The 57,671-nt window shown below is 48.3% G+C and carries 56 protein-coding genes (1 of these 56 running past the window's edge); 28 read left to right on the top strand and 28 right to left on the bottom strand.

Annotation, left to right across the window (positions count from 1 at the left end):
* From Q0218_RS05905 to Q0218_RS05885, 5 genes are all read right to left on the bottom strand, one after another.
* Positions 1–700, bottom strand: partial view of a hypothetical protein gene (locus Q0218_RS05905; protein WP_297967426.1) — the 5' portion only. It extends 296 nt beyond the left edge of the window; only the first 700 of its 996 coding nucleotides appear in the window; it begins with the start codon at positions 698–700; its stop codon lies off the left edge, out of view.
* 55 nt (positions 701–755) lie between these two features.
* Positions 756–1,208, bottom strand: a complete 453-nt coding sequence (locus tag Q0218_RS05900) for a hypothetical protein (protein ID WP_297967425.1) — start codon at positions 1,206–1,208, stop codon at positions 756–758.
* Entirely contained in the window at positions 1,205–1,720 is a 516-nt protein-coding gene (locus Q0218_RS05895) for a lysophospholipid acyltransferase family protein (RefSeq protein WP_297967422.1), read from the bottom strand. Before Q0218_RS05895 ends, Q0218_RS05900 begins: the two co-directional genes overlap by 4 nt.
* 100 nt (positions 1,721–1,820) lie before the next feature.
* Positions 1,821–3,134: a tRNA (N6-isopentenyl adenosine(37)-C2)-methylthiotransferase MiaB gene (gene miaB, locus Q0218_RS05890; protein ID WP_297967446.1), complete on the bottom strand. Its 1,314-nt coding sequence runs from the start codon at positions 3,132–3,134 to the stop codon at positions 1,821–1,823.
* The gene (locus tag Q0218_RS05885; protein ID WP_122873392.1) at positions 3,131–3,373 is read right to left on the bottom strand and encodes an HP0268 family nuclease; all 243 of its coding nucleotides are present in this window, start codon (positions 3,371–3,373) and stop codon (positions 3,131–3,133) included. The genes miaB and Q0218_RS05885 overlap by 4 nt, the downstream gene beginning before the upstream one ends.
* Positions 3,374–3,521: 148 nt before the next feature.
* Between Q0218_RS05885 and nusA the strand changes: the two genes are divergently transcribed.
* The 3 genes from nusA to Q0218_RS05870 all read left to right on the top strand — a co-directional run bounded on the left by nusA (position 3,522) and on the right by Q0218_RS05870 (position 8,853).
* Positions 3,522–4,622, top strand: coding sequence for a transcription termination factor NusA (gene nusA / locus Q0218_RS05880; protein ID WP_297967421.1), 1,101 nt, complete (start codon positions 3,522–3,524; stop codon positions 4,620–4,622).
* A gap of 627 nt (positions 4,623–5,249) precedes the next feature.
* Positions 5,250–7,814 carry a DNA polymerase III subunit gamma/tau gene (locus Q0218_RS05875; RefSeq protein WP_297967442.1) on the top strand — a complete coding sequence of 855 codons (2,565 nt, stop codon included), beginning with the start codon at positions 5,250–5,252 and terminating at the stop codon, positions 7,812–7,814.
* Positions 7,786–8,853 (top strand): hypothetical protein, encoded by a 1,068-nt coding sequence (locus Q0218_RS05870; protein WP_297967419.1) that lies wholly within the window; start codon positions 7,786–7,788, stop codon positions 8,851–8,853. The genes Q0218_RS05875 and Q0218_RS05870 overlap by 29 nt, the downstream gene beginning before the upstream one ends.
* Before the next feature lie 334 nt (positions 8,854–9,187).
* Here Q0218_RS05870 and rho read toward each other — a convergent pair whose 3' ends face one another.
* The gene (gene rho, locus Q0218_RS05865; protein WP_297967417.1) at positions 9,188–10,537 is read right to left on the bottom strand and encodes a transcription termination factor Rho; all 1,350 of its coding nucleotides are present in this window, start codon (positions 10,535–10,537) and stop codon (positions 9,188–9,190) included.
* Between the two features lie 141 nt (positions 10,538–10,678).
* Between rho and Q0218_RS05860 the strand changes: the two genes are divergently transcribed.
* The 5 genes from Q0218_RS05860 to Q0218_RS05840 all read left to right on the top strand — a co-directional run bounded on the left by Q0218_RS05860 (position 10,679) and on the right by Q0218_RS05840 (position 16,688).
* The gene (locus Q0218_RS05860) at positions 10,679–11,788 is read left to right on the top strand and encodes a cation diffusion facilitator family transporter (protein WP_297967414.1); all 1,110 of its coding nucleotides are present in this window, start codon (positions 10,679–10,681) and stop codon (positions 11,786–11,788) included.
* A gap of 110 nt (positions 11,789–11,898) precedes the next feature.
* Positions 11,899–12,351 (top strand): hypothetical protein, encoded by a 453-nt coding sequence (locus Q0218_RS05855; RefSeq protein ID WP_297967412.1) that lies wholly within the window; start codon positions 11,899–11,901, stop codon positions 12,349–12,351.
* Between the two features lie 307 nt (positions 12,352–12,658).
* Entirely contained in the window at positions 12,659–15,061 is a 2,403-nt protein-coding gene (locus Q0218_RS05850; protein WP_297967409.1) for a heavy metal translocating P-type ATPase, read from the top strand.
* On the top strand, positions 15,058–15,270 hold the full coding sequence (gene ccoS / locus Q0218_RS05845) for a cbb3-type cytochrome oxidase assembly protein CcoS (RefSeq protein ID WP_122861936.1): 213 nt from the start codon (positions 15,058–15,060) through the stop codon (positions 15,268–15,270). The genes Q0218_RS05850 and ccoS overlap by 4 nt, the downstream gene beginning before the upstream one ends.
* Positions 15,271–16,139: 869 nt before the next feature.
* Positions 16,140–16,688, top strand: coding sequence for an NAD(P)H-dependent oxidoreductase (locus Q0218_RS05840; protein ID WP_297967406.1), 549 nt, complete (start codon positions 16,140–16,142; stop codon positions 16,686–16,688).
* A 407-nt stretch (positions 16,689–17,095) separates the two neighbouring features.
* Here the strand turns inward: Q0218_RS05840 and Q0218_RS05835 are convergent, their stop codons facing one another.
* Together Q0218_RS05835 and Q0218_RS05830 are read right to left on the bottom strand one after the other, a co-directional pair.
* On the bottom strand, positions 17,096–17,398 hold the full coding sequence (locus Q0218_RS05835; RefSeq protein ID WP_297967403.1) for a c-type cytochrome: 303 nt from the start codon (positions 17,396–17,398) through the stop codon (positions 17,096–17,098).
* A gap of 129 nt (positions 17,399–17,527) precedes the next feature.
* Entirely contained in the window at positions 17,528–17,833 is a 306-nt protein-coding gene (locus tag Q0218_RS05830) for a c-type cytochrome (RefSeq protein ID WP_297967400.1), read from the bottom strand.
* Between the two features lie 140 nt (positions 17,834–17,973).
* On the opposite strand from Q0218_RS05830, the gene gmhB reads away from it, so the two are divergent.
* From gmhB to Q0218_RS05800, 6 genes are all read left to right on the top strand, one after another.
* On the top strand, positions 17,974–18,498 hold the full coding sequence (gmhB, locus tag Q0218_RS05825; RefSeq protein WP_297967397.1) for a D-glycero-beta-D-manno-heptose 1,7-bisphosphate 7-phosphatase: 525 nt from the start codon (positions 17,974–17,976) through the stop codon (positions 18,496–18,498).
* Positions 18,495–19,481 (top strand): ADP-glyceromanno-heptose 6-epimerase, encoded by a 987-nt coding sequence (gene rfaD / locus Q0218_RS05820; RefSeq protein ID WP_297967394.1) that lies wholly within the window; start codon positions 18,495–18,497, stop codon positions 19,479–19,481. The genes gmhB and rfaD overlap by 4 nt, the downstream gene beginning before the upstream one ends.
* The gene (rfaE1, locus tag Q0218_RS05815; RefSeq protein ID WP_297967391.1) at positions 19,474–20,877 is read left to right on the top strand and encodes a D-glycero-beta-D-manno-heptose-7-phosphate kinase; all 1,404 of its coding nucleotides are present in this window, start codon (positions 19,474–19,476) and stop codon (positions 20,875–20,877) included. Before rfaD ends, rfaE1 begins: the two co-directional genes overlap by 8 nt.
* On the top strand, positions 20,867–21,433 hold the full coding sequence (gene gmhA / locus Q0218_RS05810) for a D-sedoheptulose 7-phosphate isomerase (RefSeq protein ID WP_297967388.1): 567 nt from the start codon (positions 20,867–20,869) through the stop codon (positions 21,431–21,433). Before rfaE1 ends, gmhA begins: the two co-directional genes overlap by 11 nt.
* 90 nt (positions 21,434–21,523) lie before the next feature.
* The gene (locus Q0218_RS05805) at positions 21,524–22,786 is read left to right on the top strand and encodes a DNA repair protein (RefSeq protein WP_297967384.1); all 1,263 of its coding nucleotides are present in this window, start codon (positions 21,524–21,526) and stop codon (positions 22,784–22,786) included.
* The gene (locus Q0218_RS05800) at positions 22,779–23,087 is read left to right on the top strand and encodes a YolD-like family protein (RefSeq protein WP_297967382.1); all 309 of its coding nucleotides are present in this window, start codon (positions 22,779–22,781) and stop codon (positions 23,085–23,087) included. Before Q0218_RS05805 ends, Q0218_RS05800 begins: the two co-directional genes overlap by 8 nt.
* 766 nt (positions 23,088–23,853) lie before the next feature.
* Here the strand turns inward: Q0218_RS05800 and Q0218_RS05795 are convergent.
* The 8 genes from Q0218_RS05795 to Q0218_RS05760 all read right to left on the bottom strand — a co-directional run bounded on the left by Q0218_RS05795 (position 23,854) and on the right by Q0218_RS05760 (position 30,830).
* On the bottom strand, positions 23,854–24,537 hold the full coding sequence (locus Q0218_RS05795; RefSeq protein WP_297967379.1) for an SMI1/KNR4 family protein: 684 nt from the start codon (positions 24,535–24,537) through the stop codon (positions 23,854–23,856).
* A gap of 503 nt (positions 24,538–25,040) precedes the next feature.
* Positions 25,041–25,499 carry a DIP1984 family protein gene (locus Q0218_RS05790; protein WP_297967377.1) on the bottom strand — a complete coding sequence of 153 codons (459 nt, stop codon included), beginning with the start codon at positions 25,497–25,499 and terminating at the stop codon, positions 25,041–25,043.
* 19 nt (positions 25,500–25,518) lie between these two features.
* Positions 25,519–26,199 (bottom strand): GNA1162 family protein, encoded by a 681-nt coding sequence (locus Q0218_RS05785; RefSeq protein ID WP_297967375.1) that lies wholly within the window; start codon positions 26,197–26,199, stop codon positions 25,519–25,521.
* Positions 26,189–26,743, bottom strand: coding sequence for a DUF4810 domain-containing protein (locus tag Q0218_RS05780; RefSeq protein ID WP_297967373.1), 555 nt, complete (start codon positions 26,741–26,743; stop codon positions 26,189–26,191). Before Q0218_RS05780 ends, Q0218_RS05785 begins: the two co-directional genes overlap by 11 nt.
* Before the next feature lie 9 nt (positions 26,744–26,752).
* Entirely contained in the window at positions 26,753–27,421 is a 669-nt protein-coding gene (locus tag Q0218_RS05775; RefSeq protein WP_297967371.1) for a CsgG/HfaB family protein, read from the bottom strand.
* Between the two features lie 106 nt (positions 27,422–27,527).
* Positions 27,528–28,691, bottom strand: coding sequence for an exodeoxyribonuclease VII large subunit (gene xseA / locus Q0218_RS05770; protein WP_297967369.1), 1,164 nt, complete (start codon positions 28,689–28,691; stop codon positions 27,528–27,530).
* Entirely contained in the window at positions 28,685–29,401 is a 717-nt protein-coding gene (gene ubiE, locus Q0218_RS05765) for a bifunctional demethylmenaquinone methyltransferase/2-methoxy-6-polyprenyl-1,4-benzoquinol methylase UbiE (protein ID WP_297967366.1), read from the bottom strand. Before ubiE ends, xseA begins: the two co-directional genes overlap by 7 nt.
* Positions 29,402–29,411: 10 nt before the next feature.
* Positions 29,412–30,830: a CHAD domain-containing protein gene (locus tag Q0218_RS05760; RefSeq protein WP_297967363.1), complete on the bottom strand. Its 1,419-nt coding sequence runs from the start codon at positions 30,828–30,830 to the stop codon at positions 29,412–29,414.
* Positions 30,831–30,973: 143 nt separating this feature from the next.
* Here Q0218_RS05760 and serC point away from each other — a divergent pair, with 143 nt between their 5' ends.
* The 4 genes from serC to Q0218_RS05740 all read left to right on the top strand — a co-directional run bounded on the left by serC (position 30,974) and on the right by Q0218_RS05740 (position 34,376).
* A complete protein-coding gene (gene serC / locus Q0218_RS05755) occupies positions 30,974–32,050 on the top strand; it encodes a 3-phosphoserine/phosphohydroxythreonine transaminase (protein ID WP_297967361.1) in 1,077 nt (358 codons plus the stop codon).
* Positions 32,051–32,444: 394 nt separating this feature from the next.
* Positions 32,445–33,095: a hypothetical protein gene (locus tag Q0218_RS05750; protein ID WP_297967359.1), complete on the top strand. Its 651-nt coding sequence runs from the start codon at positions 32,445–32,447 to the stop codon at positions 33,093–33,095.
* Between the two features lie 199 nt (positions 33,096–33,294).
* Positions 33,295–33,486 carry a hypothetical protein gene (locus Q0218_RS05745; RefSeq protein ID WP_297967356.1) on the top strand — a complete coding sequence of 64 codons (192 nt, stop codon included), beginning with the start codon at positions 33,295–33,297 and terminating at the stop codon, positions 33,484–33,486.
* A 341-nt stretch (positions 33,487–33,827) separates the two neighbouring features.
* A complete protein-coding gene (locus tag Q0218_RS05740) occupies positions 33,828–34,376 on the top strand; it encodes a hypothetical protein (protein ID WP_297967354.1) in 549 nt (182 codons plus the stop codon).
* Between the two features lie 10 nt (positions 34,377–34,386).
* Here the strand turns inward: Q0218_RS05740 and Q0218_RS05735 are convergent, their stop codons facing one another.
* On the bottom strand, positions 34,387–34,983 hold the full coding sequence (locus Q0218_RS05735) for a restriction endonuclease (protein WP_297967352.1): 597 nt from the start codon (positions 34,981–34,983) through the stop codon (positions 34,387–34,389).
* Positions 34,984–35,354: 371 nt separating this feature from the next.
* Between Q0218_RS05735 and Q0218_RS05730 the strand changes: the two genes are divergently transcribed.
* Positions 35,355–35,651: a hypothetical protein gene (locus Q0218_RS05730; RefSeq protein ID WP_297967349.1), complete on the top strand. Its 297-nt coding sequence runs from the start codon at positions 35,355–35,357 to the stop codon at positions 35,649–35,651.
* A gap of 472 nt (positions 35,652–36,123) precedes the next feature.
* Here Q0218_RS05730 and Q0218_RS05725 read toward each other — a convergent pair whose 3' ends face one another.
* Positions 36,124–37,110 (bottom strand): argininosuccinate synthase domain-containing protein, encoded by a 987-nt coding sequence (locus tag Q0218_RS05725; RefSeq protein WP_297967348.1) that lies wholly within the window; start codon positions 37,108–37,110, stop codon positions 36,124–36,126.
* Positions 37,107–38,780, bottom strand: coding sequence for a DNA primase (dnaG, locus tag Q0218_RS05720; protein ID WP_297967346.1), 1,674 nt, complete (start codon positions 38,778–38,780; stop codon positions 37,107–37,109). The genes Q0218_RS05725 and dnaG overlap by 4 nt, the downstream gene beginning before the upstream one ends.
* Before the next feature lie 42 nt (positions 38,781–38,822).
* Here dnaG and Q0218_RS05715 point away from each other — a divergent pair, with 42 nt between their 5' ends.
* The 9 genes from Q0218_RS05715 to Q0218_RS05675 all read left to right on the top strand — a co-directional run bounded on the left by Q0218_RS05715 (position 38,823) and on the right by Q0218_RS05675 (position 50,297).
* The gene (locus Q0218_RS05715) at positions 38,823–39,869 is read left to right on the top strand and encodes a hypothetical protein (RefSeq protein ID WP_297967344.1); all 1,047 of its coding nucleotides are present in this window, start codon (positions 38,823–38,825) and stop codon (positions 39,867–39,869) included.
* Positions 39,847–40,284 (top strand): ribonuclease HI, encoded by a 438-nt coding sequence (gene rnhA / locus Q0218_RS05710; RefSeq protein ID WP_297967342.1) that lies wholly within the window; start codon positions 39,847–39,849, stop codon positions 40,282–40,284. The genes Q0218_RS05715 and rnhA overlap by 23 nt, the downstream gene beginning before the upstream one ends.
* Positions 40,284–40,952: a ribonuclease III gene (gene rnc / locus Q0218_RS05705; RefSeq protein ID WP_297967339.1), complete on the top strand. Its 669-nt coding sequence runs from the start codon at positions 40,284–40,286 to the stop codon at positions 40,950–40,952. The genes rnhA and rnc overlap by 1 nt, the downstream gene beginning before the upstream one ends.
* Positions 40,949–42,163 (top strand): chorismate synthase, encoded by a 1,215-nt coding sequence (gene aroC / locus Q0218_RS05700; protein WP_297967337.1) that lies wholly within the window; start codon positions 40,949–40,951, stop codon positions 42,161–42,163. Before rnc ends, aroC begins: the two co-directional genes overlap by 4 nt.
* A gap of 80 nt (positions 42,164–42,243) precedes the next feature.
* Entirely contained in the window at positions 42,244–42,486 is a 243-nt protein-coding gene (locus tag Q0218_RS05695) for a hypothetical protein (RefSeq protein ID WP_297967334.1), read from the top strand.
* A gap of 180 nt (positions 42,487–42,666) precedes the next feature.
* On the top strand, positions 42,667–45,321 hold the full coding sequence (polA, locus tag Q0218_RS05690) for a DNA polymerase I (RefSeq protein ID WP_297967332.1): 2,655 nt from the start codon (positions 42,667–42,669) through the stop codon (positions 45,319–45,321).
* 198 nt (positions 45,322–45,519) lie between these two features.
* Positions 45,520–46,689: a sugar transporter gene (locus Q0218_RS05685; RefSeq protein ID WP_297967329.1), complete on the top strand. Its 1,170-nt coding sequence runs from the start codon at positions 45,520–45,522 to the stop codon at positions 46,687–46,689.
* Positions 46,690–47,311: 622 nt separating this feature from the next.
* Positions 47,312–48,682, top strand: a complete 1,371-nt coding sequence (locus Q0218_RS05680) for a GntP family permease (protein WP_297967327.1) — start codon at positions 47,312–47,314, stop codon at positions 48,680–48,682.
* Positions 48,683–49,154: 472 nt separating this feature from the next.
* Positions 49,155–50,297: a glycerate kinase gene (locus Q0218_RS05675; protein ID WP_297967324.1), complete on the top strand. Its 1,143-nt coding sequence runs from the start codon at positions 49,155–49,157 to the stop codon at positions 50,295–50,297.
* Positions 50,298–50,632: 335 nt separating this feature from the next.
* On the opposite strand, the gene Q0218_RS05670 is transcribed toward Q0218_RS05675, so the two are convergent.
* The 9 genes from Q0218_RS05670 to surE form a co-directional block, all read right to left on the bottom strand.
* The gene (locus tag Q0218_RS05670) at positions 50,633–51,202 is read right to left on the bottom strand and encodes a YceI family protein (RefSeq protein WP_297967321.1); all 570 of its coding nucleotides are present in this window, start codon (positions 51,200–51,202) and stop codon (positions 50,633–50,635) included.
* Positions 51,203–51,432: 230 nt separating this feature from the next.
* The gene (menA, locus tag Q0218_RS05665; protein ID WP_297967319.1) at positions 51,433–52,335 is read right to left on the bottom strand and encodes a 1,4-dihydroxy-2-naphthoate octaprenyltransferase; all 903 of its coding nucleotides are present in this window, start codon (positions 52,333–52,335) and stop codon (positions 51,433–51,435) included.
* A 301-nt stretch (positions 52,336–52,636) separates the two neighbouring features.
* Entirely contained in the window at positions 52,637–53,161 is a 525-nt protein-coding gene (locus tag Q0218_RS05660) for an SMI1/KNR4 family protein (RefSeq protein WP_297967317.1), read from the bottom strand.
* A 117-nt stretch (positions 53,162–53,278) separates the two neighbouring features.
* Complete coding sequence (locus Q0218_RS05655; protein WP_297967314.1) at positions 53,279–53,728, bottom strand: hypothetical protein; 450 nt, start codon at positions 53,726–53,728, stop codon at positions 53,279–53,281.
* A gap of 128 nt (positions 53,729–53,856) precedes the next feature.
* Positions 53,857–54,018, bottom strand: a complete 162-nt coding sequence (locus Q0218_RS05650; RefSeq protein ID WP_297967311.1) for a hypothetical protein — start codon at positions 54,016–54,018, stop codon at positions 53,857–53,859.
* A 207-nt stretch (positions 54,019–54,225) separates the two neighbouring features.
* Complete coding sequence (locus Q0218_RS05645) at positions 54,226–55,320, bottom strand: phospholipase A (protein ID WP_297967307.1); 1,095 nt, start codon at positions 55,318–55,320, stop codon at positions 54,226–54,228.
* Positions 55,317–55,982, bottom strand: coding sequence for a molybdenum cofactor guanylyltransferase (locus Q0218_RS05640; protein WP_297967304.1), 666 nt, complete (start codon positions 55,980–55,982; stop codon positions 55,317–55,319). The genes Q0218_RS05645 and Q0218_RS05640 overlap by 4 nt, the downstream gene beginning before the upstream one ends.
* Positions 55,983–56,047: 65 nt before the next feature.
* Complete coding sequence (locus Q0218_RS05635; RefSeq protein ID WP_297967302.1) at positions 56,048–56,713, bottom strand: tRNA threonylcarbamoyladenosine dehydratase; 666 nt, start codon at positions 56,711–56,713, stop codon at positions 56,048–56,050.
* Positions 56,710–57,492: a 5'/3'-nucleotidase SurE gene (gene surE / locus Q0218_RS05630; protein ID WP_297967300.1), complete on the bottom strand. Its 783-nt coding sequence runs from the start codon at positions 57,490–57,492 to the stop codon at positions 56,710–56,712. Before surE ends, Q0218_RS05635 begins: the two co-directional genes overlap by 4 nt.
* Between the last annotated feature and the right edge of the window lie 179 nt (positions 57,493–57,671).

Here is a 57,671-nt window from a genome sequence, read left to right as displayed (position 1 = left end):
GATCCTCAAACTCATCTGCCGAGCCGTCTAATTTTAGCAGCTCGTCTAGGCTCTCTACGCCGTCAAAATTAGCAAAGTCTTCATCTACGCTCTCGATAAAATCGTCTATTTCGCTGCTTCGAACCTTATCAAACGCCGTTTCTTCGCTTGACTCTTCTAGTTTGCAGACGGCGGCAAATTTGGAAATATTTTTATGAACGATGCAAATGGCGCAAATTTCGCGGTGCGCATAGACGTAAAGCGCGTTTTTGCCTACCAAATTTTGGCTAAGGATCCCATCGTGAATGAGAGCCAAAGGAGAATAAAGCAGACTCACGTCCGTATCGCCGAATAAATTTTCAGCCTTTTTTACGTCCTGCGTTTTTACGTAAAATATCCAGCCAGGCGCCGGATTTATGAAAGTCAGCTCCTTTGGATCTATGCCAGCTTTTTCAAGAGCGCTCATATTTTTAGGACCGAGCGCGCCTTGAGATAAGGCGTCAAAAAAGAGCGAAACATAAACCCATTTATATTCTTTTTGCAGATTTTTTAGATACTCTTTTGCTCTTGCCGATACCGCGCAGGTATCATCGTTATCAAACTCCGCTTTTACGGTTTTTAGCGGTTTTGAACCCTTATACGCTTCGCCGTAAAATAGGCATTTCTTGGACTCGATAACGACGCTAAGATATAAGACGCTAAAAAAACTGCGCAGTGACAAGCTCTCTCCTAAAATTTACGATTTTTTATCATATCTAAAATGTTATTAAATATAATTAAAATAGCTCCGTTTGCAAGGTTAAAAATTTATCTCTTATCCGTATCGCCTCTTCTTGCAGATCCGCATCGACCAAATTCGACGGCTTTAGTTCTTTATAGTCGCTCACGGCGATATCGCACATCATGCGGATTTTATCCAGATTGGCTTTGCTTATTTTGCCTGATTTGCTTATTTTTTGGATATTTTCTAGATAGCCGTTTGAGCGGGCGATATAGGTGGCGTATTTTTGCGAGATTTCGCTTTGCACCATCACGGTGTGGGCTAGTTTGTTGTAGACGTCTTTGTGATAAGCGGAGCTAGAAAGTTTATAGGCGGTTTCATAATCGCCCGTTTCGTAGTAAAATTTGGCTCCAAGCGCGTTTTTATAAGACGGACTAAGCGTGATAAACGAGATAAAAGCGGCCGCCAAAAGTGCCCCGATAGACAAAACCACGGTCTTTGAGCTCATTTTTCCATCTCCTTTTTTATTAGCTCCCTTGCATCTTCTAGCGCCATGTCCGTCACGCTAAAAGGAGGCGAGAGCATGTAAGAAATCTTGCTAAAAGGCTTTGGGATTATCATTTTATCCCAGCTTTTTAGCTGCCAAAATTTACTCGCTTCGTAGTTTAAAATTTGTATTTGCGCATTTTGCTTTTGCGAGATGACGACTGCACCGTCGGCGACGCTGTGATACGGGCCGCGCGGGCCGTCCGGGGTTATGATGACGTCGGTGCCGCTTTTTAGCTCTCTAAAGCTTTGCGCGAGAGCCTTTACCGCGCCTTTTGAGCTACTGCCTCTGATGGCGCCGATACCGAAAAACGAAATCACGCGCGCTATGATCTCGCCGTCTTTGTGGTCGCTTATCATAACTTTGGCGCGTCTTTGCGGATTTTGGCCGTTTCTCCACCAGTGTATGTAGGCAAAACTCATTAGCGCTAGCCTGCCGTGCCAAAACAGCACGACGCAGGGCTCGTTCGTCAAATTTGTCTTAGAAAAGTTCTTTTTGCAGGTTAAAAATATAATCCAAATAAAAAAATAGATAATGCGCGGGGCTAAATTTATAAAAACGCTTCGTTTAAATTTAGCCCACGAGCTCACCGTAAAGCACCATTCTCTTTGGGTCGTTCACGCGCACTTTTAGCGTCTTGCCTAGCAGCTCTTCGCTGCCCGCGACTTGAACGAGGAAGTTATTAAAGCTCCTGCCGGCGACGCCGCCGTTGGCGCGAAGCTCCTCAAAATATACGTCGAAAATTTTGCCTTTTTGTGCCGCGACGATTTCGTCTAAAATTTCGTTGTGGCGGCTTTGTAGGCGGGTTAGGCGGGCGCTTGCGACGGCCTCTGGGATTTGATTGGTAAATTCCGCCGCTTTAGTCATCGGGCGAGGCGAATACTTAAAGCTAAAAATTTGCTCGAAACGCACCTTTTCCAGCACGTCCATCGTGTCCTCAAACTCCTCTTCGCTCTCTCCAGGAAACGCCACTATAATGTCGGTTGAGATGCTAACATTTGGACACATCGCGCGCAGTTTAGCGGCTCTATCTAAAAACCACTCTTTGGTGTAGCCGCGCTTCATCTCGCGCAGGACTTTGGTGTTTCCGCTTTGAAGCGGCATGTGCATAGATTTGCAAATTTTGGGATTTTGACTAAAGATTTCTAAAAATTTATCGTCCATATGAAGCGGATGCGGGCTGGTAAATCGTATGCGCTCGACGCCCTCTATCTCGCTGATCTTTACGAGCAGGTCGCTAAAGTCGATCTTCTCGTGCGCGCCCGAAAATCTCTTGCCGTAGTTGTTTACGTTTTGTCCGAGTAAGAAAATCTCCTTGGCTCCGCCCTCGGCGGCTTTTTTTACTTCGCGCAGGATCAAATTTGCAGGGATCGAGATCTCGTCGCCTCTGGTGTGCGGGACGATGCAGTAGGTGCATTTTTTATCGCAACCGATCGAGATATTTATGTGGCTTTTATACGGCGAGCCGCGAAATTCGCCGAATGCGTACTCGCTCTCGTCGTGATTTATGTCGGTGCTGATAAATTTAGGCGTCTTAACCGCGGCTGAAATTTTACTGACGTTTCGCGCGCCTAAAACGAAATCCACGTAAGGCGCTCGTTTAAAAATTTCACTTCCCAGATGGCTTGCCGTGCAGCCGCAAACGCCGATTTTTGCGCCCGCTTTTTTTACTTTTTCAAAGCTTCCGACTTCGCTAAAAAGCTTATGCACGGGCTTTTCGCGCACCGAGCAGGTATTGATGAGGATGAGGTCGGCCTCGGAGATATCGTCCGTTAAATCGTAATTTTCCTTTTCTTTTAGTTCGGCGACGATATGCTCGCTGTCGCGGACGTTCATAGCGCATCCTAGCGTTTGGATAAATACCTTTTTGCTCAAAACTCGCCTTATAAAATATGCACTTCGTACATGTAGTCGTTTTCGTCTAGGCCGTAGCGAACGGTGCGGTGATAGACGCTAAGGCCCTTTTCCTCGAAAAATTCGACCAAAGCGATGAGTTGTTTGTGGCTGTTTTCTCTGTCGAAATAGAAAATTTGTTGCGGATCTTTGGCAAATGCCGCTTCGATTTTTTCAAGAGAGATCGTTTTTGGTTTGGCGTCAAGTTGCGTTCTAGCGAGTTTTAGCTCCATCTTTAATCCTTTGAAATCTTTAATTTAATCTGTGAATATAGCAAAAACATCTTAAAAAACGCATTAAACTTCTTAAAAGTATAAAGCTTGTATAATACCCGTCTAACTCAAAAATTCCCCAAAAAATAAATAACGGAGCAAAAATAATATGGAAAAAATAGCGGATATCATAGAATCTATCGCAAATGAAAAAGGGCTTGAAATCGAAGACGTAAAAGAGCGCGTCATAAGAGCCATTATCAACACCGCAAAGAAAATTTACGGCGAAAACTACGAATACGACGCGGTTATAGATAATGCTACCAAGACTCTTCATCTATATCAAAAAATCACCGTCGTAGAGGACGACGACGAGCGCTTGGCCGAGGATAACGAACATTTTATAGGCCTAAAAGAGGCTAGAAAGGTCGATAGCGGAGTAGATATCGGCGACGAGCTAACCTACGAGCTATCTACTGACAACCTCGGCCGCACCGCCGCGCAGACGCTTCACAAGGAGCTTGAGTACCACATCCAGCGCTTGATGGAGGAAAAAATCTTCCAAAAATATCAAGACATGGTCGGCCACATGGTTTTCGGCTCTGTCACGCGCGTGGATAGCGATGAAAATACCTTTATCGAGATAGACGAGCTACGAGCCGTGATGCCGCGCAAAAACCGCATAAAAGGCGAGAAATTTAAGCCTGGCGACGTCGTAAAAGCCGTCATAAAAAGCGTCTATATCGACAAATCTATGGGCATCAAGGTCGAGCTAAGCCGCACGTCGCCAAAATTCCTCGAAGCCTTGTTAAAAGCCGAAGTACCCGAGATCAAAGACGGTCTCGTGCTGATCGCGGCAAGTGCCAGAATCCCGGGCGAACGCGCCAAAGTAGCGCTCGTAGCTACCTCGCCTAACGTCGATCCCGTGGGCGCGACCGTGGGAACTAGAGGCGTGCGTATAAATGCCGTCACAAAGGAGCTAAACGGCGAAAATATCGACGCGATCGAGTATTCGGCCGAGCCTACTATCCTCATCACGCGAGCGATGGCGCCGGCGATCATCAGCTCTGTTAAAATCGGCGAGAACAACAAAGCCGTCGTGAGCCTAGTAACCGAGCAAAAGAGCAAGGCTATCGGCAAAAGCGGCATAAATATCAGGCTAGCTAGCATGCTAACGGGCTATGAGATCGAGCTAAACGAGCTAGGCGCTAGAGGCGAGAGCAAAGACGAAAACGCGAAGGATCTAAAAGCGCTGTTTGGCGATCTGTAGCCAAATTTGAGCCCCTTGGTCGCATGTGTTTGGTGCGGTAAATTTAGGGCGCAGCACCGGGATCAAATGAGTAAATAAATTTAGCTCAAATTTGGTCCTTTTCGTTTGCTAAAATTTGCCGCTTTTTTATTTTAGTGCGTCAAAATTTATAAAACGTTAGCGAGATAAATTTAAGATTAAGGCGGCGAGTAACCGCCTGATTTGGAGTTATTTATTTTTAGTAGAGCGGTACATCGGGTGCTGGTAGTCGTTCCTCTCGCAACCCGCAGCTAAAAATCCAAATACCAAAACAACCGCGCACAATATAACTTTTCTCATTTTCTCCCTTTTTTTGAATTTCATTTTCGCGCGATTATAGCAAAAATCGCCAAATTACCAAAATAGCCGCGGCTAGATTTGGTGGCGTTTGGGCTGGGCTATTTTGCGTTAAATTTATCGCGGTTTATCGCAAGCAGCAGCGCGCGCCAAATTTGCCCGCCTGATACCCGCATGCGACGGATTCGCGCTTGCTGGCAAATTTCCTTGCCTAAATTTATCCCGCCTCGCGACGCGCTGAGCCGTAATATATTAAATTTTTATCCAAAAAAAAGTAGAATATCCCATCTTAAATTTAAGGAAAAATCCGTGTTGCAAGCATTAGCGCTTAGATATAGACCGCGAAATTTTAGCGAACTCGTAGGACAGGAGGCCGTCAGCACCAGCCTCACGCACGCTCTGGACGAGAACCGCCTCACTCACGCCTACCTTTTTTCGGGGCTTCGCGGTAGCGGTAAGACATCAAGCGCTAGGATATTTTCAAAGGCGCTGGTTTGCGATCGCGGCCCGACTAGCCGGCCCTGCGAGCAGTGCGCCAACTGCATCGCCGCAAACGAAGGCCGCCATATCGATATCATCGAGATGGACGCGGCCAGCCACCGCGGTATCGACGATATAAAGGGCCTCATCGAGCAGACCAAGTACGCTCCGGCGATCGCGCGCTTTAAGATTTTTATCATCGACGAGGTGCACATGCTCTCCACGCCCGCGTTTAACGCGCTGCTAAAGACGCTCGAGGAGCCGCCGCCCTACGTCAAATTTATCCTGGCCACGACCGATCCGCTCAAGCTCCCGGCTACGGTGCTATCGCGCACGCAGCATTTTAGATTTCGCCAGATCTCGCGCCCGGACGTCGTTGCGCATCTTGACTTTATCCTAAACCGCGAAAACGTCCCGCACGAAAAAGAGGCTCTCGAGATCCTCGCTCGTAGCGGCGCTGGCTCGCTGCGCGATACTCTCACGCTGCTAGATCAGGCCATCATCTACGCCAAAGGCGAGCTCACGCAAAGCGCCGTCGCGCAGATGCTAGGGCTGCTTGATCCGCAGCGCATAGAGGAGATCTTGGCGCTCGTTATGAGCGGCGACAAATCGGCCGTAAGCGCGGCGGTAGCGCAGCTGGAGAGCTACGACGCCGAGATGGTGATAGACGAGATAACGGCAAATCTCAAGGCGAATTTTCTCGCGCAGAGTCCGAAATACTCGCTGCTTTTGTACGAGAGATTTTTTAGGATCCTCTCGCAGGCGCGCTCGATGCTAAGCGTCAGCAGCGACGGCGGATTCGTGCTTGGCGTGATGCTTTTTATGATGATCGAGGCGATAAATCTAAAATCGATCGACGAGATGATAGCCGTGGATGCGAGGGAAAAATTTGCGGATTCGCAGGCGCACTCGGCTGATTTTAGCACTTCTCGTGCGGCGTCAAATTTTGCTGGCGGACGAGGCGAAGCGGCTAAATTTAGGGCTCCTGCGCGAACGGGTCAAATTTTAGCCTCTACGGACGGGTCAAATTTGACGGGCGCAAACTCTGCTAAACTCGCCTCGCAAAACGACGCGGCTTTGGAGCAAAATTTAAGCGCTCAAGCGTCTCAAGAGCCGGGCGGCAAAACCGGCGGCGCGAAAACTCAAAATCCAGCTTATGAGGCGTTTTTGGCCAAAATTTACGACCGCAGCTTTGATCTTGGCGAGTGCTTTAAAAACTGCATCGAGTTTTTGGACTTTTCGGGCGGCTGCATGAGTCTAGCCTCGAGTGCGGCCGGCGAGGATCAGAGGCGGCTTCGCGAGAGCTCGAAGGTGATTTTGCAGATTTTGCGCAGTCTTTTCGGCGAGAGCGCAAAGATAAAGATAACCCCCAAGCAAAGCCCCGAAATAAGGGGCGCAGAGCAAAAGGACGCGGCGGAAAATTTGACGGCGAAAAGCGCGGCAAATTTGGACGATGAGCGCGGCGGTGAGGTTAAATTTAATGACGCCCAAACTCCGTCAAACCATGAGAGCGCTAAATTTGACGCGGACGACGCGTCGGAAAATCCAAATCAAAACGCCCAAGCGCAAGAGCCCTCAAATTTGACCGGAAATTTGTTTGCAGGCGGTAGCGAAAAGGGTGTAGCTACGTCCTCGGAGCAAAATTTGGGCGCCGAATTTAAAAGCGGCGAGCAGGACAAGCAAGCGGAAAATTTGACGCCGCAAACGCAAGCGGATATTTTGCAAACGGCAAGCGACTTGCCTATGGGTGAAACCGAGCCCTTAAATTTAAACGAAAATGCGGCAAATTTGACGAAAAACTCGCAAACGCAGGCTGGTTTAGATCAATCGACCGAGCCTAAATTTGCGCCCGATTTTGAGGGGATGCGCGACGACACGCACGATTTTCATGAGGCGTATTCGCTGAAATTTAAGACCGATGACGGCGCCCTAGCAGGGGCAGATCTGGCTTTTTTAGACGACGAGCTAAGGCGGCTGGAGAGTCAAAACGCCGCAAAAACGCCGCAAAAACCAAGCGCTACCGCTAAATTTAACCAAAACAGTGCGCCACAAACGACAAGCTACGGCGAGCCGCCGTTTGATCCGGACGATGTGAGCGAGATGCTTAGCGAGGCGGCGGACTATGAGGGTATCGCCGCACCCTTTGAACAAGACGCTAGCGAGCCCATAAGCGCTACCGCAAGGCAAAATTTAGATACGGCAAATTTAATCGACGACGAGCTTCAAGGCGAAGCGAATTTTGACGACTCGTCATCAAGCGAGGCAAATTTGAACGCTCAAAATCCTACGCCAAATTTAGCTACAAAAACCCAAGCCGATCCTAAAGCTGCAAAAAATCAGGCGGTTTTAAAAGAAGCCAAACGACTGTTTGGCGAGCCTGAAGTTTTGGATATTTGATGATATGCACAACGCCGCAACACTTCTAATCGCACTCATTTTTCTAATCGTAAGCTTCTTTGTCGCTTTAATCGCCCCCAAAGGCAAACGCAAACTGCTTTGGCTTTTTGTTTGGTTTATGGTATTTTTCGCAGACGGGTTTATAACCTCGGCTATTTTTCATTACTACGGAAATTTATACGGAAAGATCAATGTCTACGAAAACCCAACTAGCAGAGGATATTATGCAGGAGAAAGAGAAATAGTCGAATGGAATAGAAGTGCTTTTCCTTTGATAGATCCAACCAATTGGCTAAATTTCCCCATAAATACGACTGATGCGAATTTCATATCTTTGATAAACGGCTACGTAAATTTTATAGACTACAAAGAAAAAAGTAAAAACCCTGTCACAAACGGTAAATATTTTAGAATTTATCTGGATGACTATACTGCAAAAGAGTGCTTTTTATCAGCCAAGTTAAGCACAAGAGGCTTTTTAAAGAGTATCCCGATAACGTATGAAGAATTAAATATATTTTTTAATCAACTGCAATCAAATCATGAAAGCGAGGATAAAATAATCAGAGAGATAAAATCGTTACTCGATGATAGAAACGCCTCGACGATAGATATAAAACCGTCTAAAATATTAAGCTACATAAAATACAATATAAAAGATCTTAAGCAAATTTACAAAGACAAATGCGTAGCTCGCAAAGAAATCAATGAAGATGAGATAGCGTCTGTCGAGCTCGTAGTGGAAGATTCGTATCATCTCTTAGAACAAAAGCCCGATATAAAAACTATGTTTGATAAGATAATAGACATGGGATTTAACTACGGCGGACTAATAAAAGACAGAAATACGGGCAAGATACTAGCCGACAATACATACATCTACGAATTCTACCACTCTTGGCTGATTCAGGCCCTCACTAACGCTTTGGGTCCGGAATCCGGCGGTCCGTTTTGGATGTGCAATAAAAACAAGACTACCTCGATAGAAAAATGTAATCAAAAAATGATAGAGGAATTCTTTAAAAGCAGCGGGCGGTAAAATTTGCAAATCCGTCGCGGCGATAAAAGTAGAGCGGCATTGCTCGGCGGCGCAGTAAATTTTAAACAAAAAAAGCAAAGCGCGCATAAAGCGGCTAGTCTCGTAAATTTAGCATAAGATGCGAGAAGCTACTGACGACGAAAGCTAAAGCAAATTTAAAAAGCTGCATTAAATTTTGGCGCTTAGATAGTCCACCGTTACAGGCGTAAATTTAAGCGGAGAGGGCTTGGTAAATTTATAAATTTTAGAGAGTTTTAAAACAGGTCGGCGAGCCGTGAAAGACTCGCGCGCAAGATCAAGATGAACTGTCGAATTTAGCCCAAAGGGCGCAAATTTACGACTCGTTTAATATCGAAAGCAACTCTTTGTTATCTTTAGTTTTTAGCATCTTGGCGTATAAAAACTTAAGCGCCTCTACGTCGTCCATCGTCGCAATCGCCGAGCGGATAGCCCAGATCTTTTGCAGTTCGTCGGGTTTTTGCAGTAGTTCTTCTTTTCTAGTGCCTGATTTTAGTACGTTGATGGCCGGGTAAATTCGGCGGTCGGAGATGTTGCGATCTAGCACGATCTCGCTGTTGCCGGTGCCTTTAAACTCCTCAAAAATCACCTCGTCCATACGCGAGCCCGTGTCGATGAGCGCGGTTGCGATGATGGTGAGGCTGCCGCCGTGCTCGATATTTCTCGCCGCGCCGAAAAAGCGCTTAGGTTTATGCAGGGCGTTTGCGTCCACGCCGCCGGTTAGCACCTTGCCGCTTGGCGGAGTTACGGTGTTGTACGCGCGCGCCAGGCGGGTGATGCTATCAAGCAGGATGATGACGTCCTTGCCCATTTCTACGAGGCGCTTGGCCTTTTCGATGACGAGTTCGGCGACGCGTACATGGTTCATCGCAGGCAGGTCAAACGTCGAGCTAAATACCTCTCCCTTTACGCAGCGCTGCATGTCGGTGACCTCTTCTGGACGCTCGTCTACGAGCAAGACCATGAGATGCGACTCGGGGTGGTTGCGCGCGATGCCGTGGGCTAGCTCTTTCATAAGCTCGGTTTTACCGCTTCTAGGAGGAGCTACGATGAGGCCGCGCTGACCCTTGCCAAGAGGCGTAAAGAGATCGAGCACGCGGCCCGTTAGCTTCATCGGGTCGTATTCGAGGCGAAGTTTTTCCGTCGGGAAAAGCGGGGTTAGGTTGTCAAACAGCGGGCGCTCTTTAGCCTCGATTAGCGGCATATAGTTTAGCGCTTCGATTTTTAGCAGGGCGTAGTACTTTTCCTGATCTTTTGGTTCGCGCACCTGGCCCGTCACGATGTCGCCTACGCGCAGGGCAAATTTGCGAATTTGAGAGTTTGAGACGTAGGCGTCGTTTGAGCTGTCGCTGAGGTTTGCGTCTACCGAGCGCAAGAAGCCGTAGCCGTCTGGCATAATCTCTAAAATGCCCGTAAAAAGTATAAATCCGCCTTGTTTAGTTTGGGCTTTTAGTATCTCAAATATCAAATCCTGTCTGCGAAATTCGCGCGGATTTTCGACGCCAACGCTGTTTGCTATTTGCACTAGCTCGTCTAAGCTTAGCATCCTTAGTTCTTCGATTTTGTGGCCGTCGACGGGGATATGAGTGCGCGAGTTTGGATATTTTTTGGTCGTTTTTTGATTTTCCTGCGCCGAATTTGCAGGCTGGGTTGCGTTATTTTCCATCGTGTCCTCTTTAAAATTACGGAATAATTTTGTAGATAAATTTAAGTTTCAAAAGAAGTTTTGAAAGCCCGCATTTTATAAAATTTTGGCTTTGATGTCAAGAAGCGGTATAATACGCCAAAAATGAAAAGGAATCTCAACATGATGGATTTTAAAGACGGCAAGCGTGAAAAAATGATAATAAAAACCGCGCTTATCGGCATAGTTACGAATTTTTTCTTGGCCGGAGCGAAAATCTTTATCGCTATGGTCTCAAACTCGGTCGCGCTGATATCAGACGCCGTAAATAACCTTAGCGATGCAGGCTCAAGTATCATCACGATATTTGGCTCAAAGCTAGCTAGCAAGATGCCCGACGAAGACCACCCCTACGGCTACGGCAGGACCGAGTATATCGGCGGTCTTATCGTTTCGGTCATCGTGTTGATGCTGGGATTTCAGTTTCTAAAAACTTCGGTCGAAAATATTTTTGCACCTGAGCCTACTACTTTTACGATGCCGTTTTTAGCGTTTTTATTTTGCGCGATATTCGTCAAATTTGCGCTCGGCTTTTACTACAAAAAGATCGGCAAACAGACCAAATCTATCTCGCTTAGGGCCGTAGGGCAGGAGGCTTTGGGCGATGCGATCATATCGTGCGTGATCTTGGTTTCGGCTGCGCTTTCGTACTTCGCCGACATCCAGATAGACGGATATGCGGGTGCTTTGGCGTCGCTTTTTATTATCATAAACGGCGTACTTTTGATAAAAGAAACTTTTGATAAAATCATCGGCCAGCGCGTCGAAAAGGAGATCAGCGACGAAATTTACGCCGCCGTAAATCGCTGCGAGATTGTACGCGGCGCATACGACCTGATACTTCACAACTACGGCGCGCAGCGATACGTCGGCTCGGTAAACGTCGAGATAGACGAGCATTTGCCGCTTAGCGAGGTTTCGCAGAGGCTAAACGAGCTTCAAATCGAGATTTATAAAATTTACAGGATTTATCTGGTTTTCGGCGTTTATAGCGTAAATTTAGGACAGGAACAAAGCTGCGCCTGCGTGGCGAATCTACTCTCACGATTTAGCAGCGTGCGCGGATTTCACGCGTTTTTTATAGATACTAAGAAAAAGAGCGTGAGGTTTGACGTGGTGGTAGATTTTACCGAGAAAAATCTAAGCCGGCTACGCTCCGAGATAGAGCGCGAGATATCGCTAAGCTTTCCCGGGTATAAAATTTTCATCGTGATAGATAGGGAGTTTGCGTGAGATTCGGGGATAAATTCGGTAGCGGTTAAGGCGCTTTAATATGTTATAATCGTGCGGCTTTAAAAATATAAAAACTAGAGCGTAAAAATTTTAATCTAATCGTGAGAAAAATGGCGTTTTTAAAAATTTTGACTTGTGCGTTTTCGATGAGTTTTTGCTTTATGAGTATCTACGGGCTTACGACTAGCGCGGTAGAGCTTGTGCTTTTTACAGAGTATAATCCGGCAGGAGATGCCGATCCTCTCGGCGATTTAGGCGATCCGCTTGATTGGCTTGAGCTAAATATCGCTTATTTGGTTGGTTTTTGGATATTTTTTAGCGGCGTGTGCGCAGTGCTTTATAAGCGGCTAAGTTATTTTGACGAAATTGCAAAATTTTTCATAGATTTGTTTTTGCCTGCTACTGCGACGATTATTTTGGCGCTTATTTTGGGTGCGATACTCCCGTTTGCGGTCGGGGCACGGCGAGGGGATTTTGTTACTGCTCAAGGGGTTGGCATATTTTTAGCTCAAATACTTTTTATAGTCACAATAGCTCGCTTGCTAAAAAGAGAGCAAAAGTAGTAAATTTAGCGCTCAAGATGTCATTTATATTACTACAAGTTTCCAAAGAGCGGTTATGGGTATAATTCGAGGCCAAAATTTGTGAGTGTTAAAAAGCTCGGTTGCAAATTTACTAGCGTTTTCAAAATGCGAGTTTTGGCTAAATCTGATCAAATTTACGGTTACGTCTATGCGTGAGCAAAACTTCTCAAATTTGCCGTCAAATTCAGACGCAAGCAAAATCCGCGCCAAAGCTTGCAAAATCAAGCGAGGCTTTAGAAATTTTACGTATAATCTAAAATCTTAAAACTAAAGAAAAAAGTAATTTATGGGCAAATTTAAGTGCGCGCATTGCAGGGGCGAATTTGAGCGCGAGGCGCTGATAGAGCGCGGCGGGGAGCTGTTTTGCTGCGAGGGGTGCGCGGGAGTTTACGAGATACTTAACGCAAGCGGACTTAATGAGTTTTACGAAAGGCTCGGTAAAACTACGCTAAATCCAGCCCTAAACGCAAAAAACGCGGCGCAAAAGTCGCAGGAAGACCTCGCGGCTATTTATCAAAACTACGTCAAAAACGAGAACGGATTTAATAAAATCTCGCTCATCATAGAGGGCATTCACTGCTCGGCTTGCGTCTGGCTAAACGAGAAGGTTTTATTTGCGCAAAAGGGAATTTTAGAGGTAAATATAAACTCGGTTAACAATAAAGCCCTCATCGTCTGGGACGAAAACGAGGTAAATTTGGCCCAAATTTTCGCCCTCATCCGCTCTATCGGCTACGAGCCCTACCCATACGACGCGCAGGCTCAGGAGCACAGACTTGCGGGGCAGAGGCGCGAATTTTACGCGCGGCTGCTTGTGGGGATATTTTGCACGATGAACATCATGTGGCTGGCCGTCGCGCAGTACGGCGGCTACTTCACGGGCATGCGCGCCGATGTGCGCTCTATCATAAATTTCGCCGAATTTATCCTTTCTACGCCGGTGCTTTTTTATACGGGAAGCGGGTTTTTTAGGGGTGCTTGGGCGGCGCTAAAAAACAAAACGCAAAACATGGATAGCCTCATCGTCACGGGTACGCTCGCGGCTTATATTTTCTCGATATACGCGATGTTTTCTAGGCGCGGCGAGACGTATTTCGACTCGGTTGCGATGATAATCACCTTCGTATTTATCGGCAAATATCTAGAAATCTTGAGCAAGAAAAAGGCTGCCGACACGCTTGATAATCTAAACTCGTTAAATTTAAACTCCGTTAGCGTCAAAAACGGCGACGAAATAACCATAAAAAGCGCGCAGGAGGTGCGCGTGGGCGAACTCGTAGTCGTGCGAGTCGGCGAGCGCGTGCTACTTGACGGCGTCGCCATCAGCGGCGCGGCGAGCTTTGATCTCTCGAGCCTTAGCGGCGAGAGCGCGCCAGTGTATCTTAGCGCAAAAGATGGTGAAAACGAGATAAAAAGCGGCTCCGTGTGCGTGGACGGCACGCTGGTTTATAAGGTCGGCGCCGTCTTTAGCGAGTCGGTGCTAGCCCGTATCATAAATCTACTAGAAACCGCCGCAGCCAAAAAGCCTAAAATCCAAGCGCTCGCAGACGCTATCGCGGCGAGGTTTTCGGCTGCTATCACGGCGCTAGCTCTAGCGACGTTTGCGTTTTGGTTCTGGCGTACGGGCGAGCTCTCTGCCGCGCTCATCGTCGCGATCTCGGTCGTGGTGATCTCGTGCCCCTGCGCGCTGGGGCTTGCCACGCCCGTTAGCACGCTCGTTGCGCTTGGAGCGGGCTTTAGGCGCGGGATACTTTTTAAAGAGGCGCGCATCATCGAAAGTTTAGCCAAGTGCGATACGACCGTGTTTGACAAGACCGGCACGCTCACGTCCGGGCGGCTTAAGGTGAGTAAATTTACGCACGCGGGCAAATTTGACGCAAGTGCGCTTTTTTCGCTAGTTAGCGGCTCGGATCATCCCGTTAGCCGCGCCGTTGGCGAGTATCTGCGCGCAAATTTTAGAGATTTAAAACTTTTAGAGTTAAGCGGCTTTGAAAACATCGCAGCGCGTGGAGTAAGGGCTAAATTTGACGGTATAAATTTAGCAGGCGGGAGCGAAAAATTTATGCGCGAGCTAGGGCTTTATGACGGCGAAGCGGTGTGCGGGACTTGCTATTTTTTCGCCGCGGGCGGGCAGATCGCGGCGGTATTTGAGCTAGAAGAGAGCCTAAAAGAGGGCGCCAAGGAGTGCGTGGACGCTCTAAAAAACGCGGGCATGCGCGTGGCGATGCTAACGGGCGATAACGAATACGCCGCAAAGCGCGCGGCAGAGGAGCTAGGCGTGGGCGAAACGGTCGCAAACGCTCTGCCCACGGACAAGGCTGCCTACGTAGAGAGACTGGCGCAGCAGGGGCGAAACGTGCTGATGGTAGGCGACGGGATCAACGATGCCGCCGCACTCGCGCTATCAAGCGTGGCCGTGTGTATGGGTAGCGGAGCGGCCGTGAGTATCGCAAAAAGCGACGTCGTACTGATGAGAGACGACCCCGCCTCGCTCGCGGCTGCGGTGGCGCTCGCGCGCAAAATCTACCGCATCGTGCGGCAAAATTTGGCCTTTTCGCTTGTTTATAACGCCGTGACGATACCGTTAGCGATGGCCGGCTACGTAGCGCCTGCAGTGGCTGCGCTCTCGATGTCGCTAAGCTCGGTCGCGGTCGTTCTAAACGCGATGCGGGCTAGGAGCGAGCGATGAGCGGGGCGGTCGTGGCGATGATGATCGGCGTCTCGACGCTGCTTGGCGCGTGCGGGCTGGCGGCGCTGCTGTGGGGGCTTAAAACCAGGCAGTTTGACGATGAGCGAAAGTTTTTGGACGGGACGAAATTTGACGACGAAGACGCGCTAAATGATGCCTATGAGCTGGAGCTTCGCCGCAAAGAAAAGGGCTATAAGCCGCCGGATTGAGGTTTAAATTTATGGCAAATTTTTCGAGACTTTGCCGCTAAAATTTGGTTATTTTGGGTCGTAAAATTCGCCGCGAAATTTGATTTTGAGCGTGGGCTGGATTTAGGGATCAATTTGCGTTTTAAATTTGATGGGGCGTATTTTTACGGCAAATTTAAGCGGTAATTTTCAATCCTGGGTAAGACTCGGCGTGAAATTTGACGAGCTACGTGGGAGCGTCGCTGCGTAGCGCTGGTAATTTCGGGCATTTTACATTCGCCGCGGTTATTAAAATTCGTAGGCGGCGGGTTAAATTTCCCGTCGCGCTTAAAATTTCGGATTTTACGCAGCGGTCGTTAAATTTAAGTCGGCGCAGCTTTACATATCGGTTTTAGATATAGTCGTAATGCCGTAAATCTCGGTGCCACCAACTTTTTTGCGGGTCGCTTCGGTGGACTTTTGATTTTAATATGCTTTTTAGCGAAATTTCGCCGTATATATTTTGAGGTATTGCCTGCGATACGCTCTTATTCGTGCTTGCGATTATCGACGGCTAGTGCGCGGACGGGGCGAATTCGCGCCTAAAGCCTTTGCCCGCAAATGAGCGGGGCGGCGAAAATTTTATCCTTTTGTAAAAATCCCTTCGTAAATCTACTCGCTCTAACGATATTTTTGCGGCCGATTGGCACGCTCACCGGGAACATCGCGTCGCTTGGAGTTTAGGCGGCTTGGAGCCGTTTAAATTTAATCGCTGCAATCGCCGAGCGGGCGTGTTTTAATCCTGTAAATTTTGCTTTCTTGCTTGTAAAAGCTTCGCTCTGGCAAGCCTCCTTAATCTATTTTTAGCTTTTTAGCGATATGATTCCGCAAATTTTAACAAAGGAAACAACATGAAAACGCTTGTGATTTTATCGCACCCAAATCTCGCCGCATCTCGCGTAAACAAAGCCTTGTCGCAGGTAGCAAAGTCCGCCGTGGACGCTAAGGTGCGGCATTTGGAGGGGCTTTATGGCCTAGATATCGCACGCATAGACGCCAGCTCAGAGCAAGACGCGCTAGCGAGTGCAGAGCGCATCGTATTTTTGTACCCGATGTACTGGCTAAACGTGCCGCCTATGCTAAAAGCCTATATCGATATCGTCTTTTCGCACGAGTTGGTGGGTTCCGGCGCGCTTAAAGGCAAGGTCTTGCAGCTTGCGCTAAGCGTCAGCACCCCGCTTGGCGAATACTCTAAACAAGGCGCAATCGGCTTTAGCTTGGATGAAATTTTAACGCCGCTTAAGATCGCGGCAAACTATTGCGGGATGGACTTTGCCGTGCCGTTTATCAGCAGTGGATTTGAGCCCGGCGAGTTTGGCGACGATGCCGTAGATGCCGCAGCCGCGCGCTTCGGTAAACTTTTACGAGGAGAGCTAAGCCCAGGCGAATATCAAATTTAGCCTCGTCTTTTGCGACCGCGAGTTAAAATTTCGCGACGGGGAATTTGGCTGCGAAATCCGCTTTTGCCGAGCCGACCGCTAAAAAGCTCGAATTTAGCTCGGTTTTGCATTAATACGGGCGTTTTTATGTCGCCGTTTACGGGCGTGCGATTTTGTAAACCAGCGCTACGGCGTGTATCTTAAATTTCTTTAAAGGCGCGCCCTAAATTTAACCTTAAGCCCGAAATTGCGGTATTAAATTTATCCGTCGATTTTCGCGCCTCGATGCAAGTATAAAATCAAATTTAAAGCCTGATTTAAGCGAGTAAATAAAACCTGCGCCGAAACAATCTCTCGCGATTATCGCAAATGCTTGCCGCTACTTGTTTTATCTGCTTGCGGTGAATTTGCGAGCTCAAACAGCAAGATTATTTTAGGCTTTCTATATACTCGCTAACAGTCGCCATATCCTCGTCGCTTAGGTTTTTGGCGTGCAGCTGCATGACTTTGCCCATGCCAAAGACGTTGTTTGAGCCGTCTTTGTAGCCTTGTAGCGCTTTTATGCGATCTTCTTTGCCGATACTAGTTAGCGCAGGTACTTTGTTTGCGTATTTTACCTCCGCTTTTTCGCCGTGACAGGCCGAGCATTTTTTGTAAATGGCTTCGCCGCTAGCCGCAAATAGAGATAAATTTAGCGCCAAAACGGCGGTAGCGATGCGATAGATTTTCATTTTTCGTCCTTTTTGATAGAAATTTAGACGAGATTATAGTCTTAAAAAGTTAAAATTAAAATTATAAAAAAGTTGCAAAAATGAAGCGTCAAAGAGAGAAAAATCGGCGGGAAACTCCGCCGAAAAGGGTTATTTTAGAGTAGGGATGTACTCTGAAAGAGCGGCGATATCCTCGTCGTTAAGACCTTTCGCTAGAGGTTTCATCATCGCAGAAGACTTAAATTTATCTAGGCTGCCCTCTTTGTAACCTTTTAAAGCCTCAGCGATCTCTTCTTTAGAAAGAGACGAAAGCGCAGGAACTTTGTTTAGATACATTTTTTCGGCTTTGGCTCCGTGACAGGCTTTGCATTTGTTGTAAAGTGTTGCGCCGTCGGCGGCAAATAGGCTACCTGCTAGCAATGTGGCAGCTCCTGAAACAATGATAAACTTTTTCATTTTCAATCCTTTTTGATAAAATTGTAGGCGTATTATAGTCTTAAAAGCTAAATTTTACATTATTTTTTTACATTAGTTTCTATCGCGGCGCGGGCGGCGATTTTCGGTTAAATTTAGATTTTTTTTGTATAATTTTCGCCATGGATAAAACAAAGCTTAAAACGCAGCCGCAAAAGGCGCTATTTCTTGATCGCGACGGCGTGATAAACGAGGATGCGGGCTATGTTTATAGACGCGAGGATTTCGTTTTTAAAGATGGCATTTTTGCCGCTTTGAGAGAGTTTGCCAAGGCTGGCTACGCGCTAGTCGTGGTGACGAATCAATCGGGCATTGGGCGAGGCTACTACACGCTAGAGCAGTTTGACGAGCTTTGCAAATTTATGCTGGGCGAGTTTGAAAAAGAGGGCGTAAAGATAGAGAAAATTTACTTTTGTCCGCACGCGCCGGAGGCTCTTTGCCTTTGCCGTAAACCGGAGCCGGGCATGCTACTAAAGGCCGCAAGCGAGCTAAACATCGACCTTGCGCGCTCAATCATGATAGGCGACAAGGATAGCGACGTGCAGGCGGGGCAGAGTGCCGGCGTCGGGATAAATTTAAAGCTGGACGACCGGCTAAAAAGCGTGGCTGAGGCGCTAGAGTTTTTAAAAAAAGAAGGAAAAATATGAAAGATATAAAAAAGGTCGTAATAACGGGCGCTGCGGGCTTCATCGGCTCAAATTTGGCGCATTATTTTGACGAAAATTTAAAAGACGTAGAAGTGCTCACCGTGGATAAATTTAGAAGCGACGAGAAATTTAGCAACGGAAACCTCAAAAGCTTCGGGCATTTTAAAAATTTGCTCGGATTTTCGGGCGAAATTTACGAGGGTGACATAAACTGCGCAAAAACGCTAGCTATGATCGAGAAATTCGCCCCCGATGCGATCTTTCACGAGGCCGCGATCTCGGATACCACGGTGACCGAGCAAGGCGAGCTCGTAAGGACTAATCTCAATAGCTTTAAAGACCTGCTAGATATTTGCGAAAAAACGGGCGCTAGGATGATATACGCTAGCTCGGGTGCCACGTACGGTAACGCAAAAAGCCCGCAAAGAGTCGGCGAATGCGAAGCGCCAAATAACGTTTACGGCTTTTCAAAACTAAAAATGGACGATCTAGGGCGAAAATACGCTAAAAAGGGCGTAGCGGTCGTGGGGCTGAGATACTTTAACGTCTACGGCGCTAGGGAGTTTTATAAAAACAAAACCGCCTCGATGGTGCTGCAGTTTGGTCTGCAAATTTTGAGCGGGAAAAATCCGCGCCTCTTTGAGGGTAGCGATAAAATCAAGCGCGACTTCGTCTATATAAAAGACATCGTGCGGGCAAATTTGCTCGCTCTAAACGCTGCTAGCGGCGTATATAACGCGGCGACGGGCACGGCAAGAAGCTTCCAGGAGATCGTGGATATACTGCAGCGCGAGTTTGGGTCAAATTTGCCTTGCGAATACATCCCAAACCCGTATGCGCGCTCCTATCAGTTCCATACGCAAGCCGATATCGAGCCGACCAAAAAGGCTCTGGGTTACGAGCCTAAATTTAGCCTAGAAGAGGGCATAAAAGACTATACAGCCGAGATAAAAAGGACATACGAGGAAGAGATAAATGCGTGAAGTACGTGCTTTAGTCGTGGGCGATCTGATGCTCGATCACTACATCTGGGGTAGCTGCGAGCGTATATCGCCCGAGGCTCCCGTGCAGGTGGTAAAGATAAAAAACGAAACCAAACGCCTAGGCGGAGCGGGCAACGTGGTGCTAAATTTACTTTCGCTAGGCGCAAAAGTCGGCGTTATGAGCGTGCTCGGAGACGACGAGACGGGCGATGAGATCGAGCGGATATTGTGCGAGCAGGGTGCTAGGGCTGAGTTTATAAAAAGAGAAAAAGGGCGCACGAGCTCGATAAAAAGCCGCGTGATGGCTACGCATCAGCAAGTCGTGCGCATAGATAAAGAAAGCGTCGAAGCCGTAATGTGCGAGGACGAGTTGGCGGCAAATTTCGCCCGCGCGCTAGAGAGCTACGACGTCGCGCTGCTATCGGACTACGGCAAGGGCGTACTGACGCCTGCGCTGTGCCAAAAACTCATAAAGGCATGCGCGGATGCGGGCAAACCCGTGCTCATCGATCCAAAGGGCGCGGACTACTCGAAATATAAGGGCGCTACGCTACTAACGCCAAATAAAAAAGAAGCGGGCGAGGCAGTGGGCTTTAAGATAGAAAACGACGAGCAGCTTTTTATGGCGCTAAATTTACTAAAAAACGAGCTAAATTTGACCCATTCGCTGATTACGATCTCGGAGGAGGGCATCGCGCTTTTGGAGGACGGACAGGCGGTTAAATTTCCTGCTCTGGCAAAAGAGATCTTTGACGTCACGGGCGCGGGAGATACGGTGCTAGCGACGCTTGGCGTGATGCTGGGTGCGGGCGAAGGTATCAAAAAGGCGATCGAGACGGCAAATTTAGCCGCCGCAGTCGTCGTGGCTAAGGTCGGCTCGGCAACGGCAAGCTTTGAGGAGATAAACGAGCTCGTGCGCCGTAAAAACGCGGCCGGCTTCGAGGAGAAAATCAAAAGCGCGGATGATCTAGCCGTGATTCTAGCAAACCGCGGCGAAAAGCGGCTGGTTTTTACAAACGGCTGCTTTGATATTTTGCACGCGGGACACGTGAGCTATCTAGCTAAGGCGCGGGAATTTGGCGATATACTAGTCGTCGGGCTAAACTCGGATGCCTCGGTGCGCGCGCTAAAAGGCGACGCTCGCCCCGTAAACGCGCAGGCCGACCGTGCTACCGTGCTGGCGGCGCTTGGGGCGGTTGATTACGTGACGATATTTGACGAGCTCACGCCTCTAAATTTGATCGAAAAACTGCGCCCCGACGTGCTCGTAAAGGGTGCGGACTACGAAGGTAAAGAAGTCGTCGGCAGCAGCGTCGTAAAAGACGTGCGGCTAGTGGAGTTCGTAGCCGGCAAAAGCACGAGCGCGACGATAAAAAGGATAAAAAATGAAAACTGAAGATATGATAAAAAGCGAGCTAGAGGGACATCTAGCCACTATTAAGGCGACCTTTGCGCTGGAAGCTGACATCAAAAAAGCCTGCGAAACGGCGGTAGCGACGCTAAAGGCGGGCGGTAAAATTTTACTTTGCGGAAACGGCGGAAGTGCTGCAGACGCGCAGCACATCGCAGCCGAACTAACGGGTCGCTATAAAACCGAGCGTGGCGCGCTAGCTGGCATAGCTCTAACGACCGATACTTCCGCGCTCACGGCGATCGGCAACGACTACGGATATGAGTTTGTTTTCTCGCGTCAGCTAGAAGCTCTGGGCCGCGAGGGCGATCTGCTCATCGCGATCTCTACTAGCGGAAACAGCGGCAACGTGCTAAAAGCGCTCGAGCTCGCGCGTAAAATCGGTATCAAAACCATCGGGCTAAGCGGCCGCACGGGAGGCGCTATGAACGAGCTTTGCGAGCTAAATTTGGTCGTGCCGTCAAACGACACGCCGCGCATCCAAGAGATGCACATAATGATAGGGCATATCATCTGCCAAGCCATCGACGATGCGTTTTAGGCTAAATTTAAAAGCATTTGCGGCGGCGGAGTCAAATTTAACCTGCCTTGCCGCCTTTTAAGTTTGTTGCAATAGCAAATTTAACTATACATGAAAACCCAAACCCCCGCCTACGCCGTCATCGATCTAAAATCATTCTACGCCTCGGTCGAGTGCGTGGAGCGAGGGCTTGATCCCTTTGAGGCGAATTTAGTCGTCGCCGACGCCACTAGAGGCGAGGGTAGCGTGTGCCTGGCCGTTAGTCCCGCGCTAAAGGCTCTTGGCGTAAAAAACAGATGCAGGCTGTTTGAAATCCCTAAAAATATCAAATACATCATCGCTGCGCCCAGGATGCAGTTTTACATAGACTACGCGGCTAAAATCTACGGCATCTACCTAAAATACGTCGCCAAAGAGGACATCTACGTCTACTCCATCGACGAGGCCTTTATCGACCTTACCTCGTATCTAAAATTTTATAAACTAGAAGCAAAAGCCATGGCAAAGATGATAATGGACGACATCCTAAAAACTACTGGCGTAACGCCGACCTGCGGTATGGGGACGAATCTATATCTAGCCAAAATCGCCCTTGATATCCTAGCTAAGCACAGCGAGGATAATATCGCCTTTTTAGACGAAGCGCTCTATAAAGAAAAGCTCTGGACGCATCAGCCGCTAAATGATTTTTGGCGTATAGGCAAGCAAACTAGGGCCAAGCTTGAGCGATACGGGATATTTTGCATGAAGGATATGGCAAACGCGCCTTTTAGTCTGCTTGAAAGAGTGTTTGGCATCGACGCCTATATCGCGCTAGATCACGCAAACGGCATCGAGCCCACCACCATAGCCGATATCAAGGCCTATAAACCCTCAACCAAATCATACTTTAGCTCTGAAATTTTACCTAGAGACTACGAGAGGCTAGAGGCTCTAATCGTGCTAAAAGAGATGACCGATAGGCTAGCTCTAAAGATGATAAACGAGGAAGTGCGAGCTAGCGGGCTCACGATAAATATCAAATTCGCCGACAAAAACGAGCCCGCGCAAAGAGCCACGGTAAGGTTTAAAATGCCTAGCAATATCGCTAGCGTGCTCATGGAAGCAGCGCAGGAGCTATATCTAAAAAAGATAAAAAATGCAGGTCTCATCAGACAAATCGGCATATCGGCAAACGACGTCGTAAAGGAGAGCAAAACCGAAAGAAGCCTCTTTGAAGAAGAAAATGAAAAAGAAAAAACGGTGCTAAAAACCCTAAACAAGATAAAAGAAAAATACGGCAAAAACTCCATCCTAAGAGCTATCGACCTGCTACCAGAAGCCACCGGACGAGATAGAAATAAAAAGATAGGAGGGCACAAAAGCGGTGAATAAGGACAGAGCCAAAATCTTTAGCTCATTTAACCCTCTCTCTACTTTAGAAAAAGCCCTAAAAGCGCAGGAGCGAGAAAAGAGCGAAAAGCTAGATCTTGACGAATCAAAAATAGAAGAAATCCTAAATAAAATAAGCGAACTAAAGCCCGCCGACAAGGTAAAAATCACGTACCACGACGGGCAAGGCTACGCTAATATAGAGGGGTTAGTCTCAAACGTAAATCTAGCGGACGGGAGCCTAACGGTAGTAAAAACGAGGGTCAAATTTGACGATATTTACGCGGTTGAAGTCGTTTTATAAACGGCGATTTTATATTTATGCTTCGTAGGACCGCTTTTTGGAAGATGAAATAACTTTGAAATTTTATACAAGATACCGTTTAGTGCTTGCCGTGAGGTGCGAAGCGTTTGCGAGAATTTAGGCGCCGACAAAATATAGCTTTGAAGAAACAAGGGCGCTTTAAATGGCATTTGCGAAAGCTCGGCGCGCGGTTATAAAAAGCCCTTTTGGATAAATTCGCAGCCGAGCCTAAGAAGTGCTAAATTTATTGCCCAAGATAGCCTTAATAAAGCAACCGCTTAAACAAGAGGCATTTATCCGCAAGGATAAAACTAGCAAAAGGTAAACAGGCCGGCTCGGCGGCCAGGAGTTTGCGGATCTAGCGGCGGTAGGGCGAGATTTGCGCTTGGTTTCTGATTTTTGGATTTATTTTGAGCCGTTTAAATTTGCGAGATTAAGCCAAGCGCTAGGGTTAGCAAGAAGCGCTCTCCGGCATTAAATTTAGTCGCTCTAAATTTAAACAAACTAGGATGGGTGCCCGTAAATTTGGCCGTTTTGCGTCGCCTTTTTTGTGCTTAATAGGGCGCGGATTAACAGGGCGTCTTATGGATTTTTGCGGCTTTGCTAGATTAAATCCAAATTTGCGCTTCGTTGCGGCTTTGTTTTTGTGCGTCCGAGCGTTAAATTTACGGCCGAATTTAGGCGTATTTTTAAGGCGGAGTAAGGCTCCAAAAACCCGCCTTTCGTATCCGCAAAGGCTAAAACTCCGCTGAACTAGCGCCTGATTTTACTCCCAAAGCCTCCTTATCCAGATCAAAAATTCGTCCCTAGGTTCGTCGTCGTCCATATCTGCAGGCGTCGCGATCTCAAGCGCCGTTTGCGGGATCGTCGTTTTAAAGCGCTCACGCACCCACTGCTTAAACGGCTCGTTTGGATGTATGAAAAGCTCGTCTTCGTCGCTATTTGGCGGCGAGCTAAAAGCCTCGCTCCAGCATATCTCGTCGTATCCTATCGCAATTAGCCGTAAAAAATCAAGCCCGTTACGAGTCAAAACGCAAGTCATCGTCGAGCCCGAACCAGAACCCATATGTACGATCTTGGTTTCGCCCGCATCATCCATCCACAGCGCACACATCGAGCCGTCTTTGCCGCTACTTGCAAATACGCAAAGCCTATTTTTTATCTCTGCGTCTAGCTCGCGCTCCTTGCCGTAAAACCAGTAGCTAAGCCCCAGATCACTGCTCTCCGGCTCGCCGGCGAAAAACGAGATGTCCGTGCCGCCCTCGCGTTCATCATCGCTCCAGCTCTGCTTCAGCCGATCCTGCGGGTAGAGATAGCCGCGCCTGCGCCCATCCTCGTCGCTCGCAAAACCGTTTGCCTCTATCCACGTATAAAGCGCCTCAATCTCGCTTGGTACTCGCATACCCTGTGGCAACGCCTCGCGTAGCTGCTTTAGTAATAAATTTTCCATTTTTCTCCCTTGCGCGCGAATTTGCTAGGCGACTTTACGATTTTTCGGCTAATTTTAGGCATTTACCGCGCTATTATCTAGCCTTGGCAAACCCGTATTTTAAAAGCCCTCGCGCGTTAAATTTAGCTTTGTTTTGATTTTTAAATTTATAGCGCTTGCAGCGAGCCTTATTTTTGGCTCAAATAAAAGTCATAAAACCAAGCGCGCTCAAAATCCGCCGTTAAATTTTGCGTTTTACCGCGGCGCTACTCTTTGGCCTTGAGGCAAGCCCGCAAACCGCGCCGTAAAATCAAAATTTCGTTTTAAATTTCCCCGTTCCCGCCCTGGGTATCGCTAGATCAGCATTAGGTAGTTACATTGCGCATTTACGTTACCCTTATAAATTTACTGAAAATAAATCGTAAAAAGGGTGCGCCCGTTTCCGCGAGCGCTAGAGTTCCGTTATAGGGAAGGTTTCATGCTCGCCTCTTGCGATACTTACCCGAAATTTAAATTTAACGCTTTTAGCTTTCAATCAGATCGGTCTGCCAGTTCGCGCCTTGCAGCATCGTGTCAAGCTGCCTGATCTGCTTTGCTAGCTCATCCACCTGCTTTTGCAGTGCTGCGACGTCGACCGTGCTTAAAATTTTAATCTCACTGCGCGAATAAATTTCCACTTTTTGAGCAGCCTCCTGCGCAAAAGCCCGCAGCGCTCCCGCTTTTAGCGTGAGTACGTCGCGTTTGGCGATTAGCTCCGTTAGGCTCTTGCCGTCTGCCTTTGCGGTACAGTTGGTTAAATTTATCCGAACGATTAGCCGCTCAAGCTCGCTTGTGAGCGCGTCTAGCTCGGCTAGCAGCGCCTTTGGCTCTTCGCTGGGTTTCTCGCCCTCTTGCACCTTCGCGTTGTCCGCAAGCCTTGATTTTAGCTGCTCGATGCGTTTTTGTATGTCGGCGCGCAGTATCAGCGCCTCGGCTAGTTTCATTTTCGTCCTTTTTTCAAATTTATTTGCCGCGATTTAGCTGCCGATCTTGTCCGTAGCGCGGCGAATACGGGCCGTAGAGCAAGCAGTCTCGGCAGTCGGTGCTAAACAAAATCGCGTCCGCACGCGCCGATAGATCAAAGCTCGCGTCCGAGATTGAGTCGGCGATCTGTTTAACTAGCGCGGAGACTAGCATGCCGATGAGATCGCCTCCGCCTCCGCCCGAGTCGTTTGCAGCGGTGGCGCTTTTTTGCCAGAGTACGGCGCCCGTGTTTAGATCCACTAGAGTCGCCGCTACGCTCACGCGCGTTACGCTGTTAATGAGCATATACGAGGTGCCGTAGTCCGCGACGTTTAGATATAGCGCGGCATCAGCGCCAAATATCTGCTTAAGCTTGTGCGTAGAGATCTGCGCGATCTCTACGGCGTCGTATATGCCGTTGTTTTTAAAGGTTTCGTTTACGAGCGCGGGCGAAAATACGTAATACCCCGCCTCGCTAAGCGGATAGAGCGCGTTTGCCAGAACCGCTGCGGAGGCCTTTATCTCGGATGAGTCGCTGGCGGGCATCACAACGACGATCGAGCGAGGCTTGGTCTGTAAAAACGCGGAGTAGTCGTAGATCTGTGGCTGCGAGCCTGCGCACGCTCCCAAAAACAGCACCGCAAACGCGCCAAGAAGCGCTGATTTTATTTTATTTTTCATTTTGGCTTCCTTTTGCGGTCTTGCTAGTTTTGGCTTGTTTTACTTGCTTGTTTTTCAAATTTTGCTTGCTCGTTTGCTCGCCTAAATTTGAGCTTTTGTCGCTTAAATTCGGCTCGCTCGCGCCTGCTTTTTCCTTCGTCTGCTCGCCTAAATTTGCCTCAGTTTTGCCTGCCGCGCCCTTGGTTTTGCTATTTTGATTTAGCAAAAACATCGCGTAGTTGCGCGACTCGGGATAAAGCTCGGCTTCTTTTTCGACGTAGGCTTTAAATTTCGCCCTGTTTCCTTGCGAAAGATAGAGCAAACCTAGATGCGCGTGCAGTCCGGGCGGGACTTTGGCGGCTCTTTGATAGGCTTTTTGCAGGCTCTCCTCGAGTGCGACGATCTGTGCGCCTGCGTCGCCTTCTTCGGTTAGGTACTCGTAGACCGAGCTCGTGTAGGCGCCGTCCCAGTAGTATAGCTGTCTAGGCGAGTCGTCCGCGCAACCAGAGAGCAGCAGGGCGATGGCGGAGACGAACGCGAAATTTGCTAGAGTTTTAAAGCGCAAAATTTATCCTTATTTCGCGTTAAAAGCGCCGCTTTCAAGCCCGCGCGTTAGGTTGTTTACGGCCTCGATGATGGCTAGGCTTAGCACCTTGCCGTTTAGCGTCGAATCATACCCAGCACTTCCGCCAAAGCCCAGTACTTCGCGGTTTGAGAGCTCGTACTCGCCGGCACCTTGAGTAGAGTAGATCACCTCGGAGTTTTTCACGTCCACGACGTTAAGATTTACCTTCGCGTAGGCGGTTTGGGTTTTGCCTTTGCCAAGTATCCCAAAAAGCTGATGATCGCCCGTAGTTTTGCGGCCAAACTCCGTCACGTCGCCCATGATGACGTATCTTGCGCCCTTGATGTTTTGCGCCTCTTTGTTTAGCGCGCTTTCTTCTTTTATGGCGCGCATGTTGCTGCGGTCAAGCACCGAGAAGCGCCCGCTTTGCTGTAAATTTGAGATAAGGATGGTCTGCGCTTGGTTGCCTAGCCTGTCCTCGCCGTCTGAAAATACGCCGTTTTGGTATGATGACTGGTTGCTAAAGCGGCCGATAGAAACGGCGATCTTTTGTCCTTGATAGGCGGCGCTTGGAGTTTGGACTTTCGGCGTTTCGACTACGCGAGAACTCTCCGTCGCGCAGCCGGTTATGAGCATCGCGGCGCACGCGGCTAGTAAAAATTTTGCGTTCGTTTTCATATTGCTCCTTTAAATTTTGATTTGCGTTATTATCTTACTATTTTTAGCTTAAAAATTTTTAACCCGCCCAAAAACTTAAGCCGCTGCGTCCGCGGATCAAATTTGGCTATAAAATTTCCGCCTCTTTGTTTGCGTTTACCGAGCTTAGCACGATGCGGTCGCCGGGTTTTAGCTCGCTTAGATTTACGGTTTTGCCGTCCTTTTGCACTCGGACGAAATTTGAAATCTGCGCAAAAAACGACTCTTGCTGCGCGTATGCGGCGCGAGCTAGCTTGAGCGCGTTTTCGCACTTTAGCAGTTTAGTCTGCGCGGCGGCGTCTAAAACCTGTCTTAAATTTAGCAAAATTTGCTCTTTGCGAGCGATCTTTTGCGTGAGGCTCGCCTGAGAAAATCTCGCCCTCATCATCGCTAGAGCGTTAAATTTACGCTCCCAAACGCGCATAAAGGCCGCGTCCGTCGCCTCGCTTAATCTGTCTATGCTTTGCATTAGCTCGCCGGCATCTGGCAGTAGCGCAGCCATCGCAGCGCTTGGGGTTGGAGCGCGAAAGTCCGCCGCAAAATCGCTGATGACGTAATCAATCTCGTGTCCGACGGCCGATATCACGGGCGTGCGCGCCGCGTAGATCTCGCGGGCTAAATTTTCGTCGTTAAAGCACCACAGATCCTCTCTGCTGCCGCCTCCGCGCGCCAGCACGATCGCATCCGCGCCGCTTGCGTCCGCTCTTTTTAGGGCGCGTATGAGCGAGGCGGGCGCGGTTTCGCCCTGCGTTAGCGAGTCAAAAACTAAAATTTCCGATAGCGTCCAGCGCTGCGAAGCGATACGCAGCATATCTTGCAACGCGGCGGAGGTTTTTGACGTGATGAGCGCGATCCTGCGAGGAAATTTAGGTAGCGGTTTTTTGCGCGAGATATCAAAAAGCCCTTCGGCCCCAAGCCGCGCTTTTAGCTGTTTAAAGGCAAGCTCTAGCTCGCCTTCGCCGCTTGGGCGTATGAGAGTTGCGATAAACTGATAGCTGCCGCTTGGCGAGTAGAGCGAAATTTTACCGTAGAGAGCGACCTTCATACCGTCTGCGACGTCAAATTTGAGCTTGGCGGCGTTAAATTTATAAATGACCGCCGAGATCGCGGCTTTTTCGTCTTTTAGCGTGAAGTACCAGTGTCCCGAGCCGTGTTTGACGAGTCGCGAGATCTCGCCCCCTACCTCGACGTAGGAAAACGTCGTCTCAAGAAGCGTTTTGGCCTGCTCGTTTAGCTCGCTGACGCTTAGCACTCACGGGCCTTTTGCGCGATGAAAAGAGTAGAAATATCCATCGAAAAGCTCTTGCAAAGGCGCATCTCAAAGCCCGCGCTAGCGAGCTCGTCCGCAAAGCTTTTAGCGTCTAAAAAGCCCTCGATCGAGCTTGGCAGGTACTCGTAGGCTTCTTGGTTTTTGGAGATAAAGCCGCCTATTTTAGGCAAAATTTTACCTAGATAAAAGTCGCGAGCGCCCGCTAAAAGCCCGCTTTTTTTGCGTTTGGTAAACTCTAGCACTACGACATATCCGCCCATTTTTAGCACTCTGTTAAACTCTCTTAGCGCGGCCCCCCTTTCGACCACGTTTCTGATGCCGTAGCTGATGCTTAGCACGTCCATCGAGCCGCTATCAAGCGTCGTTTGCGTCGCTAACGCCTCGATAAATTTAAACTCGGGGAATTTCTGTTTGGCGACCGCGAGCATGCCGCTTGAGGGATCGACGCCGATAAGATTTTCGATTTTTACGTTAAACTCGCCAGCCGTCTTTTGCCAAAAGCCCATCATATCGCCCGTGCCGCATGCGACGTCTACGATATTTACGCTTGAGTCTTTGAAATTTGACAAAACCGTTTTGCACGCGATTTTACGCCAGCTCACGTCCGCGCCCATGCTCAGCACGCGGTTTGCCAGGTCGTAGGTAGGCGCGATGTCGTTAAACATCTGAACTATTTTTTCTTGTTTTTCCATTTTTTTCTCTTTAGATATAGTAGATTTTTAAGCCGTGCGAAAGCTTTGTTAGGCTTTTTAAAATTTTAGGCTTTGAGTCTAAAATTTCGCTTCTTAGCTCGTAGATTTTTTTGTAAATTTTAGCTTGGAGTTTATCTATGCGCTTTTGCTCGGCGCCGCTTTTTACGTGCGCTAGCAGGCCTAGCCAGACGTCGGTGTCTTGTAGCGAGCCAAAGGTTTCTTGTAAAATTTTGCTCTTTTTAAAGCATTTTTTGGCTGCAGCAAAATCAAAGCCGCCGCCGAAAATCTCGCTTAAGTATCTCAGCCTTTTTATCTCGATGCGGCACTTGTGAAACTGCGCGTTCTCGGTGGTTTGGCTCAAATTTGAGAGAGATTTTTTAAGGCGTAAAATTTGAGCTCGCATGGATTTTGCCGCGAGTTTTTTTATCGGCGCGTCTCCTAGCTCGCCTTTAAAAAAGTCGCTTCCCTCGCGTAAAAATACCTCCCAGTCGTGCAAAATTTCGTTCGCTTCGTCGCTTTGTAGCTCGGCTTGGACGCTTTTGGCTAGGGTTTTGCTTAAATTTTCTAGCTCGCTAGCTAGCCCTTCAAAGCCTTTTTGTTTTTGTAAAAACTCGCAAAATACGTCTATATCGCGCTTTTGGTTAGTTAGCTCGGCTAGTTTTTTAAAATTTAGCAGAAAATAACAAGCCGTTTTTTGGTCAAAAACTGGAGTGAAAATTTTGAGTAAAGATCGGGTTTTGCGCAAATTTATACGGATCTGATGTAGCGCCTCGGCATCGCTAGAGCTTGCGTACTCGTTTAGGTGTTTGCTAAGCAGCATAAAGATCTGAAAAAACACCGTCCGCATTGCGTCCATCGCGCCGATGTAGCTTGGTAAATTTAGCTCCAGCCCCGGACTGTTTTGTAAAATCTCAATGCTCTTTTGTGCGTCAAATTCGCCCTGCGGCAAGCCAAAAAGCGCTAAATTTTTATTTTTATAGCGCTCATCATCCGTTACCTCGCTGATTACGTGCGCGGCGATAAACTCAGGCGGGTTAAACTCCGTCGCCTCGCGCTCGCTAGCAAACTCGGCCTCAAAAGTAACAAGTCCTTCTAAAGCGCCGTGAAAAATATCGACGTTGCAAGCAATGCTGTCAAGCCGAAATAAAAATCTCGTCTTTTTTATTGGAGCGGCGACTGCGTTTTTTAGGGCTTTTTTAAAGCTTTTGGCGTCCGTTTCGCTCTCATTTTCCTCGCGCGCTAGGCCGACGCCCGATTTTTGCGTGATCGTAAAAACACCCGAAGCCTCGCGAAATCTAATCTCCTCAAGCGGAGTGATTTTGACGTAAATTTGCGTCACTTCTTTTTGCTCGGTGCCGATATCGCGGGCCTTTAGCTCGCTTATGACGGCGGCGTCACGCAGGATAAATTTACGCTCGATCTCTATCAAATTTCGCTCCTTAATATGAAAAATTGTATCAAAAGGTAGCTTAAAGTGTAAAATTTGCGTGCTTTTGCCGCCGACCTTGCGACGCGAAATGATTTTTTAACGCAAATAACGCTAAAATCAGCTCAAATTTGAAAGGAGTTTGGATGAATAGAAAGCTAAATTTTAGTGCGGGCCCTTCGGCTCTGCCTCTTAGCGTGCTTGAGCGCGCGCAAAACGAGCTCACCGACTATCAGGGCAAGGGCTTTTCGATAATGGAAATCAGCCACCGAAGCAAGATTTTTGAAGAGGTGCACTACGGCGCGATGACAAAGGCGCGCGAACTATACGGCATAGGCGAAGAGTATGACGTGCTATTTTTGCAAGGCGGCGCACATTTGCAGTTTGCGATGATACCGCTAAATTTAGCCGCCCAAGGCGTCGCGCAGTATGCCGATACGGGCGTCTGGACGAGCAAAGCGATCAAAGAGGCCGCAAACGTCGGCGCAAGATACGAAGTGGTCGCTAGCAGCAAAGAGACCTCCTATGACCGCATCCCCGAGGTCAAATTTGACGGCGACGCCGCATACGGCTACGTCTGCACGAACAACACCATCTACGGCACGCAGTACCGCGAGCTGCCTCGCTCCAAAGCTCCGCTAGTCGTCGATGCGTCGAGCGATTTTTTCTCGCGACCGGTTGATTTCACGGACGTGGGGCTGCTATACGGCGGCGCGCAGAAAAATGCCGGCCCAAGCGGCGTAACCGTCGTCATCATCCGCAAGGATCTGCTAGAGCGAGCCTGCATGGAGCGCACTCCGACGATGCTTCGCTACGATACGCACGCTAGCGCTGCGTCGCTATACAACACGCCGCCGACCTTTGGCATATATCTGCTAAATTTGACGCTGGGCTGGGTGCAAGAGCAGGGCGGTCTAACGGGCGTAAACCGGATCAACGAGCAAAAGGCGGCGCTGCTTTACGGCGCGATCGACGGTTCTGGCGGCTTTTACAAAGGTCACGCGCAAAAAGATAGCCGCTCGCTGATGAACGTTAGCTTTACCATCGCAAACCGCGAGCTAGAGGCGGCCTTTATCTCCGAGTCCGAAAACGCGGGCATGCTGGGTCTAAAAGGGCACCGTCACGTAGGCGGCATCAGAGCCTCGATATATAACGCCGTGAGTATCGAAAACGTGCAGACTTTGGCTGAGTTTATGAAAGAATTTGCTAGGAAAAACGGGTAAATTTGACTAGACGCGCCGCACGAATTTGGCTTTACTCCGGGTAAATTTAAACTCGGGGTTTTAAATTCGGGGTGCGTCAAATTTGGCTTTTTGCTCAAATTTAAGCGACTTTGACTTGAGGACGGCCGCTTAAATTTGCTTTGAGTTTGCGGCGAGCTTATCTAAATTTGCCGAGTTAAATTTAGCTCTCTCGCCTTTTGTTATCCATTTTAAATTTAACTGCGTGAAGCGAAATTTGGAGAAAATTTGAAAAACTACGACGAAAATCCGATAATCATAAACGATTACGGCGCGCTGTTTTTGGCGGGATGGTATATTATTCTTTGACTCGATTCTCGTTTTTGTATTTGCTTTTAGCGACTACGGGCTTTTATATCGCATTTATCTTATTGCTTTGCCCGCATCTTTTTTATTATTCTGCCTATACAATACATACGTTTTCGCGCCGCGAGTTTTTAAACAAAAACCGAGCTTTTTTAGATTTTCTAGCGAGCAAATTTATCATATAGAGTATGTCTACGTAAACAAAGTAGAGAGCGAGGAGAAAATCACCCTCGTAAAAGACGTGGAAAAGGTCTATTTTTGCGTTATCAGCGAGCTTGATAGCAGATACGGCAGATTTCACTTTTTTACCCCGTATCAGCTCTATAAAAAGTCCTCTATCGGCGTGCATTTTAACAAAACGAAAGACTTTATAAGATATCTTTTAGTTTATCTGATATTTGCGCTGCCGTTTAAAATCTATAAACTCAAAAAATCGGGCGAACCGCTGTGGTTGCTGCGTAAAAATTTCGTTATCAGGATGAAAAATAGAAATTATTTTTTGGTAAATTGCTATAGCAGAGATGATTATTTTGAGCTGTTACGGTATTTTCAGGCGAACAAAATTCCTGTGGAGAACAAGACGAAATTTATGCCGCAAGCTCAAAGGTCTGCGATATTTTTCGAGGACAAACACGAGGTTTGGAGCGACGATCCAAACGATACGGAAATACCAAAAGACGACTGGAGACGTAAGATGAGGCGGTTTTTTAGTTTAGAGTAAATTAGGCTTGAGTTTTTTGTCAAATTTACGTATAAATTTACTTTTAGTTCGCCACTAAATTTTAACTACGTTTAGCTAAATTTACATATCTATTTTTAAAAGTAAACGCGCAGGCGAGAGGATTTTTGAAATTAAAAAGTATTTAATTAAGCAAAAAACTATTTTATAAATGTATAATAAATAAAAAATAGGAAGAAATATGGAAAAAGAAAAATACGAAGAAAACGTAGAGTATGAATTTGACGAGGAATACGATAAGGAACTATACGACGTGATGCGTATAGAGACTGCCGACGGTAGCGGAGCATATATAGAGATAGTCATGCCCAAAACGCTTCTTAGCGTGAAACGTACTAAATATATCGGCGGGGCATTTGAGATTTTGTTTTAAATCGTTATGCTTAGCGCATCTATTTATTTGATGTTAATCGGTAATAATTATTCGTTTATCGGTATATTAGGTATTTTTTATTTTATAAAAATTTACTTTTATTCGTATTTTATAAAAAAGATATCCTGCTACGATACTTTTTTAAGTATTTATTATTTGTTTAGAGAAAGAAGCGTAGATTATGAAAAAATAAAATACGTTAAAATTATAAATAAATATATGATTATAAAAACCGTCGATTCCGTATTTTATTTTGCAAGAGTTAATTTATCGTTATTTAATGCTGGCGATATTAAAAATTTGGAAGAGTTTTTAATCAACAAAAACGTAAAGATAATGAAGTGATAAATTTAAGCGTAGATGTGCCGACAAAAGGCGAAAAGTTTCTTAGATTTGCGATGTTTATGGTTCATATCGCATTTTCACTTTTTGTGGCGCGGTTGGTCGCTGCGTGCTATTTGTATCATAGTTTTGCGCCGAATTTGCCGGTGCCTATGGGCGTTTTGAGCGAAATTTTAGCCGGCGTATTGATCGGTATCGCGATATTTCCGTCTCAATTTTACTCCGTAAAGCTTGATTTTTGGGGAACGCCTAGATATGCGAATTTTAGTTTTAGTAAATTCATAATTGTAATCTTCGTTTCTCCTATCGTATTCGGATTTTTATTTGATATTGGGCTTTTATTAAAAATAATAATATTTATAAAGCATTATATAGACCGCTTTGTTATTTTCGTAGATAACGAATGCGTCGCAAGCACCGTTCGATTGCTTGAGGCGGCAGTAGTTACGATATTTACCGTCAAATATTTAATATATTATTTTTTGATTATATTTTTTTACTGCATATTGTTAAGTATAAATTTAATTATTCGCCTTCAAATGCTATGAAAGTTTAAATTTAGCCTAGAGTAGCCGTTTGCAGTCTTTTCTCGCGCCTGTGCCTTAGGATTTGAAAGGCCTCAAATGCGAGTTTGGCCGCCAAAACCGCGATAAAAATATGTCTAAAGGCATAAATTTTGCCTAAAATTTTATGTTTTTTAACGAGTTTTAGCGCGAGCGATTTAAATGTCTGCATGGGCTTTGATTTTAACTCGCCGACTAACTTATCTTTTAGCTCGCAAAGCAAGGCTAAAGCGACGTCTTTTGCGTATTCTCGTATCTTGGGCGAGGAGCGTTTTAGCGTTTGCAATTTTTGCGCGGCGCCGTAAATTTCATCTAGTTTTCGCATAAAATTTTGCCGCGCGTCTTTGCCCTTTAGTATTTTTTCGCCGGCTTGGCTTATCTCGTATATCCCGCGTCCTGTTTTTACGACTAGTCTTTGCGGCGGCGGCAAATTTAAAATAGCTGCGCTTGCGGCTAACGCATTTATGAGCGCGTCGGCTTTGCTTTGCGAGGCGTTTATGCTTTTTGCTAAAAACGCCGTTATTTCCTTTCTGCTCGCCTTTTTTCTATCGTTTAAAAACTGCGCCGTTAAAAATAATCCTTGATAATCCATTGCAAAAACTCTCATATTATATTAAATTGAGAATTATACTTAAAATATATCAAAATAAAATAAAATCTGAAAATATTTTGGTTTTATCACGGTAAAATTAAATTAAGGCTTGTTTTGTCTTAAGGTTACGAAACGGCAAACGGATTTGGGCCGCATTGCCGCTTTAAAGCCCGTAAAATAAGAAAAGACGAGTTTTCGCGGCGGTTTGTTATAATTGGGATTTACGGTGCGCGGCAGCTATAAATTAACGGCAAAATACCGTAAGCATCCGTTTTAAGCTTACTTTTTAGCGCGCAAATACGCAAAATCAAGGCGGTAAAATCGTTAAATTTTCATCCGAGTAGATAAATTTAGGCTATTTCGCGCTTGGTGTGGATGAAAATCATAAAACATTGCGCGCGTACGAGCCGTGCAAGCAAACTGGCACAAACCGCCGCATAGTAAATTTGGCTGCGATTAATAGCAAAAATCTTACAAAGAGCGTTTTGGCGAAGCTGCGGGACTTTAAAGAGCAATATCTAGAGTTAAAAATCGCTTGGGCGCCTAGATTTGCGGCGTTTATAAATTTAGCCGCTAGCAAACGAAAAATCGCCGTTATACAAGCTAAATTTAGCTCAAAAAACAAGCCAAATCTTAAAAATAAAACCACATCGCTGCGCGTCCCCTAGCTAAATTTAGCTCAAAAATAGCCAAATCAGCGCGCAATTTATCTACCGCTTAAATCGCGTCTTTGAATCGCCGCCAAAGGCCTTTTGCAAGCAAAATTTAGCTTTTACCGCAAGAGCTAGTTTTACGGCTCTGCTTGCTTTAGGCGCGCTACGAGGGTAAATTTAAGCCAAAAAAGCGTCTTTATTAATGCGCTTAAATTTACGTCTAGCCTTTTTTACTTGCGGTAGATTAAAGCTCAAAGTTCGGTTCTAGTGTCGATGGTTTTGGCTAAGCGACCGCAAGCTAAGGCAAAACGCGTTAAATGTGGCTTGCGATTAAGCCGCCAAATTTAGTCGGTAGGTTGCTTTTGTGGATGATTTTAAAACCCAAAGCCCTTAAATTTGGCTTGCGATTTTAAACTATCTCGCGCATTTTTAAATTTAATCCGCAAAATTTAACGCGGGCGCGCAGCTTTAATCTAAATGCGTAAATTTAATTTACGAAAAACTCCTGCGCAGGCTCTTTACTCTCAAAGGGCTTCACGCAAATTTCGCGCTCGCTGACTTTAGCTCGCACTGCCGCGTCTTTATCGGCTCTAGTGTAGGCAAGTGCCAGCCGCACGGCAAACTCAAGATCAGCCTCGCTAAATTTAGCGTCCACGAGGCTAGTCGCGCCCACGATATCGCCGTCAAATTTGATCTGCGTAAATTTTGGATTATTTAGGGCTAGCAGTTTGGCGTTGTCGTTCTCGTCGCGGCCGATGACCATTTTGGTACCGTTTGCCAGGCGCAGATGCCGTCCGATGCGCAGCAGCTGCATATCCGCGCTAGTCATATTGGGGTCAAATTTGATGAAATCTTTGATTTTATTCGCAAAGCTCTCGATCGTGAGCAAGCACCCGCCGCCTGGCGTCTCAAATTCGCTAAAGCCGAATTCCTTGGCAAGCGCGAGCTGCCTTTTGCGGTCGCGTCCGCTGATGCCCAGCAGCTTGCTACGATCGACCCAGCCTTCGCGCTCTGGCTTTGTGGGCTTCATCAGCTGCGCGGACATCGGGCGCAAGATTAGGTCGTCCTCGTCGCCTGCGGCGTTTTTGACCTGCGCCATCGCGTCGCGCCTCTGACTCATCGGACGCTGGCCGATCACCTCGCCCGTAGCGATAAAGCTAGCGCCCTCCGCGCTCATCATCGCAAGCGCCGTTTTAAACATATATCCGTGGCAGTCGATGCAGGGGTTAAAGTGCTTGCCGTAGCCGTGCTTTGGCGTAAAAAGCACCTCGCGCAGGTATTCGTTTCTGATATCTACGATCTTAAACTCGGCTCCGGCTTCGTTCGCGCGGCGGCGTAAAATTTCCGCCTTTTTCTCGTCGCCGCTAAAGCCGATGTCGATGTGGATCGCCGTAACTTCGATGCCTTGGCTGGTTAAAAGCTTGATAGAGATCATACTATCAAGCCCGCCGCTAAATAAAACTAACGCTTTCATTTTTTAAGTTCCTTTAAAATTTCGTCGATTTTTTTTAGTATCGGTTGCTTTTCTTCTAGCGAGATTTGCGACGCCGAATACTTTTTGTATAAATTTTTGTAAAATCTTGTTTTAAAAAATTTTAGATTTTGTAAAATTTCCTCCTCGTTTTTAAATGCCTCGTATTTTTCAAACATCACCTCGCGCACGGACGGATCGTTCGCGTCCGCTCCCGCTGCTATCGCTTCGTAGACTGCCCTGTGGCGCGCGAAATAATCGGGCTTTAAATTTTCTAAAATAAATTTTTTTAGACTCTGGTTTTCTATCATTGTTTTTAAAATTTGGATTTCTAGCGGGTCTTTGCGTCCCGAGTTTGCGCGGAAATTTTGCGTTTCGTAGCCCTGCGCGTTTTGCTCAGTCCCGCCGTAGCCTTGCTGCACCACCGAATTTGATCTGCGAGAGAGGCGAAACGACCCCTCGGCTATCTTTAAAATTTTAGCCACGAGCGGCGCGTAGGAGTTTGCGACGACGGGTTTTAGACTCGCCGTAAAGGCCTGGATCGCTTCTAGCGCCTTTTGCTTTTGCACGGGGCGCGATAGATCAAAGCCGCTAGCTAGATGCCTGATGTAAAATTCGCCGATCTCCGTGCCGCTTTCAAAAATTTGCCGCAGATACTCTATCTTGCCTGCGACGACCATATCGGCGGGATCTGCGCCGCCCTCAATAATGACGACGCTACCGTCGATTTCGTTTTGCGCGAGCAGCAGAGCGGACTTCGTCGCGGCGTTTATACCCGCGTCGTCGCCGTCAAAACACAAAATAACGCTAATCTCGCCGCGTTTTAAAAGCGGCAGGTGCTTGGTCGTGAGCGCGGTTCCAAGCACGGCTACGGCGTTGCTAAAGCCAGCCTTATGCAACATGATGACATCCATGTAGCCTTCGGTGATGATGATTTGATTTTTGGTAAAAATTTCGCGCTTTGCCAGGTGATAGCCGTAAAAAAGCGTGGACTTGTCAAAAACCGCGGACTGGGGCGAATTTACGTATTTTGCGGGGTTTCCGCTGATCGTGCGTCCGCCAAAGCCCACGAGCCGTCCCGCGTGCGTATAGATAGGAAATGTGATGCGGTTTATGAAGCTAGCGTAGATGCCGTTTTCGTTTTGCTTTACGATGCCGACTTCTAGGGCTTCTTTGGGCTCGATTTGATCGTTTTGCAGTAGCCTTATCGTCTGTGCACTCTCGGGCGCGAAACCTAGTTCAAATTTATCTATTAGCTCGTCCGTGATACCGCGCGAATATAAATACTCGATGGCTGCTGGCGTTTTATATAGCAGCGAGCGGTAAAAGGCGTTTGCGTTTTCTAAGATGTGCTTGTTTTCCTTCGCCGGTTCGCCGCCGCGCACGTAGTTTAGCGTGAAATTTTGCAGTCCCGCGATCTTTTCGACGGCTTCGGGGTAGCTTAGCTTTTCGTAGTCCATCACGAATTTGATCGCGTCGCCGCCTGCTTTGCACGAAAAGCAGTGAAATATTCCGCGCGACGGGCTCACGCTCATGCTCGGGTTTTTATCGTCGTGAAACGGACATACGCACACGAAGTTCGCGCCGCTTTTTTTTAGCGGCAGATAGTGCCCGACTATATCGACGATATCGGTTTGCGCTTTTAGTCTTTCTATTGATTTTGGATCGATCATAAGCGAGATTATACAATCGTTTTGCTATAATCGGCGTTAAATTTGACTTTAGAAAGCGGCATTTTGGATATATTTTTTATCGAATTTAGAGACCCGATTTTCGGCCTCGTGGTGCTAGTCGCCGCAGTGCTCGTGATCGCCGTTTTTAGCTATGCGTGGGGCGTTTTTAAGAGCAAGGACGAAAAGGCGGAGATCGCGGGATTTTTGAAAAAATTCGGCAAATCTCAAGGCCTGAGCGACGAAAACAAGCAGCTTTTGATAAACTCGGGCGCAGATACGGCTACGATGTGCTTTTTGGCTGGGACGTTTTCAAAAAGCGGGTATTTTGAAAAGGCTATCAACGTCTATGCCGTAGCTTTAGAGCGGGCTAAAAACCGAGCGGCAAAGGAGCAAATTTTTACCGATCTTGGTCAGACTTATTTTAAGGCGGGCTTTTTAGAGCGCGCAAAAAGCGTCTTTTTAGAGGCGCTAAAAATCTCTCCGCGAAATCAAATCGCGCTAAAATCGCTAACGATAATTTTCGAAAAACTAAAAGACTACGAGGGCGCGCTACAGGCCTTGGACGCGCTGCAGGAGCTCGGCGAGGGCGTGAGAGCGCAGACGGCCTACATAAAGGCGCTGCAAATTTTAGCGGATAAAAGCAGGGACGAAGCGGCTAAAATCGGCGAAATTTTAGCCCTAAAGGACGAATTTGCGCTTGTGCGGCGCATGGCGATGGAGAGGTTAAATCTAAACGGTTCGGGGCTTAAGGATTTTAGCGATTTCCCGCCGTTATGGGACGTTTTGGATTTGGTTTATTATCAAAATACGCCCGTAAATTTAACCGACCCCGAGTATAAGAGCCTATTTTTCATCAAAGGTATGAGCGACGAAGACGGCGCGCCGCTGGGCTTTGAGCTAGAGGTTTTAAAGAGACTAAAAGCGGCAAACTACGACAAGGCCGCGCTTAGCTTTAACTACGTTTGCAAGAGCTGCAAAAACGCCTTTCCGATGCATTTTTACCGCTGTCCGATGTGTAGCGAGCTAGGCAGCGTGCAAATTTTGCCCCACATCACGGAAAAACCCGATGAAAACAGTATGCCTTTTTAGCGACGGCTCGTGCCTGGATAACCCGGGGCCGGGCGGCTGGGCGTACATCCTAGAGTACGGCGAGCACAAAAAAACGGCAAGCGGCGGCGAGGCGCACACGACGAATAATCAAATGGAACTGCGCGCTGCGATCGAGGGACTAAAAGCGCTAAAGCAGCCCTGCCGCGTAAAGCTCTACACCGATAGCTCATACGTCGCAAACGCCGTAAATGCGTGGCTAGAGGGCTGGGTCAAAAAAAGCTTTAAAAACGTAAAAAACGTCCCGCTGTGGCAGGAGTATCTAAGCGCAAGCGAGCCGCACGAGGTCGAAGCGATCTGGGTCAAAGGCCACGCCGGGCACCCGCAAAACGAGCTTTGCGACGAGATGGCGCGCGAGCAAGCCGTAAAGATAAAAAATAGCTTAAAAGGCGAATAATGCGAAATTTGGAAGAGAAATTAGGATATAAATTTAAAGACGAAAAGCTGCTAAAAACCGCGCTCACGCACAAAAGCGTAAAAGGCGGCGCAAACAACGAAAGGCTCGAGTTTTTGGGCGATGCGGTGATGGATCTGGTGATCGGGGATTATCTTTTTCACAAATTTTCGCGCCTAAGCGAGGGAGATCTTAGCAAACTAAGAGCCGCGCTCGTAAATGAAAAAAGCTTCGCCGAGCTGGCTAAATATCTAAATTTGGGCCAACTCATCAACATCTCGCCGGCAGAGGAGCACAACGGCGGACGGCTAAAAGCCTCGATACTCTCGGACGCTTTCGAGGCGCTGATGGGCGCGATCTACCTAGAAAGCGGCTTTGACGCCGTGCGCGCGGCCAGCCTAAAAGCCTTTGAGAGATGCTACCCCGATATAAATTTCGAGCGCATGGTAAAAGACTACAAAACCGCACTGCAAGAGCTAACCCAAGCGCGCTTTGCGCAGATACCAAAATACGTGCTGGTCGGCTCAAAAGGCCCCGATCACAAGAAAGAATTTGAGATTGCACTAATACTAAACGAGCGCGAGATCTCGCGAGCCGCAGGCAAGAGCAAAAAAGAAGCCGAGCAAAAAGCCGCCAAAACCGCGCTTGAGATTTTAGGAGAGAGCAAGTGAACACTTTCGGACGCAAACTAACGCTAACGACGTTCGGCGAGAGTCACGGAGCGGCGATAGGCGGCGTGCTAGACGGCTTTCCCGCAGGCGTGCGTATCGATTTAAATTTTATCCAAAGCGAGCTTGACAAACGAAAGCCGGGCGGCTCGAAATTTGCGACGGCAAGGAGCGAAGGCGACCGCGTAGAGATTTTAAGCGGCGTGTTTGATGGCGTGAGCACAGGCACTCCGATCGGTTTTATCATCAGAAACGAAAATCAAAAATCGGGCGATTACGAAAATTTACGCGAACTCTTTCGTCCGGGGCATGCCGACTACGCCTACTACCGTAAATACGGCATCCGCGACCACAGAGGCGGCGGACGCAGCTCGGCTAGAGAGACGGCCGTGCGCGTGGCGGGCGGCGCGATAGCTCAAATTTTGCTGGGCGAATTTGGCGTCAGCGTGCAAAGCGGCGTGGCTAGCGTGGGCGAAATTTCGTGCGGCGAGCGGTTAGACTTTGATCTCGCGGTGCGATCGGAGATATTTTCTCTGGGTAACGAAGAGGCGATGAAAGAGGAAATCCTAAAAGCCAAGCAGGGGCACGATAGCGTCGGAGCTAGCGTCTTGACGGTGATCCGCGGCGCGCCGGCGGGGCTTGGCGAGGGGCTATACTATAAATTTGACGCGGCAATCGCAGCTGTGATGATGGGCATAAACGGCGTCAAAGCCGTAGAAATCGGCGAAGGCGTGAACGCGAGCAAGATGCGCGGCAGCAAAAATAACGACTCGATGGGTGCGATGTATGCGGGCGTAAATTCGGGCGCGGATAACTCTACTCTTGAGGGCGCGAGCGAGCTAGCAAATTTAAACGGCGGCAAATTTGACAAATGTAAAAGCGAGGCGGACGGCGAGGCTTGCCGCGGCTCAAATTCAAACGAAAAATTCGGCTTTGCCTCAAACCACGCGGGCGGAACGCTGGGCGGTATGACTAGCGGGCAAGAGGTCGTGATAAAAACGCATTTTAAGCCCACTCCGTCGATATTTTTATCTCAGTCGACGCAAAACGTGCGCGGGCAGGATACCCTCTGCGAGCTACGCGGGCGGCACGATCCGTGTATCGGCGTGCGTGGCAGCGTCGTAGCTACCGCGATGGCTAGACTGGTGACGGCTGATATGCTGCTTTTAAATTTGAGCGCAAATCTTGCGAATTTAAAGAAAATTTACGGATAGTTAGACCGAACCGCGCCGCAAACGAAGCGGAGCGAAACGGACGCTGCGCGCGTAAAATTTGCGATGATTTTAGCGCGCGTTTGAGCGAGCTAGCCGCAAATTTCGGCTACGAATACGTAAAATCCCGCTGCAAAATTTATAAAAAATCTGGCATTTTCGCGCGCGGCAAAGACGTTTGGCGAATTTATATTTATGATATAAACGGCGAGAAAAACGGCGTAACGGACATATTTGATATAAAAAATCTCGCACGCAGGCTTAGGAAATTTGCTCGCAGGCGCCGTAAAATATCTAAAATTTATGCAAGAAATCATAGAAAATAGAGCGTGACAAGGAGCTATGAGCGCGCAATGCTTGCAAAGCGGCTGCGAGATTAAATTTACGCCGATTTACGGGGCATGCCTGTACCCGCGTTTATATTTTCGCGTCCTTTTAAAATAAAATCAAAAATCAGCCTACTTTTTGCCTAAAATTTGTAAAATTAGCCCAAAAAAGGATAAAAAATGAGCCAAAAAACGCTAACGATCATCGACACTTTCGGATTTTTTTTCAGACTTTACTACGCGATGCCCGGCCTTAAAAACAAAGAGGGCAAGCCAAGCGGCATGGTGAGCGGATTTGCAAATTTTATTATGAATCTGCAAAACGAATTCGCAAGCGACTACATCATATTTGCGCTCGATAGCAAGGGCAAAACGCTGCGCCACGAGATCCTAGGAAACTACAAAGCCAACCGCTCCGAGCCGCCCGCAGCGCTAAAAGAGCAGTTGCCCGTTTGTATCGAAATGATAGAAAAAATGGGCCTAGCCGCCGTAAGCCGCGAAGGCTACGAGGCCGACGACATCATCGCTAGCGTCGTAAAAGAGTGCAAGCGGCGGGATATATTCGTACGCATAGTGACACACGATAAGGACCTCTATCAGCTCATCGAAGACGGCAAAGTGAGCATCTATAGCCCGCAAAGCAAGATCGACCACGACAGCGCTAGCTGCGCTGAAAAATACGGAGTTTTACCTGCTCAAATTCGCGATTTTCTAGCGATTGCGGGCGATAGCTCGGATAATATCCCCGGCGTAAAAGGTATCGGCGCGGTCGGCGCTAAAAAGCTTTTGGGCGAATTTGGCAGCCTAGAAGGCATCTACGAAAACCTGCCGCTAGTGCGAAACGAGCGCATCCGCGGTATGCTGGCAGAAGGCCGAGAGAGCGCGTTTTTAAGCAAGCGCCTAACCTCGCTATTTGACGACGCGACCGATGCGATAGATTTTGAAAAGGCGAAATTTCCCGAACAAAATCCGCTCGTAAAGGTGGCGGACGTCCTTCGCGAATACGATCTAAACCGCCTCTTAAAAGCGCTACAAAACAGTCAAAATGCGGGCGAAAACGCGGAATTTAGGCTCGGTTTTAACGCGCGGCTTTTAACGGACGAGGGCGAGATCGAGCGGCTGCTGGCAAATATAGACGCGGACACGCTCGTGGCCTTTGACACCGAGACTACGGACGTCGATACGCAAAACGCCCGCCTGGTGGGCTTTAGCTTTTGCTTTAACGATGAGGAAGCCTACTACGTGCCCGTGGCGCACGAATATCTGGGCGTGCCTAGGCAAGTAAGCGAGAAATTCGCCGCTTGGGCGATCTCGCAAATTTACAAAGGCTGCGTGATCGGGCAAAATTTAAAGTACGATTTTAAGGTCGTAAAGCGAAATTTAGGGCTAGAACCGCCCGTAAATTTTAAAGACACGATGATACTAGCGTGGCTCATGGATCCGGGTTCAAGCGTAGGCATGGACGCGCTGGCCAAGCGACTCTACGACTACGACACGATCAAATTTGAAGACGTGGTAAAGCGCGGCGAGACCTTCGCGTCCGTGGCGCTGGAAAACGCGGCAAAATACGCGAGCGAAGACGCATGGATAACGCTGAAATTTTACAAAAGCTTTTTAAATTTGCTTGATCCGGTGTTGCTCGCGCTTGCAGATACGCACGAGTTTCCTTTTATCCTCACGCTTTTTGATATGGAGCGCGAGGGTATCGCGATAAACCGCGAGAAAATGCAAAATTTGATCCTGCGAAACGACGCTAAGATTAAGGCCTTAACAGCTGAAATTTACGAGCTAACGGGTGAAAATTTTAATATCAACTCCGTTAAACAGCTAGGAGAAGTGCTGTTTGAGCACCTAAAACTACCCGTAAAGAAAAAAACCAAAACGGGCTACGGCACCGACGAAGCCGTACTAGCAGAGCTCATAGACGAGCATCCCGTCATCTCTAAGCTGCTTGAATACCGCGAGCTATATAAGCTGCAAAGCACATACTGCGAACCGCTGCTAAATTTAGCTAAAAAAGACGCTAACAGCAGGATATACACGAACTTTATCCAGACGGGAACGAGTACGGGCAGGCTCTCGTCTAAAAACCCGAACCTGCAAAATATCCCCGCTCGCGGCAACCTAGCTAAAGACGTGCGCGGCTGCTTTGAGGCTAAAAGCGGCTTTAGCTTTGTAGGGCTTGACTATAGCCAGATCGAGCTGCGACTGCTCGCGCATTTTAGCCGCGACGCCGCGCTGCTTGGGGCATTTGCGAACGACGAGGATATCCACGCGCGCACGGCGATTAGTATATTTGGCAGCGCAGAGGGGCAAAACCGCGCGGTGGCCAAGAGTATAAATTTCGGCCTCATCTACGGCATGGGCTCGAGCAAGCTGGCAAATCAAGTAAGTATCACGCGCGCCGAGGCAAAGGAGTATATCGAGCGCTATTTTAAAGCTTTCCCTACGATAAAGGGTTTTTTAGAAGGGATAAAAACTGCGGCCAAAAACGAGGGTTTCGTGCGCACGCTGCTTGGTAGGAAGCGGCTGTTTGACTTTACAACCGCGACGCCGATGCAAACTGCGATGTACGAGCGCGAGGCGGTAAATACGATATTTCAGGGCTCGGCTGCGGATATCATCAAAATGGCGATGGTAAAAATCCGCCCGCTTTTAGACGAGCGCGCTAGGATGCTTTTGCAGATACACGACGAGCTGATTTTCGAGGTGCGAGATGATTATACCGATGAATTCGGCGCGGCGGCGCAAAAGATAATGCAAGAAATTTATAAACTAAACGTACCGTTAAAAACGAGCCTAAACGTGGCGAAAGATTGGGGGGAGCTAAAATAAAATTTGAGGCTTTGGGCGCTTGGTAAGCGTCAAATTTGCCTAAAACCGGCTAGCTTTGGGCTAGTCGCGCAATCTTAAACGTTTGCGGTTTGCGGATAAATTTAAGATAAAATCGGTCGCTAAAACCTTGCTTGAACGTAAATTTAGCCTAAAATCAAGGGCAAAAACCTAAATCTAAAAGCTGGAAAGAGAAAATCTATGAACGTCCATAAAATCGCCTACGTGAGGGTTACCTTGCTGGCGTTTGCCGCCTTTATTTTTAACACGACCGAATTTATCCCCGTGGCTCTGCTAAGCGACATCGCGGCGGATTTTAGCATGGACGCTACTAGCGTAGGCCTCATAATCACCGTCTACGCGTGGGCTGTGAGTATCCTCTCGCTGCCGCTAATGCTGCTAACCTCGAAGCTCGAGCGCAAGAGACTGCTTTTACAACTTTTCGTACTATTTACGCTAAGCCACGTCCTAGCGGCCGTGGCGTGGAATTTTACCGTTTTGGTAATCGCGCGACTCGGCATCGCGATTTCGCACGCGATCTTTTGGTCGATCACCTCATCGCTCGTCGTGCGCCTAGCGCCGATAAATAAAGGCTCTCAGGCCATTGGCATGCTGGCTTTGGGCACCTCGCTGGCGATGGTTTTAGGGCTTCCTTTGGGACGCGTGGTCGGCGAGCTTTTGGGCTGGCGCATCACGTTTTTTGCGATCGGCGCGCTTGCGGCGGCGGAAGCGCTGTTTCTTTGGAAAATTTTACCGTCTTTGCCGAGCAGGCGCGCGGGCTCTCTTGCGAGCTTGCCGATGCTTGCAAGGCGCCCGATGCTGCTTGCTTTGTATCTGCTGACGTTTTTGATCGTAGGCGCGCATTTTACGACATATAGCTACGTCGAGCCCTTCGTGGCGAAATTTAACCCTGCGGGCGACCACTTCGTAACCTACGTCCTGCTTGCATTCGGCGCTTCGGGCATTCTTGCTAGCATGCTTTTTTCAAAGCTTTATCGCCATTTTCCAAACGCTTTTTTAATCTGCTCGATCCTCTTTATCCTAGCTTCGGCTCTAACGCTAAAAGCTTTTGTCGCAAATGACGCGGCGTTGCTGCTCGCGGCTTTCGTCTGGGGGATAGGTATTTTCGGCTTTGGGCTTTGTTTGCAGATTAGGGTTTTGGCGCTAGCTCCGGATGCTACCGATGTCGCGATATCGATTTACTCGGCAATTTACAACGTAGGCATCGGCGGCGGAGCTCTTTTGGGGCATCAGATCGCAACGAGATTCGGGCTTGAGCATATAGGCGAGGCGGGCGCGATACTGGGCGCGCTAGGACTTGCAAGCTACCTCTACGCAAGCGTGAAATTCGCGCAGAAAAATAGCGCGTAGGCTAAATTTGTGAAAGAGCTTCGGCGGGCTAGAAGCACCGTTTTTAAAGCTTGCGTTTTAGAAAATAGCGGCTTTATGGGTCTAAATTTTTAAAATTTACCTCGTAATTAGCTAAATTTTACAGATAAAATTTAATCTCGCGCTTAGCTCCGCTGTCTGTTTTATTGATCCTCCGCGCTATCCGCCCAAAGCCCCTTAAAATTTAGCGACAGCGCGCAAGAAATTAAGGCACAGAATTTAAAGCGCGAGTCGCCAAAATTTAGCTACTTTATAAACCTCGCATTCGGTAAAATTTCAGCCAAAACCGCGTAATTGTATTTTTCGTTTGCGCCATAAAGATGCGGGTTTAAGGCGGCTAGCAAAGACTAAACCTAGTCAAATCGGTAAAATCGCCGCAAAGCCTAATTTTAGTATTCGTCGCTGCGAGCAAAGCAAAGGCCTGAGTGGAGATTGCTCCGTTTGCGCGCTTATAGGTTAAAACTAACTCAAAACGAGACCGCTAATCTGCCGAATTTACACATATTATAAAATGAAACTAAAGTTTCAAATCTAATTTAGATATTTTAAAAACAAATTTCGGTAATATTGCGTTAAGTAAAAATTTTATCCGAAAGGAGCTGTTATGAGCGGTATTGCTCTCATCGTCTGCTTCGTCATCGCGGTCGTTTTTATGATCGTGCTGATTTCTAGGTTCGGGGTTCATCCCTTTATAGCGATCATGCTCGCCTCGCTGGCTCTTGCCGTCGTCGCGGGCATCGACCTGGTCAAAATCCCCGCGATCATCGGAGAAGGATTTAGCGGGATATTTAAAAGCATAGGCATCGTCATCATCCTGGGCGCGCTCATCGGTATGGCGCTGGAAAAGACGGGCGCGGCGCTAAAGCTGGCCGACATGGTCGTGCGCTGCGTAGGCGACAAGCGTCCTGAGCTAGCTATGCTCATCATGGGTTGGATTGTGGGTATCCCGGTCTTTTGCGATAGCGGCTTTGTCGTGCTAGATCCGATCCGCCGCGCGATAAAGGAAAAAATCGGCGCCAACCCCGTAGCTATGGCCGTCGCGCTCTCGTGCGGCCTGTACACCTCGCACGTGTTTATACCGCCGACTCCGGGCCCCATAGCGGCCGCCGGAGCCGTGGGCGTGGGGCACAATCTGCTGCTAGTCATCGCCGTGGGCGCGGTAGTTTCGATACCGGTTCTCGTCGCGGGCTATCTTTTCGCTAAGACTATCGGCGCAAAAGTGAGCCTAAAAGAGGATCTTGCAGGCGTGAGTAAGAGCTACGACGAGATCATCAAAGAGCACGGCAAGCTGCCTTGCGCGTTTTTGAGCTTAGCGCCGATTTTTATGCCGATTTTGCTGATGGCGCTGGGTTCGGTCGTCTCGATACTAAAGCTAGAAGGTGCGTTTGCGAGTTTTGCTTTATTTTTGGGCAACCCGATCATTGCGCTTGGCGTCGGCGTGCTATTTGCCGTTATCTTGCTGGCTGAAACGGGCAAACTGGGTGAATTTAACCATATGACCAACGAAACGTTAAAGATCGTGGGACCGATCCTTTTCATCACGGCTGCGGGCGGCGTGCTAGGTAACGTCATCGCTAAAGCCGGCTTTGTAGAGTTTATGAAGGCAAACGCTCATCTCATCGGCACCGTGGGTATATTTTTCCCGTTTGTTATCTCCGCTATCATCAAGACCGCTCAGGGCAGCTCGACCGTGGCGCTTACGACGACGGCCTCTATCATGGGACTTTTCACCGATAGCGGCTCGATGATGAGCGCGCTGGGGCTAACTAGCGAGATGGGCGCGGTGCTAACGGTGATGGCGATCGCCGCGGGCGCGATGACGGTTTCGCACGCTAACGATAGCTATTTCTGGGTCGTTACGAACTTTAGCAAGATGTCGCCGGAGCAGGGCTACAAGACTCAGACGATGCTTACCTTTATAATGGGTATCGTGGGTATGGCGACGGTTTGGGTAGCATCGCTGATTTTACTGTAAATTTGACGGCAGATTTGGGTTAAATTTGCTCTTGTAGTGCGATAGAATGGTAAATTTTAGCTTTAAGCTTTTCTTTTTTTCTTGGGCGGCGAAAAAAAGAGGGGGGCTACTTACGATCTGCTTGCAGCTACTAGCGCAGCGATGCAGAAGCCCTCTCCAACCCCACTGCACGTGAGATGTGGCGACATAGCTTTGCTCTTCGAACAAAGCGTCGCGGGCTTGGAGTCAAATTTGGCATTTGTAAGCGTCGCAATTTAAAACTAAATTTGATAAAATCAGACCGTAAAATTTAAGGCGAAGTATTTTTTCTTTTTACTTCGCGCAAGCGCTCGTAACGAGACTTCGCTACGAGGAGACGAGGCGGAAATGAGCCGAGCGAGGGCGCATACAAGTAGTATGTAACCGAGCTTCGGCGATATTTCTAACGAAGTATAAAGGAAAAAGACGAGCCGCTAACAAAAAAGGAAAACAGATGAAAATACTAATAGCAATCGACTCTTTCAAAGGCTCCCTCAGCTCCCTCGAGGCCGGCAACGCCGTAAAAGAGGGTCTCAAAGCCCTAGCCGGTGAGACCGATGAGGTGGTGGTTAAGCCCATTGCGGACGGCGGCGAGGGTAGCGTGGTGGCGTTAGCGGACGCGCTGGATGGCGAGTTTATCGACGTCATCGTGCAAAATCCTCTCGGTGAAAAAATCCCCGCCAGGTACGCGCTAGCAGGTGAGCTGGGCATCCTCGAGATGGCGTCTTCTAGCGGGCTCATGCTGGTGGAAAAAGAGCGCCGAAATCCGATGAAAACGAGCACTTACGGCTTTGGGCAGATGATTTTGCATGCTATTAGCAAGGGCGCGCGTAAATTTATCGTCGGTATCGGCGGTAGTGCGACGAACGACGCGGGTACGGGCATGCTAAGCGCGCTGGGATATGAGTTTTTTGACGAAAACGGCGAGCTGCTTGAAGGTAAAGGCGAAAACCTCATAAAAATCACGAAAATCTCAAACAAAAACGTAGTGCCCGAGCTGCAAGAGTGCGAATTCCTCGTGGCTTGCGACGTGGACAATCCGCTCTTTGGCAAAAACGGTGCGGCCTACGTCTACGGCCCGCAAAAGGGTGCGGACGAGCAGATGGTAAAGGATCTAGACGCTGGGCTTATCAGCTTTGCGAGCGCGACGAGCGAGCACTTTTCGAGCGAATTTTGGAACTTCAAGGGCGCAGGCGCGGCAGGCGGTCTGGGGTACGGGTTTGTGAGCTACCTAAACGCCAAACTAAAGCCCGGCATCGACATCATCATGGAGGAAATTCGCCTCGAAGAGGACGTGAAAAACGCTGATCTAATCATCACCGGCGAGGGGCGACTGGACTTTCAAAGCTCGATGGGCAAGACCCCGACCGGAGTGGCAAAAATCGCCAAAAAATACGGCAAACCCGTCATCGCGCTAGCCGGTAGCGTGTCGCCGTGCGCCGGCGGCTGTAACGAAAACGGCATCGACGCGTTTTTTAGCGTATTAAACGAGCCCGTGAGCCTAGAGGAGGCGATGGATAAGCAAACCGCGACGCGCAATCTCAAAATGACCGCAGAGCAGGCTTTGAGACTATATTTGCTAGGGCGCAAGGGGTAAATTTATGCTTTGATGCGGTGACGGGGCTGGCGAATTTATTGGTTTGCCGGCTTGAGTTTTTTGTTTACTTTGTATGATTAGCTAGCTTGAGTGAGGGGTTTTGTAGTAAATTCGTCTTTTGTGCGGAGATCTACGGATTTTAAATTTTAGCGCGGCGCTTTGGGGAGCTTATAGCCGTTTTATCTAATAAAATTTGCGAGAGTAAAAACAAATTTTAGTTTGAGTTTTTTTCCGTGCGGATTTTATGCCGAGTCGTAGCACGAGCCTAAATTTGGCCAAAAGCTCAAATTTAACAAGCCTAAAGCCCGAAAAAGGCTTTAGGCTTATTTTGGGGATTATTTTTCTTTCGCTTCGACTTCGATCTCTAGCTCGACCTTGTCAGATAGCGTGATCTCTGAGGTGTCTAGCCCGATCTCAAAGAGCTTGCGTTTCGTCTCGCCCTCTAGGCTAAAGCCGATTTCTTCCTTGCCGTTTTTATCCGCAGTAAAACCGCCAAGCTCGAATTTTAGCACTACGGGCTTAGTGATGCCGTGCATCGTGAGCGTGCCCACGACCTTGCCTTCGGTGTCGCTTTCTTTTTCAAATTTGACCATTTTGTAAGTGATTTTGTCAAATTTCGCCGCATCGAAAAAATCCGCGCTTCGCAGATGCTCGTCGCGATTCTCGTTTTGCGTATTTACCGAGGCGGTCTCGATGGTGGCCTCGAGCGCTTTTAGCTCCTTGGCGTTTTTGTCGTAGTCGATCACGGCGTTAAATTTGCCGAAATTTCCGCTTACTTTTGATATGCTTAGGTGTTTGATTTTAAAGCCTACGTTGCTGTGCGCCGGGTCGATCTCATAGACTGCGGCGTTTGCGAAGCTTGCCGCTAGCGCTGCTACTAGCGAAAATTTGATTAATTTTTTCATTTTTTCTCCTTGTAAATTTCTGAAAGTGTATTTAAAAAAGGTAAATACATAGCTTTTGCCGCATTTTGAACTAAATTTGCGCGACGAATCTACGCCGAAAATCTGCCGACTAGTAAATGGTAAAAACCGGGCGGTGCGACACGCTTGAGGGTTAAATTTAATGCTTAAAATCAGCAAAATCGCTCGCGATACGGCAAATTTGATAAACCGCGTGCGCCAAAGTAAAAATCTTAGCCCAAAATCTCCCCGACGAAAAACAGCGCCGACATCGCAAACGTGCATAGCGCGACGACCTTTAGCTGTCCGTCGAAGTCGCGACACTCCCGCACTTTCGAGACGAAAAATAGGTGCCAAATAAGCGGCGCAAAGCTAACTACGTAGAGTAGTTTTACGCCCGGCTCGCCGCGTAAAAACGAGTAGCAAAACATTAGGCCCGCCCCGCCCGCGATTAGCGCGTAGTGATAGAGCTTGGCCGCGGGCAGCCCGATACGCACGGGGACCGTGCGCTTGCCCTTGAGCGCGTCGTTTTGGATGTCGCGCATGTTGTTTAGATTTAGTACGGCGGTACTTAGCAGCCCACACGCACACGCAGGCAGCAGCAGCGCCGCATCAAGCGAGCGCGCGTATAAAAAGTACGAGCCCAGTACGCTCAAAAGGCCAAAAAACAAAAACACGAAAACGTCGCCGAGCCCCTTGTAACCGTATGCGCCCACGCCCACGGTGTAGCGGATAGCGGCATATATCGACGCACCGCCCAGCGCCAAAAATAGCAGTACGAGATAAAACCGCTCGCCAAACGCCAAAACGCTTAGCGCGAGGCTAGAAAATGCCGAAAGCAGCGCCGTAGCGACGATGACGCGCTTCATCTCGGCCGCACTCATCTGCCCGGTTTGGATCGCGCGGCGCGGCCCCAGTCTGCCCTCGTCGTCGGTGCCTTTTACCGCGTCGCCGTAGTCGTTGGCGTAGTCGCTTAGCACCTGAAACAGTAGCGTCGTAAGCAGCGCCAGCGCGAAAATATCCGCTCTAAATACGCCCACGCCGTATGCTGCGCCGCTGCCCAGCAACACGCCCGAGACGCTAAGGGGTAGCGATCTAAGCCTTGCGGATGCGTAAAGAGCTTTTGCGGTTATCATTTTTTTGCCTTTTTAAATTTATACGCCGAATTTACGGCAAATTTGAGCTCAAATTTAGCACCCGAATGCAAAAAATAATATAAATTTGACCCGGTTTGCGAGTGAAATTTGTAAATTAGGAGTTAAAATTTGCAGCGGTTATCGCCGTATTTAGAGTTTTGAAGTTAGTTAAATTTGCCGCCAAAGCCGTCCGCGCTTAAATTTGTAGCGTAAAAATCCTAGCTCTAGACGTTAAATTTATCAAATTTCCGCCGTTTCTCGCCAAAACTCAAGCGCCTTATCGTCGTCAGCCTAGACAAATTTAGCGATTTTTCTGCGTAAGGCAAGGCTTTTTGCTTAGTCGCGCGATATCGATACTAGCAAGCGCTCTAAAAAATCTCTCAAAATCGCTCGCGACGCGCCTGCCGCAAATCTCTTCGTCTCCAAGCAGCCACGTATAAATCGTGCCGTCCGCGCAATCAAGCAAAAATATCCACGGATCACCCACGGCAAAAACTATCAAATTTGCAGGACGCGCCTCGTCTGGCCACCATTTACCGCCGTATTCGTCGGTGCCGTTTAGCCGCACAAGTTCGCCCGCGTAGTCGCCGCCGATACCAAAGCGTACGTTGCAAACTTCAAATTCGCCCAAGTCAAATTTACAAACCAGTCGCGAAAACGCAGGCGGAAATTTGACGCCGAGAGTTTCTTGCGCTTTTTCTATCGCCTGTACGCACGCGCCAGAGCCGCATTGCGGCGACAGTCTCATGCCCGTTATGCCCTCTTGCTCCAGAGGCAGGTAGATCCCGTCTAGCTCGCGAGCGATTTGGTCTAGCTCTAAAAACACGTCTTTTTCCGCATCTAGTTTATCTGAGGTTTTTTGTTTTGGTTTTTATGATTTTGCCGTTTTAGCCGTAAAATTTCATACTCACCGCGCCCGCTTTTGCGTCGGTTACGACTTCTTTTAAGAGCTCGCCTTTTTGTTAAATTCCTTTTGTATTTTAACCGCTTCGTTTAGCGGCTTGCCGAGCGATAGGCGCTGGTCTATCACGCTTTTTAGCTTGCCGTTTGGGTAGAAAAACTCAAAAAGCAGCGGGTCGCCGCCTAGCTGGTATATGCGGCTATTTAGGCGTCCGCTGTCGTCGTATTTTTCAAAAGTCGTTTCTTTTTTGCCCGTTCGAACGCCAATGAATTCCTTATACGACGGTTTGCCGTCTTTGCGGTATTCGGCTATGTTATTTTCGGTAAAAAAGCCCAAATTTGCGTCGAAGCATTTGGTCTTTCGGTACAGTTTTAACACCTCGCCAGCGTCAAAATCCTCCAGCAGCTCCTTTTCTAGTCCATTCCACAGGCATCTCTCGGCCGTGAACGCAGGCGAGTTTCGGTGCTCTTTTGAGTACACTTCAAGTAGCACCCAGCGCTCGTTTTTGCGGACGACGAGCGAGATTTTTAGCTTCGTAGAGGGATCATCGGGGATCTTGCGCTTGTACTTCTCGTCCGCCTCGTCGATGACGTAGCGATTTAGCTGCGTGCCGCTCGCGTCTAACTCGATGATGTAGAGCCTGTTGCGTATTTTGCCGTTTTCGTCCTTTTCGCCGTTGCGCAGGTCGTATTTAAAAATATCTCATAGGTTGCGATTTGTTCGTCGTTTTGCTGCCTGGGCGCGTAGTTGCCGCCTGCTTGCAGCGAAGTCGCGCAGGTCAAAACGATAAAAACCTTAATAAATTTTTCATCTATCTCCTTGGGTTTTGCGCTTATGTTGCGGCGGCAACCTTGCGTAAAATTTTGCTATGCGCATTGCCCGCTCGTCAAATTTGCCGCGCTTGTCTGTGTGGGCAAATTTGACTTATCGCTTTTGGCCGTTTTGCCGCGATTTTTACCTTGACTGCGCCGCTTGAGCGCGCTAGCCTTTTACTTTAAAATCGCAAAGCCGATACCGACTTTATCGGTGTGGCGGTTGTAGTCGATGAGGCTCTCGCCGTATCCCGTAAAGTACTTCACGTAGCCGTAAACGCCGCTCTTGCCAAACGGAAACAGCCATCCAAGCTCGCCTGCGCCGCGGTTTGTTTTATCAAAATGCAGGTTGTTTCGCACCATCGCCGTAAAGATGTGGCCGTGGTATGGCAGGGCGAAATTTATATCCATGTTACCGAGGTATTTTTCGATATCGGGGTTATCGTCGCTACCCTTGCTCTCGGGTATGCGCGCCCACGCTCGCGGGATCACAACGAGGCTACCGGCATAAAGCTTGGCCTCGAGATAGACGCGGTTCCACGAGCGAGACTTCTGCCCGCCCTGGCCGTTACTCTCGTGCAAAAGCCCCGCACGCAGGTAGTCAAGGCTAGATATCGCCTCAAATCTCATCGGAACGGTCACGAAAATCTCGGGGCGGTAGTTTGTCTCGCGAAACGGCGTAGAGGATTTAGCCGTCTGCCACCACGAGCTTTGCGAGTAGCCCGCCGAGATCGTTTCGTTCATATCAAACACGTCGTAAAAAAGCGGCTTTTGCAAGCTGATCTGAAATGCAGTCTCAAATCTGCGCCTATCATCAACGTCGTTAAATGCGTAGGTTGCGGGCAGGAGGTAGTTTAGGTGGTGCATTTTTAGGCCTAAAATTTCATCCACGTCGTATGCCTCGCCGCTTTCGAATTTTTCTTTCGGGCGCTCTTTAGAGGCTATCTTTTGCTCCTCTACGGGCGCGTCCGCTACGCTATCTGACGGCGCTATCACGGAGCGCTCCATGGCGGCAGTTTCGCCGTCCTCGTCCGTAAATATCGCCTTTTTAGCCGCTAGTTTATAAAGCTGAAGGGCTCTTGTTTTGTCGCCTTCATGCTCGAGCTTTGCGGCGGCTTCGTAGAGTCGTTTGGCTTCGTCTTTGGCGCTTGGCTCGGTTAAATTTTCAGCTAGATTTTCTGGTTGCGGGGCTAAATTTTGCTTCGCCGTTTCCGCCTGGGCGGCTAGGGCCAAATTTAACAAAATCGCCGATAAAACGATAATTTTTTTCATATTTTTCCTTCTTTTAAGGCTTGTTCGTAATCTGCCTGATAGTTGATGTTAAAAAACTCGTCCTCGCGTGCGAATTTTACGATCTTACAGCGGCAACGGCTACGCAAAAGCCCGATCTTGTGCTCGCCCGCGGCAAAAAGCTCGCCCGCGGCGTTCGCTAAGTCCCCGCTAAAAAACCCGCAAAGCGAGTGCGTATGCGACTCGTCCGCAGCGATGACCATATCGTATTCGCGGGCAAATTTATATAGTTCGCGCACGCAGCTTTCGCTAACAAAGGGCATGTCGGTCGGGATGATAAAGACGCTTTCGTTTGGGAAATTTTTAAGGATACTATAAAGCGCTAGCATCGGAGAAAAGGCCTCAGGGCTCAAATTTGCCGTATCTTGCGAGCAAATTTGAGCGGAGCTTGCCCCTGCGCCCTCTTTGTCGCTCGCCTCGGTCAAATTTGACCGCGAGAACTCCTCTGGGCTAACGTCTTTTATGAGCGGTAGGGGCGGGTTAAATTTGTCGAATTTGGAGCTAACGAATACGCGCTCGAAAATCCGCCCGAATTTATGCGCTCCGTAGTGCGTGAGCGTCGCAAATCCGCCAAAAGGCAGTAGCGTTTTGTCGCGGCCCATTCGCGAGCTTTTGCCTCCGGCTAAGATGACGCATGTTTTCATTTTTTTTCCTTGATTTTAGGTGCGCTATGATAGCATAAATTCGGCTCGCCTAGGCAAGCTATCGGTTATCTGCCGCCGATGATTTTTTTTACCGCCAGCGCGGCTAAATTTAGCCCAAAGCACGCCGTCACGCCCATAAAGCTGCCCAGTTTCACGCATTTTGGTAGCTCGGTCGAAAACACGACGTCAAATTTGCCTTTAAACCCCGCTTTTTTAAGCTCGGCTCGTATTTTCTTGGCAAACGGGTCGTTGCAGGTCTGCCAGATGGATGCGACTTTGATCTGCGTCGGATCGAGACGCTTTGCGCCGCCCATAGAGCTAATTAACTTTTCGTGCGTTTTTAGCGCGAGAGCGACTTTAGCCGGCACGTCGTCGATAGCGTCGATAATAAGATCAAAGGGCGAAAAATCAAAATCCTCGACAAACTCCGGCGTCATTAGCTCTTGCAGCGCCGTCACGCACTCGTATCTTGCGGCAAATTCGCCGACTTTGACCGCGCCGACGGCTTCGCTGTAAATTTGGCGGTTTTGATTGGTTATATCAAAAACATCCTTATCTATGAGAGTGAGTTTGCCTACGCCTGTTCTAGCCAGCGCGTCCGCGCAGACGCCGCCTACGCCGCCTACGCCGCAGATTAGGACATTTGCTTTTTGAAGCTTTTTAAAATCATCGCCTAATAGCCATCGAGACCTCGTAAAGCGGTCCGGTTTTTCTAAAATTTCTTCGTTCAAATTTGATCCTTTAGGGCGGTTTTTAGCGCGGCTAGACTCGCGTGCGCCGTCATATCTAGCATAATGGGAGTAAGCGAGGCAAAACCGTCGCTAAGCGCGCTGATATCGGACTCGCCGTTTTGCTCGTAGTCTAGGCTCGAGGCTTGTCCGAGCCAATAATACTCGACGCCTCGCGGGTTGCGGTGAAGCATCGCGTGCGTGGCGTAGCTGCGTTTACCCGCAGGCACAACGCGGTAGCCTCTAAATTCGCGGGGCGAGACGGCGGGGATATTTACGTTTAAAAACTGGCGCGGCGGCAGCGCTATCTCGCCGTTTAGTACGCGAGAAACGATAAATTTAACGATATCTTCGGCGAGTAAAAAGCCTGTTTTTTCGATACCGTCGCTCTTATAAAATTGCGAAAACGCGATGCTTGGAATCCCTTGCAAAACGCCCTCCATAGCCGCTCCGCACGTGCCCGAGTAAGTGATGTCCTCGCCTACGTTGGCGCCGTGGTTTATGCCGCTCACGACTAGATTGGGTGGCCTTTTATAAAGCGCGTGAAGCGCGAGATAGACGCAATCAGCGGGCGTAGCGTCGTCAAGTTTGTAAAAATCGTCGTCAAGCTTGATGAAACGAAGAGGCCTAGTTAGCGTAAGAGAGTGCGCGCAAGCCGATTTTTCGCTGCTTGGGGCTACTATCGTGACGCGCGTGTCCGGTAGTTTGCGCAGCGCGCTAGCTAAAGCGTGCAAGCCGCTAGCCTCGAACCCGTCGTCGTTGGTTATCAAAATTTCTTTCAAATTTATCCTTAAAACGTTGCAAGAACTCAAATTTAGCGAGCTTTGCCGAGTAAAATTTAGATTTGGATTTTATCATAGCTTTATTTATTTGAAATTAAATTTTTTATAAGATCCGCAATATTTACTTAAAATTGTAACTCTAAAATTTAATTTATAATTAAGATATTAAATATATTATA

The organism is uncultured Campylobacter sp. (assembly GCF_938039245.1).
Taxonomy (GTDB): domain Bacteria; phylum Campylobacterota; class Campylobacteria; order Campylobacterales; family Campylobacteraceae; genus Campylobacter_A.
This window is presented reverse-complemented; position numbering and strand designations above follow the sequence as displayed.

Bases quoted from the DNA above. Each gene is read 5' to 3' on its own strand.
- Q0218_RS05640 (WP_297967304.1), bottom strand. From the start codon at position 55,982: ATGAAAACATGCGTCATCTTAGCCGGAGGCAAAAGCTCGCGAATGGGC.
- Q0218_RS05735 (WP_297967352.1), bottom strand. From the start codon at position 34,983: ATGGATTATCAAGGATTATTTTTAACGGCGCAGTTTTTAAACGATAGA.
- Q0218_RS05850 (WP_297967409.1), top strand. From the start codon at position 12,659: ATGGGCAAATTTAAGTGCGCGCATTGCAGGGGCGAATTTGAGCGCGAG.
- Q0218_RS05745 (WP_297967356.1), top strand. From the start codon at position 33,295: ATGGAAAAAGAAAAATACGAAGAAAACGTAGAGTATGAATTTGACGAG.
- Q0218_RS05685 (WP_297967329.1), top strand. From the start codon at position 45,520: ATGAACGTCCATAAAATCGCCTACGTGAGGGTTACCTTGCTGGCGTTT.
- rnhA (WP_297967342.1), top strand. From the start codon at position 39,847: ATGAAAACAGTATGCCTTTTTAGCGACGGCTCGTGCCTGGATAACCCG.
- ubiE (WP_297967366.1), bottom strand. From the start codon at position 29,401: ATGGAAAAACAAGAAAAAATAGTTCAGATGTTTAACGACATCGCGCCT.
- serC (WP_297967361.1), top strand. From the start codon at position 30,974: ATGAATAGAAAGCTAAATTTTAGTGCGGGCCCTTCGGCTCTGCCTCTT.
- Q0218_RS05840 (WP_297967406.1), top strand. From the start codon at position 16,140: ATGAAAACGCTTGTGATTTTATCGCACCCAAATCTCGCCGCATCTCGC.
- dnaG (WP_297967346.1), bottom strand. From the start codon at position 38,780: ATGATCGATCCAAAATCAATAGAAAGACTAAAAGCGCAAACCGATATC.
- Q0218_RS05790 (WP_297967377.1), bottom strand. From the start codon at position 25,499: ATGAAACTAGCCGAGGCGCTGATACTGCGCGCCGACATACAAAAACGC.
- Q0218_RS05900 (WP_297967425.1), bottom strand. From the start codon at position 1,208: ATGAGCTCAAAGACCGTGGTTTTGTCTATCGGGGCACTTTTGGCGGCC.
- Q0218_RS05795 (WP_297967379.1), bottom strand. From the start codon at position 24,537: ATGGAAAATTTATTACTAAAGCAGCTACGCGAGGCGTTGCCACAGGGT.
- Q0218_RS05855 (WP_297967412.1), top strand. From the start codon at position 11,899: ATGGCGTTTTTAAAAATTTTGACTTGTGCGTTTTCGATGAGTTTTTGC.
- nusA (WP_297967421.1), top strand. From the start codon at position 3,522: ATGGAAAAAATAGCGGATATCATAGAATCTATCGCAAATGAAAAAGGG.
- gmhA (WP_297967388.1), top strand. From the start codon at position 20,867: ATGAAAACTGAAGATATGATAAAAAGCGAGCTAGAGGGACATCTAGCC.
- Q0218_RS05830 (WP_297967400.1), bottom strand. From the start codon at position 17,833: ATGAAAAAGTTTATCATTGTTTCAGGAGCTGCCACATTGCTAGCAGGT.
- menA (WP_297967319.1), bottom strand. From the start codon at position 52,335: ATGATAACCGCAAAAGCTCTTTACGCATCCGCAAGGCTTAGATCGCTA.
- Q0218_RS05675 (WP_297967324.1), top strand. From the start codon at position 49,155: ATGAAAATACTAATAGCAATCGACTCTTTCAAAGGCTCCCTCAGCTCC.
- Q0218_RS05645 (WP_297967307.1), bottom strand. From the start codon at position 55,320: ATGAAAAAAATTATCGTTTTATCGGCGATTTTGTTAAATTTGGCCCTA.
- Q0218_RS05775 (WP_297967371.1), bottom strand. From the start codon at position 27,421: ATGAAAACGAACGCAAAATTTTTACTAGCCGCGTGCGCCGCGATGCTC.
- polA (WP_297967332.1), top strand. From the start codon at position 42,667: ATGAGCCAAAAAACGCTAACGATCATCGACACTTTCGGATTTTTTTTC.
- rfaD (WP_297967394.1), top strand. From the start codon at position 18,495: ATGAAAGATATAAAAAAGGTCGTAATAACGGGCGCTGCGGGCTTCATC.
- Q0218_RS05885 (WP_122873392.1), bottom strand. From the start codon at position 3,373: ATGGAGCTAAAACTCGCTAGAACGCAACTTGACGCCAAACCAAAAACG.
- Q0218_RS05805 (WP_297967384.1), top strand. From the start codon at position 21,524: ATGAAAACCCAAACCCCCGCCTACGCCGTCATCGATCTAAAATCATTC.
- Q0218_RS05670 (WP_297967321.1), bottom strand. From the start codon at position 51,202: ATGAAAAAATTAATCAAATTTTCGCTAGTAGCAGCGCTAGCGGCAAGC.
- rfaE1 (WP_297967391.1), top strand. From the start codon at position 19,474: ATGCGTGAAGTACGTGCTTTAGTCGTGGGCGATCTGATGCTCGATCAC.
- rnc (WP_297967339.1), top strand. From the start codon at position 40,284: ATGCGAAATTTGGAAGAGAAATTAGGATATAAATTTAAAGACGAAAAG.
- Q0218_RS05680 (WP_297967327.1), top strand. From the start codon at position 47,312: ATGAGCGGTATTGCTCTCATCGTCTGCTTCGTCATCGCGGTCGTTTTT.
- Q0218_RS05725 (WP_297967348.1), bottom strand. From the start codon at position 37,110: ATGAAAGCGTTAGTTTTATTTAGCGGCGGGCTTGATAGTATGATCTCT.
- rho (WP_297967417.1), bottom strand. From the start codon at position 10,537: ATGGAAAATAACGCAACCCAGCCTGCAAATTCGGCGCAGGAAAATCAA.
- ccoS (WP_122861936.1), top strand. From the start codon at position 15,058: ATGAGCGGGGCGGTCGTGGCGATGATGATCGGCGTCTCGACGCTGCTT.
- Q0218_RS05835 (WP_297967403.1), bottom strand. From the start codon at position 17,398: ATGAAAATCTATCGCATCGCTACCGCCGTTTTGGCGCTAAATTTATCT.
- Q0218_RS05785 (WP_297967375.1), bottom strand. From the start codon at position 26,199: ATGAAAAATAAAATAAAATCAGCGCTTCTTGGCGCGTTTGCGGTGCTG.
- gmhB (WP_297967397.1), top strand. From the start codon at position 17,974: ATGGATAAAACAAAGCTTAAAACGCAGCCGCAAAAGGCGCTATTTCTT.
- Q0218_RS05860 (WP_297967414.1), top strand. From the start codon at position 10,679: ATGATGGATTTTAAAGACGGCAAGCGTGAAAAAATGATAATAAAAACC.